The following is a 55,800-nucleotide window of genomic DNA, read 5'->3' on the forward strand; positions in this document are numbered from 1 at the left end:
CCCGGACTTGCGGACGACGCCCGCCGGCCCGCCGCCGAGCCGGCCCCGGAGGGGGCGCCGGCCGAGGCCGCGCAGGCCGGCCACGCGCCGACCCCGGCCCGGCCGACCCCCTCACCGGCGCTGGTGGACGGTACCGACCAGTTCGAGGTGCTGCGGCTGCCCAAGAGCCGGCAGTCGCCGCTGCCGCCGACGGAGTAACCCCGTCCGGCACGCAGACCCCCGGTCCGGCTCCACCGGCCCGGGGGTCTGTCGTGTCGGCCGGCCGACCGCGGCCGTCCTCCGGTCGGTGGCGCACCTCCCGGTCGGCTGCCGGCCGCCGTCCAGGTTGGAGCGGACGGGAACCGGCTCGCCCGTGACATCGGGGGGCCCACCGACGCCGGGCGCCGCCGCACGGTCGTCCCGCCCGGCCGGGCCGGCCATCCCGGGCCCGCGGGCGCCCGGCTCCGCCTTCGGCACGGCCGCCCACCTGCTCCGACGTGGGGCCGAGCGCCGGTCGGCGGGTAAGGTTCCCGCACGTGTCGCCCACCCTGTCGGTCCTCACCGGCAACCGGAACTTCCGCAATCTCTTCCTCGCCGAGCTGGTGGTCTTCGGCGCCGACTGGTTCGTCATGGTCCCGCTGCTGGTGCTCCTGCCGGAGCTGACCGGCAGCGGCGTGTGGGGCGCCCTGGTGCTCGCCCTGGACACCGGCGTGGTGGCGCTGCTGCTGCCGTACACGGGGACGATCGCCGACCGGTTCGACCGGAAGAAGATCATGATGGTGGCGAACCTCGTCACCCTGCTCGGCGTGCTGCTCCTGCTCGGCGTCCGGGACGCCGGCACCGCCTGGCTGGCCATGGCGGCGATCACCCTCGTGGCGGTGGGCAAGGCCTTCTACTCGCCGGCGGCGCAGGCCGCCCTGCCGAACGTGCTCGACCCCGACGAGCTGGCCGCCGGCAACGCGGTGGCCGGTTCCGCCTGGGGCACGATGACCGTGGTCGGCGCCTCGCTCGGTGGGGTGCTCAGCGCGGCCTTCGGGCCGTACGTCTGCTTCTGGGTGGCCGCGGTCGGCCTGGCGCTCGCCGCGGGCCTGGCCGCGCGGATCCGCCGGCCCCTGCAGGCGCCCCGGGAGCTCGACCGGCCGACGCCACGGACCTGGGCGGCGATCCGCGAGGCGCTGGGCTACATCGGCCACCGGCCGCGGGTGCTCGCCCTGGTGACGGTGAAGTCCGCGGTCGGGTTGGGCAACGGCGTGCTCACCGTCTTTCCGCTGCTCGCAGGGGTGTTCGGCGTCGGCGCGGTCGGCACCGGCCTGCTCTTCGCGTCCCGGGGCGCCGGGGCGCTGGTCGGGCCGATCCTGATGCGCCGGGTGCTGACCAACCGGGCCTGGCTGCTGCCGGGGCTCGCCCTGTCCATGTCGCTGTACGGCCTGGCCTACGTCGGCGTCTCGGTGGCCGGCTGGTTCCCGCTGGTGCTCGTCCTGGTCTTCGTCGCCCACTTCGGCGGTGGCAGCAACTGGGTGCTGTCGAACTTCGCCCTTCAGGGCGAGGTGCCGGACCGGCTGCGCGGCCGGGTCTTCGCCACCGACATGATGCTGGCGACCCTGGCCATCTCGATCAGTCAGCTGGTGGTCGCCGCCATGGTGGACGTGGTGGACGAGCGGGTGGTGCTGGCCGCCTGCGGCCTGGTGACCCTGGTGTACGCGGTGGGGTGGCGGATCGCGACCCGGCGGCTCTCGCTCTCGGACCCGGTCACCGAGGTGGAGATGTCCGCCCCGCGCTGAGTGGGAGCGACCCGCCGCCGGGGACGACCGCAGATCAGTCCTGGGTGGGTGCCGCCGGAGGACGGTCGGTCCCGCCCCACGGGGTGGTGGCCGGGGCCGCTGCCGCGGGGGTCGCGTCGGCGTCGGTGGTCGGTGGCGTCCAGGCCCCCCAGGCGTCGGCGGACGGGTCGACGGGTCGCCGACCGGCGAACACGGCGCCGATCAGCAGGCCGGTGCCGACCGGGTAGCCCACCCAGGCCGCCGCGCTCACCGCCACGCCCAAGAGGCTGAGCCGGCCGAACCCCGCGTTCCGCAGCCAGCCGGAGTCGAGGAGGTGCGGGATGGCGATGTTCCAGGCCAGGGTCACCAGCCCGGCCACCAGCAGCACGGCCGCCCCGGTCGCCGTCAGCAGCCGGGCCCGGCGGGGCAGCCGGTCGGCGCGGGTCGCCACCAGCACCAGGCCGGTGACGAGCACGGCGTGGTAGGGCAGCTCTCCGGCGAGCTGCATGACCGACACACCGTAGAGCTCCATACCGCCTCCCGACCGCCGATGACGGCGTCAGGCTAGCGGAAATGATCAATTCCCACCGTCCGGGCGGAACACCGGGACGTCGGCCCCGGGCCCTAGCATGAGCCCGTGCCGACGACATTCCACTCCGGCCCGGTCCGGGTCCGGGTGCCCGCCACCAGCGCCAACCTGGGGCCGGGCTTCGACGCGCTCGGGCTGGCCCTCGGCCTGCACGACGACGTGGCCGCCGAGGTCACCCCGGGCGGGGTGCGGGTGACGGTGACCGGCGAGGGCGCCGGCGAGCTGCCGGCGGACGACCGGCACCTGGTCGCCGGGTCGATGCGGGCCGCCTTCGACGCCCTCGGCGGGCAGCCGCCCGGGCTGGCGCTGGAGTGCGTCAACCGGATCCCGCAGGCCCGCGGCCTCGGTTCGTCCTCGGCGGCGATCGTGGCCGGCGTGCTCCTGGCCCGGGCGCTCGTCGTCGACGGCGCGGAACGCCTCGACGACGCCGCGGTGCTGCGCCTGGCCGCCGAGATCGAGGGCCACCCGGACAACGTCGCACCCTGCCTGTTCGGCGGCTTCACCCTGGCGTGGACGGAGCCGGCGGGGGCCCGGGCCGTCTCGCTCCCCGTCGACGCCGCCGTCCGGCCGACCGTCTTCGTGCCCACCGGGCGCGGACTGACCGCGGCGGCCCGGGCGGCGCTGCCGCCCACCGTGCCGCACCCCGACGCGGCGCTGAACGCCGGCCGGGCCGCGCTGCTGGTGCACGCGCTGACCGCCGATCCGGCGCTGCTGCTGCCCGCCACCGTGGATCGGCTGCACCAGGACTATCGGGCCGCCGGCATGCCCGCGACCGCCGCCCTGGTCGGTGCGCTGCGTGCGGCGGATGTGGCGGCGGTGGTCAGTGGGGCCGGCCCGACCGTGCTGGCGCTGACCGAGCCGCCGGCCGGCTTCCAGGCGGGAACAGACTGGCAGGTCTGGCGGTTGCCAGTAGAGGCGCGCGGTGCGGCGGTCTTCCGGGGTAGACTTGGACACGCCGAGCGGGACCCTGTTGCCGCAGGTCGGAAGAGTTGATTACGCTCTAGACTTAGCACAGCCGCGAAGCATGCGATCTCCCTGCGGGTCGGCGCACCCCCGAAGCTCTCGGCGGTCAGCCCGTCACCCCTGCCAAGGCCCACGCCGCACCGCAGTTTCCACAGGTCGCCGCAGAGGGCGAGACCTGCTCACCGACGTTGGTGAGTCGGGAAACCGACCGGCTGCTGTGCCACAGACTCCCGCGACGCGTCAGTGCGAGGCGGGTGCACCGAGGCCGCCCGGCCACCTGGCTCTTCGACTCCGGGCAGTCCCGGCCTATCGAGGGAAGGAATCCATTGAGCGACACCACCGACGTGACGTCGGATGTTTCCAACGTCGCTGGCGATGCCACCACCGCCGCCCCCGCCCGCCGTCGGCGTAGCGGTACCGGCCTGTCGGCGATGCTGCTGCCGGAGCTGCAGAGCCTGGCCGCGTCGCTCGGCATCTCCGGCACCGCTCGCATGCGCAAGGGCGAGCTGATCAGCGCGATCTCCGAGCGGCAGGGCGCTGCCGGCACCCCTCGACCTCGGGCCGAGGTCGCGGCCGCCGCTGCCCCCGCCCGTGAAGAGGTCCACGCCGAGGTGCGGGAGGAGCGGCCCGCCGAGCAGGCGCCGGCCGCGCCGGCCGCCACCGGCGAGACCGAGGGCCGGACCAGGACCCGGCGTGGCCGGGTCACGGCCGAGAGCCGCACCACCACCGAGGGCCGGGCTCCGGAGGAGCGCGCCGAGGCGCGTACCGAGGAGGCTCCCGCCGAGACCGGTGACCGGGCCGAGCGCGGCGAGGGCCGCGGCGGTCGTGACCGGGCCGAGCGTGGTGACCGGGCCGAGCGTGGTGACCGGGCCGAGCGTGGCGACCGGGCCGAGCGTGGCGACCGGGCCGAGCGTGGCGACCGGGCCGAGCGTGGTGACCGGGCCGAGCGTGGCGAGCGGGCCGAGCGTGGCGAGCGGGCCGAGCGTGGCGAGCGGGCCGACCGTGGCGACCGTGGCGAGCGGGCCGAGCGTGGCGACCGGGGTGACCGGAACGACCGCGGTGGCGACCGGGCCCAGCGCGACAACGACGGTGACGACGACGGCGAGGGCGGCGGCCGGCGCGGCCGGCGCAGCCGGTTCCGTGACCGTCGTCGTGGCCGGAGCGACCGCCCCGAGGGCGGCGGCGACACCGGCGGTGGCCGCGAGCCGCAGGTCGGCGAGGACGACGTGCTCGTCCCGGTGGCCGGCATCATCGACGTCCTCGACAACTACGCCTTCGTGCGGACCACCGGTTACCTGGCCGGTCCGAACGACGTGTACGTCTCGATGTCGCAGATCAAGAAGTACGGGCTGCGCCGCGGTGACGCGATCACCGGCGCCGTCCGGGCCGCCCGCGACACCGGCGGCGAGCAGCGGCGGGACAAGTACAACCCGCTGGTGCGGCTGGACACCATCAACGGCATGGAGCCGGACGAGGCGAAGCGGCGTCCCGAGTTCTACAAGCTCACCCCGCTGTACCCGCAGGAGCGGTTGCGGCTGGAGACCGAGCCGCACATCCTGACCACACGGGTGATCGACCTGGTCATGCCGATCGGCAAGGGGCAGCGGGCGCTGATCGTGTCGCCGCCGAAGGCCGGTAAGACCATGGTGTTGCAGGCGATCGCGAACGCGATCACGCACAACAACCCGGAGTGCCACCTGATGGTGGTGCTGGTCGACGAGCGGCCCGAAGAGGTCACCGACATGCAGCGGTCGGTCAAGGGCGAGGTCATCGCGGCCACGTTCGACCGTCCGCCGCAGGACCACACCACGGTGGCGGAGCTGGCGATCGAGCGGGCCAAGCGCCTGGTCGAGCTGGGCCACGACGTGGTCGTGCTGCTCGACTCGGTGACCCGGCTCGGTCGGTCGTACAACCTGGCGGCGCCGGCCAGCGGCCGGATCATGTCGGGTGGTATCGACTCCACCGCGCTCTACCCGCCGAAGCGCTTCCTGGGTGCGGCCCGCAACATCGAGAACGGCGGCTCCCTGACCATCCTCGCCACCGCGCTGGTGGAGACCGGGTCCATGGCGGACACGGTCATCTTCGAGGAGTTCAAGGGCACCGGTAACGCGGAGCTGAAGCTGGACCGGAAGATCGCCGACAAGCGGGTCTTCCCCGCCATCGACATCAACCCGTCCGGCACCCGCAAGGAGGAGGTCCTGCTCGCACCCGAGGAGCTGGCCATCATCCACAAGCTCCGCAAGGTGCTGCACTCGCTGGACTCGCAGGCGGCGCTCGACCTGCTGCTGGACCGGCTCAAGCAGTCCCGCACCAACATCGAGTTCCTGATGCAGATCGCGAAGTCGACGCCGGGGGAGTGACCTCACCCGGGTGAGACCCCGAAGGGCACGGCCGCACCGGCCGTGCCCTTCGTCGTTCCTCGACCGGCCGCGGTCACCCGCCGTCGTCCACGTCGGACGCTGTCCGGTCGGCTGCTCAGCGCGTCGGGAGGCGCTTCTCCATGACGTGCTCGCGGCGGACGCCGTCGGCCATGAGGTCGCCGAACCGGCCGGTGTCGGTGAAGCCGCTGCGGCGGTACAGCCCCATCGCCGCGTCGTTCCCCTCCGCCACGGACAGGCGCAGCACCTCGGCGCCGGACCGGCGGGCCCACTCCGCCACGGCGCGCACCAGTTCGTGCCCGACGCCCCGGCCCCGTCCGGCCGGCGCGACGTACATCGAGATCAGCTCCACCACCCGCTCGTCGTCGGTCGGCACGCCGCTGGCCATGCCGACCGGCTCGCCGTCCCGCACCGCCAGGACGTTGTACGAGCGCGGGATGCCCAGCCGGGCGCGCCACCGGTCCTCCCGGTCGCCGTCGCCCTGCCAGTCCGCCAGCCGGGCGCCGAAGGCGTGGGGCGCCTCGGTCAGCGCGTACAGCCGCAGTTCGCGCCAGCTCTTCCAGTCGTCAGGGGTGAGGGTCCGCAGCTCCAGCATGCCGGTCAGCCTCCCCGACCGGCCGGCACCGGGCCAGCCGATAAACCCGGCCGCCTCAGAAGTCGCCGTCGGCGACCTGGAAGACGGTCAGGCCGAGGGAGCGCCACATGCGGACCACCTGCTGCCGGTCGTCGAAGACCCCGACCACCCGGTAGCGGTCGCGAACCTCGCGTTCGTAGATCTCCCGCTTGACCACGGCGTCCTTGCGGGAGTCACCCACCGCCCGCAGGTGCAGCCCCAGGTAGGGCACCCGCACGTGCCGGTCCAACCAGGCCACCGTGGCGGGCCGGGCGGAGGCGTCCCGGCCGGAGCAGAAGACCACCCCGTACCCGGCGGCGTGCATCGCCCGCACCGCAGTGATCACCGCCTCGTTGGGCTGGTCCTCGCCGACCCGGGTCATGTCGTACGGGCTGCGGGAGACGTTCAGCGCGACCGTGCCGTCGATGTCGACCAGCACGATCTCGGTGGGCGTCGGCCGGGCCGGGTCGACGGCGCCGGCCCGGCCGACGCGGGCGGTCGGCACCGGCAGCGGCAGCGGACGGTCGGCGAGGTACCGCTCGTGCAGGCGGCGGATGTACACCTCGCCGACCCGGTCCTCCTCCGCCCGCGCGGCGTCGCGCCGCAGGCACTCCTCGAGCGGTACGTCGGTGAAGTCGTGCACCACGAAGTCCGCGTCGTGACGCGCGGCGAGGTCGGCCCAGTCCCGCAGGGTGCGGGAGCGCAGGTTGGTGTCGTCCAGGCAGACGCTCACCCGGGCGCCGAGCAGCGCCTCCACCTGTGCCCGCTGGGCCAGCGTCACCTGATACTCGGCCCGCTGGGTGAAGAGCCGCTCGCCGTGCAGCATCCGGCGCAGGTCGTCCCGGTTGACCCGGACCACGGCCGGTTGGAGGGTACGGGCGAAGGTGGTCTTGCCGGAGGCGGGCAGCCCCCGGGTGGCGATCAGGCGGAGCGTGCGGCCCGTGCGGAGCGAGTCGGGCACGGCCCCCTCCGGGGACGAATCGGGCACCGTCCCACCGTAGCCGGTCAGCGTGAATGCTGGTCGAGGGCTGCGGGAATGCGGGTGGGGACGGGGGCGTTACTCCTGCCGGACCAGCCGTGCGGCCCGCCTGCCGGGTCGGCGAAGGCCCATGGCACACTGGTCAATCGGCCACCGGTTCCGGTTCACGCCCGAGTCCGTCGCGCACGAGGCGACGGGGAGATCAGCGGCGACCCGGCGACCACCGACGAAAGGACCGAGGCGACATGAAGCCCAACATCCACCCGGAGTACACGACCACCGAGGTCCGGTGCTCCTGCGGTAACTCCTTCACGACCCGCAGCACCGCCAAGGGCGGCTCGATCACCGTCGAGACCTGCAGCGCCTGCCACCCGTTCTACACCGGTAAGCAGCGCGTTCTCGACACCGCCGGCCGGGTCGCGAAGTTCCAGCAGAAGTACGCCAAGGTTCAGGCGAAGAAGGCCAAGTAGCTCCACCGACGACGCCCGTGCCCGGCTCCGTGCCGGGCGCGGGCGTTCGTCCGTTCCGCCCGCTTTCGCCCCGGTCGTCGTCGAAGGAGCATCCCCCGCATGAGCAGCGAGCGCCTGGCCGCCCTTCTCGATGAGTACGCCGAGCTGGAGAAGCGGCTGGCCGACCCGGCCATCCACGCCGACCAGGCCACCGCCCGGCGGGTCGGCCGCCGGTACGCCGAGCTGGTCCCGCTGCACAAGGCCGCCGACGAGCTGGAGCAGGCCCGGGCGGACCTGACCGCGGCCCGGGAGCTGGCCGCGGAGGACCCGTCCTTCGCCGGGGAGGCCGAGTCGATCGCGGCCGGCCTGCCGGCGCTGGAGGAGCGCCTGGCCGAGCTGCTGATCCCGCGTGACCCGCACGACGCCAAGGACGTGATCATCGAGATCAAGGCCGGCGAGGGCGGGGAGGAGTCGGCGCTCTTCGCCGGCGACCTGCTGCGGATGTACACCCGGTACGCCGAGCGGCACGGCTGGCTCACCGAGGTGATCGACGCGCAGGACTCGGACCTCGGCGGGGTGAAGGACGTCTCGCTGGCGATCAAGACCAAGGGCGTCCCCGAGGGCGGCAACGGCGTCTGGTCCCGGCTGAAGTGGGAGGGCGGCGTGCACCGGGTGCAGCGCGTCCCGGTGACCGAGTCGCAGGGGCGCATCCACACCAGCGCCGCCGGCGTCCTGGTGCTGCCCGAGGCGGAGGACGTCGACGTCACCATCGACCCGAACGAGCTGCGGATCGACGTGTTCCGCTCGTCCGGGCCGGGCGGCCAGTCGGTGAACACCACCGACTCGGCGGTGCGGATCACCCACCTGCCCACCGGCGTGGTGGTCTCCTGCCAGAACGAGAAGTCCCAGCTCCAGAACCGGGAGCAGGCCATGCGGATCCTGCGGGCCCGGCTGCTCGCGGTCGCCCAGGAGCAGGCCGACGCGGCCGCCTCGGACGCCCGTAAGGCGCAGGTCCGCACGGTGGACCGGTCGGAGCGGATCCGCACGTACAACTTCCCGCAGAACCGGATCACCGACCACCGGATCGGCTACACGGCGTACAACCTCGACCTGGCGCTCGGCGGTGAGCTGGACGGCGTCCTCGACGCCCTCGCCGAGGCGGACCGGGCCGCGCGACTGGCCGGCGAGACCGACCTGAGCCGCCGCTGACGCCCCCGCCGGGGGCGTCAGGAGGCGCGCGGCTTGGCGCGGAGCATCTCGCGGTCGGCGATCTCGAACGCCGCGCCGAGGGCGTCCCGCAGGGACGTCCCGCCGGCGCCGTCGACCTCGGCGAAGCCGATGCTCACCCCGACCGGGGTGCCGGGCACCAGGGACTCCCAGTCCTCGCTGCGCACCGCCGCCTCGATCCGCCGGGCCACCTCGGCCGCCTCGGTCATGCCGGCGCCGGAGAGCACCACCACGAACTCGTCCCCGCCGTAGCGGGCGACGAAGTCGCCCCGGCGCATCACCCGGTTGATCACCCCGGCGATCCGTTGCAGCACCAGATCCCCGGAGTGGTGGCCGTGCCGGGTGTTGACCGCCTTGAAGCCGTCCAGGTCGCAGACGCCGATCACCACCCGCTCGCCCCGGGACACCACCGAGCCGATGTAGCGCTCCAGCCGGCGCCGGTTGGGCAGGCCGGTCAGCGGGTCGGTCAACGCCTCGCCCTCGTAGCGGGCCGCCTCGCGGCGCATCTCCTCGTGGTCGATCCGGGCGGCGATGCCGTCGATGTAGACGTCCCGCAGCCGGTCGTTGCGCTGCGCGGCGAGCCGGAACGCCACCCGGTCGGCGCGGTGCGCCGCCGCGTGGTCGCCGCCCCGGGCGAAGGCGATGCTGCGCAGCCGGGACGGCTCGGCCGCGCCCAGCGTCTCGGTGGAGACCCGGGCGGTGTCCAGCCGGGCGATCGCCTCGATCGGCCGCCCGTCGGCGATGGCCAGGCAGGCCTGCCCGAGCTGGCGCATGTCCCGCGCCCGGGCGCTGTCCCCGCCGTGACCGAGCAGCTTGACCGGGTCGGCCTCGTTGTCGCCGTCCAACCGGTCACCCAGCGCGGCCCGGCGGGCCGCCGCGTAGCCGTAGGCGGCGAGGCTGCTGGGGCGGATGTTGCCCGCCCGCCCGTCCCGCAGGAAGCGGCCCAGGTCGGCGGCGACGTCACGGAGCACCCGCAGGCAGCCGTCGCTGTCGCCGTTGTGGTCGAGGGCGACGGCGTTGCGCAGCCGGATCCCCGGCGCGGCGAAGGCCTCCTCCTGGATGCCCGCCGCCAGGCCGAGCTGCCGGGCCCGCTCGATCGCGCCGAGCGCGTAGCCGTGGAAGCTGAGGTAGGAGTACGCCATCGCCAGGTCGTGCCAGCCCCAGGCGGTGTCCCGGTCCGGGTCGTCCACCGCGCCCAGCCAGCGGGACGCCTTGACCAGGTGGGTGACGCAGCGGTCCAGCGCCCCCTGGTGGTGCGCGGCGAGCGCCGCCAGCGCGTTGAGGTGCCCGTGCAGGTAGGGCTCGGACAGGTCGCGGACGGCGGTGGAGGCCTCTTCGATGGCCCGGGTGAACTCCGCCGTCCGACCGAGATTGATCAGTGCGCAGAGCCGCTGGACGAGCGCGTCGGCCCGGGCGTGCGGGTCGGTGGTGGTGCGCAGCACCCGGTCGAGCAGGGCGCAGGCCTCGGCCGACCGGCTGAACTCCTGCAGATGGCGGGCATGCGTCAGGGCGTCAACCTGGTCATCGACCCGGTCGAGCCACCCCACCTGCCGAACCTCCCGTCGGTGTGCGTCCGGGCGCACCCGCTCGTGTCGAAACCTGCGACGCTTCATGATTATGTCGTGACCTCTCTCCCGCGCCACCCCTCCGAAGAGCCAGAACGCGAACGGGTTTCGCCGGTGCTGGCGCGGGCCGCCCGGGCGCTCGCCGCGGCCGGGGTGCCCTCGGCCCGGGCCGAGGCCGAGCTGCTCGCCGCGTACGTGCTGGACGTGCCCCGGGGACGGCTGGCGCTCGCCGACGGCTTCACCGCCGAACAGCGCGACCGGTTCGACGCGCTGGTGGCCCGGCGGACCGCCCGGGAGCCGTTGCAGCACCTCACCGGCAGCGCCGCCTTCCGGCACCTGGAGCTGGCGGTCGGGCCCGGGGTGTTCGTGCCCCGCCCCGAGACCGAGCTGCTCGCCGGGTGGGGGATCGAGGTGGCCCGGGCCCGGCCGGCGCCGGTGGTGGTCGACCTGTGCAGCGGCTCGGGGGCGATCGCGCTCTCCGTCGCCCAGGAGGTGCCGGGCGCGCGGGTGGTGGCGGTGGAACGGTCACCGGCCGCGCTGGAGTGGCTGCGCCGCAACGCCGCCGGCCGCGCCGCCGCCGGTGACCGGCCGATCGAGGTGGTCGCCGCCGACGTCACCGACCCGGAGCTGCTGGCGGAGCTGGTCGGCCGGGTCGACGTGCTGCTCTGCAACCCCCCGTACGTGCCGCGCGCGGTGGCCGTACCGCCGGAGGTGGCCGGGCACGACCCGGACGAGGCGGTCTTCGGCGGGACGGACGGGCTGGACGTGATCCGGCCGGTGGTCGACCGGGCCGCCACGCTGCTCGGACCCTCGGGTGCGCTGGGCGTCGAGCACGACGACACGCACGGCGCGGCGGTGCCGGGGCTGCTCGCCGCCGACGGCCGGTACACCGCCGTCACGGAGCACCGCGACCTGGCCGGGCGTCCCCGGTTCGCCACCGCGTCCCGCCGGGCGGACGGCCCGCACGCCGTCCGCGTCGCGGCGTGGCAGACTGGCTCACCGTGATGCTCTACGACTGTCGGTCGCCCGCCGACCGGGACCGCGGCATCGCCGCCGCGATCGAGGCGGTCAAGAACGGCGAGCTGGTGGTCCTGCCGACGGACACGGTCTACGGAGTCGGCGCCGACGCCTTCACCCCGTACGCGGTGAAGGCCCTCGGCGACGCCAAGGGCGGCAGCCGGACGGCGCCCCCGGTGCTGATCGGTTCCCGGCACACCCTCGACGGCCTGGTCTTCTCGCTGCCCCGATCGGCCCGCGACCTGGTGGAGGCGTTCTGGCCGGGTGCGCTCACCATCGTGGTGGAGCACTCGCCGAGCCTGGCCTGGGATCTCGGCGACGCCAGCGGCACGGTGGCGGTCCGCATGCCGCTGCACCCGGTGGCGCTGGAGGTGCTCCGGGAGACCGGCCCGATGGCGGTCGCCTCGGCCAACAAGGTCGGCCAGCCGGCCGCGCTGACCGCCGAGGAGGCCCGGGACCAGCTGGCCTACTCGGTTCGGGCGTACCTGGAGGCCGGGCCCTGCCCGGACCCGGTGCCGAGCACCATCGTCGACCTGACCGGGGAGGCGCCCCGGCTGCTCCGGCTCGGCGCGATCAGCCTGGAGAAGCTCCGCGACGTGGCCCCGGACATCCTCGACGGTCGGGGGGCCTGAGTGCCACCGTTCACCGTCCTGCACGTCTGCATGGGCAACATCTGCCGTTCCCCGATGGCCGAGCGGCTGCTGACGCTGGCGGTCCGGGAGCGGCTGGGCCGGCTCGGCGCCGACCCGACCCGCTCCGAGGAGCTGCTGCACAGCCACAGCGCCGGCACCGGCGGCTGGCACGCCGGCGAGGAGATGAACCCGCCGGCGGCCCGCCAGGTGCTCGGCCGCGGCGGTGACGTCGAGGGCTTCGCCGCGCGCAAGCTCCGTTCGGATCTCATCGACGCCGCCGACCTGGTCCTCACCGCCACCACCGACCAGCAGGAGTACGTGGTGGCGCTGCGCCCGGACGCGGCGGCGCGCACCTTCGTGCTCGGCGAGTTCGGCCGGCTGCTGGCCGGGGTGGACGCCGGCGGGTTGCCGCCGGCGCAGCCCACCCCGGACGCCGTGTACGCCCGCGGGGTGGCCCTGGTGGCGGCCGCCGACGCCGCCCGGCAGGGCGCGTCCGCGCTGCACTCGGACGACCTGGACGACCCGTGGGGTCGCGGCGACCAGTGCTTCAGCCGGGTCGCCGACGAGATCGAGGAGACGGTGCAGCCGCTCGCCGTGGCGCTGCTGCCCTGAACCACCCGCCCGGGTGACCTCTGCGGCGTGTCCCGCGTCGCGCGCCTTGTCCCACTCGCGAATTTCCTCCGTATTTGGGGAAAAGTGAGGGGATGCCAAGGTTTGCGGGTCATTCTGAACAGGTCCTGCCGGCTCCTGCGGGGAGAGCTGATGATCCGGGCCCATCTCGACAAACTGCTGACCGTGTTGATCGCCGGCGTGCTCGCCGGACTGGTGCTGGCGGCGGCGGCCCTACCGGCCGCGCTGGTGTTCGGGATCGGTTTCGGCGCGCTCGCCGCGCCCTACGCGGAGCTGCCCAACAACCTGCGCACCACGCCGGTCGCCCAGCGCTCCAACCTGTACGCCAACGACGGCGTCACCCTGATCACCTCCTTCTACACCGAGGACCGGGTGGAGGTGCCGCTGGCGAAGGTCGCGCCGGTGATGCGGCAGGCGATCGTGGCCGCCGAGGACGCCCGGTTCTACGAGCACAGCGGAGTCGACATCCGCGGCGCGTTCCGCGCGTTCACGGTCAACCGGCGCGACGGGCGGACCCGGCAGGGCGCCTCCACGCTGACCATGCAGTACGTCCGCAACGTGCTCCGCAACGATCCCCGGCTCACCCAGGAGCAGCGGCGGAAGGCCACCGAGATCACCACCACCCGCAAGCTCAAGGAGATCCGGTACGCCCTGGCGCTGGAGCGGGAGCTGAGCAAGGACGAGATCCTCACCCGCTACCTCAACATCGCGTACTTCGGTGCCGGGGCGTACGGCATCGCCGCGGCGAGCAAGCGCTACTTCTCCACCTCGCCGGCCAGATTGACGCTGGACCAGGCCGCGCTGCTGGCCGGGCTGGTCCGCTCACCGGACACCGACGACCCGATCAACGGTGACGTCCATGCGGCGCTGACCCGCCGCGCGTACGTGCTGGAGCGGCTGGTCGAACTCCGGCAGCTCCCGCCCGCCGAGGCGGCCCGGGCCAGGAACGCCCCGCTGGAGCTGCGGCCCAGCCGGACCCCGAACGACTGCATGGCGGTGCCCGAGGCGCACAACGACTGGGGCTTCTTCTGCGACTGGTTCACCCAGTGGTGGAGCGCCCAGCCGGCGTTCGGCGCCACGATGGCGGAGCGGCAGGACACCCTGCGCCGGGGCGGCTTCCGGATCGTCTCCTCGCTGGACCCGGCGGTGCAGCGGAGCACCGTACAGCAGGTGCTCGGCATCTACGACGTCAACAACCCCCGGGCCGTGCCCACGGCGGTGGTCCAGCCGGGCACCGGGCGGGTGCTGGCCATGGCGGTGAACCGCAACTACAGCGTGGCCGACAACCCGCGCGGCCAGCGGAACCAGCCCAACACCGTCAACCAGCTCGTCGCCGGCGGCAACGGCATCGAGGGCTACCAGGCCGGCTCGACGTTCAAGCTCTTCGCCATGCTGGCCGCGCTGGAGTCCGGGCTGCCGCTGGACACCGGCTTCGTCGCGCCCAGCCAGATCCTCACCCGGTTCCCGGCCGCCAGCGGGGGAGCCAGCTGTAACGGGCGCTGGTGCCCGGCCAACGCCACCCCGGCGTGGATGAACGGCCAGCGCACGATGTGGAACGCCTTCGGCCGCTCGGTGAACACCTACTTCGCCTGGCTCACCGAGCGGGTCGGCGCGGAGCAGGTGGTGGAGATGGCCGAGCGACTCGGCATCGTGTTCCGCGCCGAGGACGACGCCCGGCTGGCGAGGTACGGGGCGCGCAACTGGGGCGCGTTCACCCTGGGGGTCTCGTCGACCACGCCGCTGGACCTGGCCAACGCGTACGCGACGGTGGCGGCCGAGGGGACGTGGTGCGCGCCGGTCCCGGTCCTGTCGATCACCGACAGCGCGGGGCAGCGGGTGGCGGCCGGCCAGCCGGACTGCCGGCAGGTGGTCGACACCGACGTGGCCCGGGCCGCGGCGGACGCGGCCCGCTGCCCGGTTGGCGACCGCTCCATGTACGGCCGCTGCGACGGTGGCACGGCGCAGCGCCTGCGGCCGATGCTGGGCCGTCCGGTGGCCGGCAAGACCGGCACTTCGGAGCGGAACGAGACCGCGACGGTGGTGGCGTTCACCCCGCAGCTCGCGATCGCCTCGATCGCGGCGAACCCGGACGCCCCCCGGGATCCGGTCGGCCCCACCGTGCAACCCCGGATGGTCGACGCGATCGGCCGGGTCCTCGCCACCGCCCTGCGCGACCAACCGGTCCGCGACTTCGTCCCACCCAGCGAAGCCGTCGCCTGGAACCCCACCACCACCCCCCGCAACGGCAACTGACCCACCCGCAGGGGGGTCGGGGGTCAGGGGTGGAGGTGGTGGGCGGGGGTGGGGTGTTCGGCGTTGCGGGCGATGTTGCGGGCCATGCCGCCGAAGACCACCGCGTGGAACGGGGTGACCGAGCCCCAGTAGAGGTGGCCGGTGAGGCCGCGGGGGAGGAAGACGGCGCGTTGGACGTAGCGGCTGCCCCCGCCCTCCGCCGGCTCGGCGCGCATCTCCAGCCAGGCCCGGCCGGGCAGCCGCATCTCGGCGCGCAGCCGGAGCAGCTCACCGGGGACGATCTCCTCGACCCGCCAGAAGTCCAGCGCCTCGCCGACCTGGAGGCGGTGCGGGTCGCGCCGCCCCCGGCGCAGCCCCACCCCACCGACCAGCCGGTCCACCCAGCCCCGCACCGACCAGGCGAGCGGGAAGGAGTACCAGCCGTGCTCCCCGCCGACTCCCTCGATGACCCGCCAGAGCGCGCCGGGCGGGGCGTCGACCAGCCGCTCCCGGACGTCGGTGTAGACCGTGCCCCCGGACCACTTCGGGTCGCTGGGCAGCGGTTCGGCCGGGGCGTCCGGCCCGCTCGCGGTGGACCAGCGGGTCTCCACCTCGGCGTTGCGGACCTTGGCCAGCGCCAGCGCGACGGCCTGGTCGAAGCCGGTGAGCCCGCCCGGTGGGTCGGGGATCCAGCGGGCGATGTCGTGCTCGTGCGCGACCGCCTCGTGGATCAGGCTCTCCACCAGCGGACGGGCGATCTTGTTCGGCACCGGGGTGATCAGCCCGACCCAGTGCGAGGAGAGCGACGGGGTCAGCGGCCGGACCGGCACGATGACCCGCCGACGCAGCCCGGCCACCCCGGCGTAGCGCTGCATCATCTCCCGGAAGGTGAGGATGTCCGGCCCACCGATGTCGAAGCCCCGGTTCACCTCGGGCGGCAGCGCGGCGCAGCCGGCCAGATAGCGCAGCACGTCGCGGATCGCGATCGGCTGGATCCGGTTGCTGACCCAGCGTGGGGTGACCATGGCCGGCAGCCGCTCGGTCAGGTAGCGCAGCATCTCGAACGAGGCCGACCCGGACCCGATGATCACCGCAGCCCGGAGCACCACCGTCGGCACCCCGCTGGCCGTCAGGATCCGCCCGACCTCGGCGCGTGAGCGCAGGTGCGGCGAGGGAACCCCGCCGTCCTCCGGCGGCTGCGGGCCGCCCAGGTAGACGATCCGGCGTACGCCGGCCGACGCGGCGGCCGCGGCGAAGTTGGTGGCAGCCTCCCGGTCGGCGGCCTCGAAGTCGGGCCGCCCGAGCGAGTGCATGAGGAAGTACGCGACGTCGACGCCGTCGAACGCCGGCGGCAGCGTCTCCGGCTTGCGCAGGTCGGCCTCGACCACGTCGGCCCGGGCCGCCCACGGCACATCGCGCAGCCGACCGGCCTTGCGGGCCAGGCAGCGCACCTCGTGCCCCTCCTCCAGCAGTCGGGGCGCGAGCCGCCCGCCGATGTAACCCGTGGCTCCGGTGACGAGGCATCTCACCGTCTCATCGTGCCCCAGCCGGAGGGTTCACAACCCCGGTCCCGTGATTCGCCGCGGCGCGTCCGCTAGGGGTCAATGGCGCCGGGGGCGGCACCACAATGTGGTGCCGCCCCCGAAATTGCCTTGTGGAAATGGTTGCGGTGAAATCAGAGGTAGTTGGCGGCCGTGGCATTTGTGCCGTAGCCGTACACCTTCAACTGGTAGCGCTCACCGTAGAGACCGGGAATCTTGTGGTCGCGCTTGCTGCCGGTGCCGTGGCCGACCACGACGCCGGTGTCGAGGTCGGTCACCCACCACTCGGTGAAGCGTGCGACCTGCTTGACGTCGATCCAGACCCAGTGCTGCGAGCGGTGCGCCGGAATTGCCCGGCACTTCTTGGTCAGCTTGATGCCGGTTACCGGGTTGATGTTGCAGGTGACCTTGTCCCAGTCGGCGTGGGCCGGACTCGAGACGACTGCCGTGCCGAGCAGGGCGGCGCCCGTGAAAGCGACGGCGGTGAGGGCCCTGGTGATTTTCCTGCGTGTGCCGGATGGCCTCATTGTGTTCCTTCCCCGTTGCGGTGGGTGGATGGAAAACAAGCTAACGGAGCGTTTACCGGGCTCGCTGCCCCTGATTTCCAGCCGTTAACTTTTGAAATATTTCAGGAATGCGTTCTTCGCACGTCGATGCAGGTGGGGGAGTTCAAAGGGGGGAGAGAGCGCGTTCACAGAAACTTGTGTCGATGTTGTTGCGATGCGCCGCCGCGCCGCCGCGCCGCCGGTGCCGCGACGAACGGGCGTCGCGTCGGCGGGACGGCCGACCTCTAGACTCGGCCCTGTGACATCAGCAGCGCCGCGGCCGGCGCCGAACCGGGACACCGCCTTCTGGGGGCCGGACTTCCAGCAGCTCAGCGCCGTCGACCCGGAGATCGCCGGGGTGGTGCTCGGCGAGCTGGACCGGCTGCGCGGCGGCCTTCAGCTGATCGCCAGCGAGAACCTGACCTCCCCGGCGGTGCTCGCGGCGCTCGGCTCGACGCTGACCAACAAGTACGCCGAGGGCTACCCGGGGCGGCGCTACTACGGCGGCTGCGCCGAGGTGGACCGGGCCGAGGAGATCGGCATCGCCCGGGCGAAGGAGCTCTTCGGCGCCGAGCACGCCAACCTCCAGCCGCACTCCGGGGCCAGCGCCAACCTGGCCGCGTACGCCGCCCTGGTGCAGCCGGGGGACACGGTGCTGGCGATGGACCTGCCGCACGGCGGGCACCTGACCCACGGCAGCCGGGTGAACTTCTCCGGCAAGTGGTTCCACACCGTGGGCTACACGGTGCGGCCGGACACCGAGCTGATCGACTACGACGAGGTCCGCGAGCTCGCCCTCGCGCACCGACCCAAGATGATCATCTGCGGGGCCACCGCCTACCCCCGCCTGATCGACTTCGCCCGGTTCCGGGAGATCGCCGACGAGGTCGGCGCGTACCTGATGGTGGACGCCGCGCACTTCATCGGCCTGGTCGCCGGCGGGGCGATCCCGTCCCCGGTGCCGTACGCCGACGTGGTCTGCTTCACCACCCACAAGGTGCTGCGCGGCCCGCGTGGCGGCATGATCCTCTGCCGGGAGCCGCTGGCGTCCCGGATCGACAAGGCGGTCTTCCCGTTCACCCAGGGCGGCCCGCTGATGCACGCCGTCGCGGCCAAGGCGGTCGCGCTGCGCGAGGCCGCGCAGCCCGAGTTCCGCACGTACGCCGCGCAGGTGATCGCGAACGCGCGGGCGCTCGCCGCCGGTCTGGCCGCAGAGGGGATGCGGCCGGTCTCCGGCGGCACCGACACCCACCTGGCCCTGGTCGACCTGCGCGAGACCGGGGTGACCGGCGCCGAGGCCGAGGCCCGCTGCGACGCCGCGACGATCACCCTGAACAAGAACGCCATCCCGTACGACCCGCAGCGGCCGATGGTCGCCTCCGGCATCCGGGTGGGCACCCCGAGCGTCACCACCCAGGGCATGCGGGAGGGTGAGATGCGGCAGGTGGCCGGCCTGATCGCCCGGGCCGTCCGCACCGACCCCGCCGCACCCGGGGGCGCCGACACCCTCGCCGGGATCGCCGCCGAGGTCACCGAGCTGGTCGCCGCCTTCCCGGCGTACCCCCGTGGCTGAGCCCGGGGTGCGCGCGCCGGAGGTCGCCGCGGACCGGCGGTGGCGGCTGCGTCACCTGCCCGTGCTGCTGGTCGCCTCGGCCGCGCTGGCGGTGGTCGCGGCGGTGGTCGGTGGGGTGACCGGTGGTGCGGACGCGGCGCTCGGCGCGGCGGCCGGGGTGGCGGTGACGGCGGCCAGCTACACCCTCACCACCCTGGTGCTGGCCTGGGCCGACACGGTGAACCCGCAGCTCGTGCTCCCCTTCGGACTCGGCCTGTACGCCGCCAAGTTCACCCTGCTCGGGGTCGTCATGGTGGCGGTGGCCTCGACCGGCTGGGGCGGCCTGATCCCGCTCTGCCTCGGCATCGCGGCCGGCGTGGCGGTCTGGACCGGTGTGCACATCTGGTGGCTGACCAGGGTGCATTCCCGCCGGCCGGCGAGCTGACGTCCCAACACTCGGACGGCGCGCCCGACTGTCCACGTTCGGTCGTTCACTGACTGGCGGAAGGGGAGTAGCGTGCCCCCAGACGACTGCACCCGCCATACGCCCACACAACGACGGTTGTGCGGGGGGTGAGGCACAGCCTCGTCTTCCCGACTGATATCGTTCGCCCCGTCATGGCTGGTGACCAAACCCCCCAACCCGGTGGCGGCTCAGGCGATGTTCCGTCCGGTGCCGGCCAGGGTTGGACCGCGCTCGGATACCTCATCACGGGCATGGTGTTCTGGGGGTTCATCGGCTGGCTGGTCGACCAGTGGCTCGACTCCGGCGGTATCGCCACCGGGATCGGCGTCGTGCTCGGCATGGCCGGGGGGATCATCCTGGTCGTCCGCCGGCTCGGCACGCCTACTTAGGAAGGGACGCGGTGTTCGGACAGGCGAACGTCCTGGCAGCGGGCCAGGCGGCATTCCCACCCAGCGTGGAGGACTTCTACCTGCCCAGCATCCTGCCCTGGGGTGCGACCGACTCGTACTGGTTCACCAAGATCACGGCCATGGTCTGGATCGCCGTCGGTGTCCTGATCATCTTCTTCCTGGCCAGCTACCGGAAGCCGCAGCTGGTCCCGACGAAGAAGCAGTGGTTCGCCGAGTCGATCTACGGCTTTGTGCGCAACAACATCGCGGTCGAGATGATCGGACACGCGGGGGTGCGGTTCGCGCCGTACTTCACCACGCTGTTCTGCTTCATCCTGCTGACCAACCTCTTCGCGATCGTGCCGCTGTTCCAGATCTCGCCGAACTCGCACATCGCCTTCCCGGCCTTCCTCGCCGTGATCAGCTACGTGATGTTCATCTACGCCGGCATCAAGCACCACGGCGCCGGCAAGTTCATCAAGAATTCGCTCATCCCGCCGGCGCCCTGGTACATCCTGCCGCTGCTGATCCCGATCGAGTTCTTCTCGACCTTCCTCGTCCGGCCGTTCTCGCTGGCCGTCCGTCTCTTCGCGAACATGTTCGCCGGCCACATGCTCCTGCTGGTCTTCACGCTCGGCGGCTTCGCGATGCTCAACGTCAGCACCTGGCTGGCGCCGGTCTCGGTGCTGTCCTGGGCGATGACTGTCGCGCTCACCTTCCTCGAGTTCCTGGTGATCGTCCTGCAGGCCTACGTCTTCACGGTGCTGACCGCCAGCTACGTGCAGGGCGCGCTCGCCGACGAGCACTGATCCACCGGGCAGGCGCTCGCGAGCGAGTCCTGATCCAACTTGGCACCAACAGTTGTCGTCCCGCGTGACCGTCACGCGTGATAACCAGGAGGAACCCACTAATGGACATCTACGCCGCGGTAGAGGGCAGCACCGCCGCCATCGGCTACGGTCTCGCGGCCATCGGCCCGGGCATCGGTGTCGGCCTGGTCTTCGCCGCCTACATCCAGTCGACGGCCCGCCAGCCGGAGTCGTCCCGGCTGACCCTGCCGTACGTCTGGATCGGCTTCGCCGTCATCGAGGCGCTCGCACTGCTGGGCATCGCGTTCGGCTTCATCTGGCAGGGCCCGATTCAGTAATTCCGCCCCCCTTCGACCGGGAGGTCATCCATGTTCTTCTCCGCCGCGGGTGGTGAGCACAACCCGATCGTGCCGATCTGGCAGGAGATCGTGGTTGGTGGCGTCGCCTTCATCCTGCTCTGCATCGTGCTGATGAAGTTCGTCTTCCCCCGCATGGAGCAGACGTTCCAGGCCCGGGTCGACGCGATCGAGGGCGGCATCAAGCGCGCCGAGGCCGCCCAGGCCGAGGCGAACCAGCTGCTCGAGCAGTACCGCGCGCAGCTCGCCGAGGCGCGCACCGACGCCGCCAAGATCCGGGACGACGCCCGGGCCGACGCCGAGGGCATCCGCCAGGACGTCCTCGCCAAGGCGCGGGAGGAGTCCGACCGGATCATCGCGGCCGGCAAGGAGCAGCTCGCCGCCGAGCGGGCCACCATCGTGCGCGAGCTGCGCACCGAGGTCGGCACGATCGCGGTGGACCTGGCCAGCAAGATCGTCGGTGAGTCCCTCGCCGACGAGGCTCGTCGCAAGGGCACGGTCGACCGGTTCCTGAGCGGTCTCGAGAGCGCGGGGGCCCGCTGATGCAGGCCGCCAGCCGGGAGTCGTACAAGGTCGCGGCCGAGCACCTCGACGCGTACGCGCGCAGTGCCGACCCGGTCGCGGTGGCCCACACCGCGAACGACCTGCTCGCCGTCGCCGGCCTGCTCCGGCGGGAGCCCCGGCTGCGGCGGGCGCTCTCGGACCCCGCCCGGTCCGCGGCGGACCGCGCCGGTCTGCTCGGCGAGATGCTGCGGGGCAAGATCGGCGAGGGGGCGCTCGACCTGCTCGCCACGCTGGTCTCCAACCGCTGGTCGGCGCCGTCGCAGTTGCTCGACGGCGCCGAGCGGCTCGGCGTGGAGGCCGTGCTGGCCAGCGCCGACGCCGCGGGTGACCTGGGCGAGGTCGAGGACGAGCTGTTCCGTTTCGGGCAGGTCGTCGCCGGCCAGCCCGAACTCTCCGCGGTGCTGTCGAACCCGGCGGTCCCGGTGGACAAGCGGGGCGTCCTGGTCGGCGAGCTGCTGGCCGGCAAGGCCCGGCTGGCCACCGTCCGGCTCATCGAGGTGGCGCTCTCCGGTCTCGGCGGGCGCTCCTTCACCGGATCGCTCTCCCGGCTGGTCGAACTGGCCGCCGAACGGCGGGACCGTCAGGTGGCGTACGTCACTGTCGCGGCCCCCCTGAGTGACGAGGAGGAGCGACGCCTGGGTGCGCGCCTCTCCGCGATGTACGGTCGAGAGGTTTCCGTCAAGCAGACGGTCAACCCGGAGGTGCTCGGTGGGGTGAGCGTCCAGGTCGGCTCCGACCTGTACGACGGCACCGTCCTGCGCCGCCTCAACGAGACCCGCAACGCGCTCGCGAAGCGCTGACCAGCGTCCTCGCAGCCCCTGATCGACGCCATTCGGACCGGTCGGTACTAGGTATCCCGGGACCCTGATACTTAAGGAAGCAGAGGATGGCCGAGCTGACCATCTCGACGGAGGAGATCCGCGGCGCCCTGGAGCGCTACGTCTCCTCCTACTCGTCCGACGTCTCCCGCGAGGAGGTCGGCACCGTCGCCGACACCGGCGACGGCATCGCCCACGTCGAGGGCCTGCCCTCGACCATGACCAACGAGCTCCTGGAGTTCGAGGACGGCACGCTCGGCGTGGCGCTGAACCTCGACGTCCGGGAGATCGGTGTCGTCGTTCTCGGTGACTCCGCCAAGCTGGAGGAGGGGCAGCGCGTCAAGCGCACCGGCCGGGTGCTCTCCGTGCCGGTCGGCGACGCCTTCCTCGGCCGCGTGGTCGACGCGCTCGGCCAGCCGATCGACGGGCTCGGTGACATCGCCAACGAGGGCTTCCGCGAGCTGGAGCTCCAGGCCCCGAACGTGATGTCCCGGCAGTCCGTCGACGAGCCGCTGCAGACCGGTATCAAGGCGATCGACGCCATGACCCCGGTCGGTCGGGGCCAGCGTCAGCTGATCATCGGTGACCGGAAGACCGGTAAGACCACGGTCGCCCTGGACACCATCCTCAACCAGCGGGACAACTGGCGCACCGGCGACCCGAAGAAGCAGGTCCGCTGCATCTACGTCGCCATCGGCCAGAAGGCCTCCACGATCGCCGGCATCAAGGGCATCCTGGAGGAGGCGGGCGCGATGGAGTACACCACCATCGTCGCCTCCCCGGCCTCCGACCCGGCCGGCTTCAAGTACCTCGCCCCGTACACCGGCTCGTCCATCGGGCAGCACTGGATGTACGGCGGCAAGCACGTCCTGATCGTCTTCGACGACCTGAGCAAGCAGGCCGAGGCGTACCGGGCCGTGTCGCTGCTGCTGCGCCGCCCGCCGGGCCGCGAGGCCTACCCGGGTGACGTCTTCTACCTGCACTCGCGTCTGCTGGAGCGCTGCGCGAAGCTCTCCGACGAGCTGGGTGGCGGCTCGATGACCGGTCTGCCGATCATCGAGACGAAGGCCAACGACATCTCGGCCTTCATCCCGACCAACGTCATCTCGATCACCGACGGCCAGATCTTCCTGGAGACCGACCTGTTCAACCAGGGCGTCCGGCCGGCGATCAACGTCGGTACCTCGGTCTCCCGGGTCGGTGGCGCCGCGCAGGTGAAGCCGATGAAGAAGGTCGCCGGCTCGCTGCGGCTCAACCTGGCCCAGTACCGCGAGCTGGAGGCGTTCGCCGCCTTCGCCTCCGACCTGGACCGGGCCTCGCAGAACCAGCTCAACCGCGGTTCCCGCCTGGTCGAGCTGCTCAAGCAGCCGAACTACTCGCCGTACCCGGTGCAGGAGCAGGTCGTCTCGGTCTGGGCCGGCGTCGAGGGCAAGCTGGACGACATCCCGGTCGGCGAGGTCCGTCGTTTCGAGGCCGAGTTCCTCCAGTACCTGCGGCACAAGCACGAGGGTGTGCTGGCCGGCATCGCCGACCACCAGTGGAACGACGACATCATCGCCTCGCTGGACTCGGCCATCACCGAGTTCAAGCAGGTCTTCCTGGGCAAGGAGGACGAGCGCCGGATCAACGAGGCCCCGGCCGCGCCGCTCGAGGGTGAGGAGAACCGCGAGACGGTGACCCGCTTCCGCGACGGCCAGACCGACCGCCCGGCCGAGAGCTGATCCCATGGCGGCCCAGGTACGCGTTCTTCGTCAACGGATCCGCTCGGCGAAGTCGATGAAGAAGATCACCAAGGCGATGGAGCTCGTGGCGACGAGCCGGATCGCCAAGGCCCAGGCCCGGGTGGAGGCGTCCCTGCCGTACGCCCAGGCCATCACCGGCGTGCTCACGGCGCTGGCGTCCAACGCGCGGATCGACCACCCGCTGCTCACCCCGCGTGAGCGGGTGCGGCGGGCGGGCGTGCTGCTGGTCACCAGCGACCGCGGCCTGGCCGGTGGTTACAGCTCCAACGCGATCAGGCAGGCGGAGTCGCTGATCGCCCGGCTCAAGGCCGACGGCAAGGACCCGGTGCTCTACGTCATCGGCCGCAAGGGCGTCGGGTTCTACCGGTTCCGTGACCGGCAGATGGCGGCGAACTGGACGGGCTTCTCGGAGCAGCCGTCCTTCGCCGACGCCCGCGAGGTGGGCGAGACGCTGATCAAGGCGTTCTCGGCCGGCGCGGACGACGCGGACGGTCAGGCCGGGGCGGACGGGGTGCTCGGGATCGACGAGTTGCACATCGTCTACACCGAGTTCCACTCCCTGATGACCCAGACGCCGGTCGCGAAGATCATCGGCCCGATGCAGGTCGAGGATCGGCCGAAGTCCGAGGGGCTGCTGCCGGCGTACGAGTTCGAGCCGGAGGCGGAGGCGCTGCTCGACGCGCTGCTGCCGAAGTACATCAACACGCGGATCTACGCGGCGTTGATCGAGTCGGCGGCGAGCGAGTCGGCGTCCCGGCGGCGGGCGATGAAGAGCGCCACCGACAACGCCGAAGAGATGATCGAGAAGTACACGCGCGAGATGAATTCGGCCCGCCAGGCCGGGATCACCCAGGAGATCAGCGAGATCGTCGGCGGCGCTAACGCGCTGGCCGCGTCGGGAAGTGAAGTGTGATGACTGCCCCAGTAGAGACCAAGACGGCCACGGGTCGCGTGGTCCGGGTCATCGGCCCGGTCGTCGACGCCGAGTTCCCGCGCGACGCCATGCCGCCTCTGTTCAATGCGCTGCACGTGAACGTGACCCTGTCCGGCGGTGAGAAGAAGCTGACCTTGGAGGTCGCCCAGCACCTGGGTGACAACATGATCCGCGCCATCTCGATGCAGCCGACCGACGGTCTGGTTCGCGGCTCGGAGGTGCACGACACCGGCTCCGGGATCACCGTTCCGGTGGGCGACGCGGTCAAGGGTCACGTGTTCAACGCGATCGGCGAGGTCCTCAACCTCACCGAGGGCGAGACGCTCACCCCGGACGACCACTGGCAGATCCACCGCAAGGCCCCGGCCTTCGCGGACCTGGAGCCGAAGACCGAGATGCTGGAGACCGGCATCAAGGTCATCGACCTGCTCGCCCCGTACGTCAAGGGCGGCAAGATCGGCCTGTTCGGCGGTGCCGGCGTGGGCAAGACGGTGCTCATCCAGGAGATGATCACCCGTGTCGCCCGGAACTTCGGCGGTACGTCGGTCTTCGCCGGCGTGGGTGAGCGCACCCGTGAGGGCAACGACCTCATCGCCGAGATGACCGAGTCCGGTGTCATCGACAAGACCGCGCTGGTCTACGGCCAGATGGACGAGCCGCCGGGCACCCGGCTGCGGGTGGCGCTCTCCGCGCTGACCATGGCGGAGTACTTCCGGGACGTGAAGAAGCAGGAGGTGCTGCTCTTCATCGACAACATCTTCCGCTTCACCCAGGCCGGTTCGGAGGTCTCCACGCTGCTCGGCCGCATGCCGAGCGCCGTGGGTTACCAGCCGACCCTGGCCGACGAGATGGGCCAGCTCCAGGAGCGGATCACCTCCGTCCGGGGCCAGGCCATCACCTCGATGCAGGCGATCTACGTGCCGGCGGACGACTACACCGACCCCGCCCCGGCCACCACGTTCGCCCACCTCGACGCGACCACCAACCTGGAGCGGTCGATCTCCGACAAGGGCATCTACCCGGCCGTGGACCCGCTGGCGTCCTCGTCGCGGATCCTCGCCCCGGAGTTCGTCGGCGAGGAGCACTTCCAGGTCGCCACCGAGGTGAAGCGGATCCTGCAGCGCTACAAGGACCTGCAGGACATCATCGCCATCCTCGGTATCGAGGAGCTCTCCGAGGAAGACAAGATCACCGTGGCCCGGGCCCGGCGGATCGAGCGCTTCCTGTCGCAGAACACCTACGCCGCCGAGCAGTTCACCGGCGTGCCGGGCTCGACGGTCCCGATCGCGGAGACCATCGACGCGTTCCGGAAGATCAGCGAGGGGGAGTACGACCACTTCCCCGAGCAGGCCTTCTTCATGTGCGGTGGTCTGGAGGACCTGGAGCGCAAGGCGAAGGAGCTGATGGCGGAGGGCTGACCTCCGGCAGATTCCACGAAGGCCACCCCGGCACGCGCCGGGGTGGCCTTCGGCCGTTCCCGTTCCCAGCGGCGGGCGGTCTCCGACCCCGGGGTCCGTACCGCGGCCACCGGGTACGCGATTCCCAGCGGCGCGCGGTACCGTTTCGGCGCGACGCTCGCGAACGGGTGTCGATCCGATGCAACTTTTCACCTTCGTACGCCCGTCTCCTTGTCGTGGGCGTGACGACGAATGGAGATGCTGGTGGGTGAAACCGGCAAGGGCGGGCGCAAGCCGTCCGTCTGGTCGGGTGTGCCGCGGTGGGCCCGGGCCTGCACGGTGTTCGGCGCCGTGCTCATGGTGCTCAGCGGCGCGGTGCTGGTCGGCTACGAGGCGCTGCTGACCCGGTACGAGGGGGCGGTGGGCAAGGCCGACCTCTTCGGCGACCAGGCGGCCGGCGCCCAGGAACGCAAGAGCAACATCAAGGGCCCGCTCAACATCCTGCTGGTGGGCACCGACCCGCGCAAGCCGGAAGACCAGCCGCTGGCCGACTCGATCATGGTGCTGCACGTACCGGACTCATTGGACCGGGCGTACCTGTTCTCCCTGCCGCGCGACCTGATCGTCGACATTCCCCGGTTCGACAAGGCCGGCTACTCGGGCGGCACCGGGAAGCTCAACGGCGCCATGTCGAAGGGCAGCATCGTGCAGGGGCAGAATCCGAGCGCGTCGCAGGGCTTCGAACTGCTCGCCAAGACGGTGCAGAAGGTGACCGGGATCGAGCGGTTCGACGCCGGCGCGATCATCAACTTCACCGGCTTCCAGAAGATCGTCGACGCGATGGGCGGCGTCGACATGTACATCGAGCGGGACGTGAAGTCCGAGCACCGCGAGCCGAACGGCACGCACCGCAAGGGCAACCCGTACGGCCAGGGCTACATCGGGCCGCAGGCGGAGTACAAGAAGGGCCGGCAGCACCTCAGCGGCTGGCAGGCGCTGGACTACGTCCGGCAGCGCTACCCCAAGAACGGCGTCCCGGACGGCGACTACGGCCGCCAGCGGCACCAGCAGCAGTTCATCAAGGCGATGGTCAGCCAGGCGTTCAGCGCCGACGTGGTGACCAACCCGCTCAAGCTGGACCGGGTGATCCGGGCCGCCGGCCAGTCCCTGACCTTCAACGGCCGGGGCAACAGCGTGGTCGACTTCGCCATCGCGCTCAAGGGCATCCGGCCGGAGAACGTGGAGCTGATCAAGCTGCCGGGCGAGGGCGTCGGCACCGGATCGGCGTACCGCGGCGAGCGGTTCCTGCCGGCCGTGAACGACTTCTTCACCGCCCTGAAGAACGAGCAACTCGACGCGTTCATCCTGGAGCACCCGGAGTTCCGTAACAAGAACAAGTGACCGGCGCGCGCACCGGGCCGGCCCTGCGGCCGGCCCGGTGCGGCGTGTCGTGGGTCCCGGCCGGCGTGTCGGCGACGCGGGTGGCGCAGGTCTCGCCACCCGCGTTGGGGCGCCCACCCGGGCGGGACTAGACTTTCGACAATCCGCCGCCGCAGCAAGGAGACAGCGTGGCACAGCAGCTTCACGTCGAGCTCGTAGCCGTCGAGGAGAAGGTCTGGTCGGGCGAGGCCGAGATGGTCGTCGCCCGGACGACCGAGGGTGAGCTCGGCGTGCTGCCGGGGCACGCGCCGTTGCTCGGTCAGCTGGCGGAGCCCAGCCAGGTCCGGATCAAGCAGGCCGGTGGGCAGCAGGTCGCCTACGACGTCGCCGGTGGTTTCCTCTCGGTGACCGGTGAGGGCGTCACGGTGCTCGCCGAGAGCGCCACCCCCGCGGCCCCCGCGCGCTGAGCCGACCCGCCGATGGAGATCTTGGAAGGGATCGGAATCGGCGTAGCGGTAGTGCTCGCCGCCGTGCTGATCCTCTTCATCCGGCGGGCCCTGGTTACCCGCAGCGGTGGCATCATCCGGCTCAGCGTCCGGGTCAGCACGATGCTCGACGGCCGGGGCTGGTCGCCCGGCTTCGGCCGGTTCGCCGGCGACGAACTCCGGTGGTACCGGATGTTCAGCTTCGCCCTGCGGCCCAAGCGGGTGCTCTCCCGCAAGGAGCTGGTCGTGGAGCGGCGGCGCCTGCCCGAGGGCCAGGAACGCCTCTCCATGCCCGCCGACTGGGTGATCCTGCGCTGTACCAGTCAGCACGCACCGGTCGAGATCGCCATGGCGCGCTCCACCGTCACCGGTTTCCTCTCGTGGCTCGAGGCCGCCCCGCCCGGGGCGGCCTCGCCGCGTCTGGCGTCCCAGGACTGGCCCGCGGCCTGACCCGCGCACCCGTCGACGCGCCGGCTCGGACGCCTCTCACCTCGCGCGTCACCGGGTCCCGGTGACGGCGACCAGCCCGACCTCGTACCCCTGCCCGTCGGCCAGGTGGCCGGCGTAGGTGCCGGGCACCCGCCGGCGTGCGGGTGCCGCTCCGGGAGGAGCAGCACCCAGCCGTACGCCGGGGCCGTGGCGCGAGGCCGCGTCGCGGTCCGGCACCCCGACCTCGACGTGGTGCAGCGCGCCGACGCTCAGCGGTTACCGCCCGGCACCCATAGCACATCCCCGTCCGGATTTGCGCTTCTTGACAGGATGAAGAGCAGATCGGAGAGGCGGTTGAGATACTTTGCCGGAAGGGAGCTGGTGCGATCCGGATCGTGGGCGACCAGTGCCCAGGCCGCCCGTTCGGCGCGCCGGGCGATCGTCCGAGCCACGTGCAGCAGCGCCGCGCCCGCGGTGCCGCCGGGGAGGATGAAGGAGTCGAGCTTGCTCAGGCGCGCGTTGTACTCGTCGCACCAGCCTTCCAGACGCTCCACGTACTCCTCGGTCACCCGCAGCGGCGGGTACTGCGGGTCCGGCTCGACCGGGGTGGCCAGGTCGGCCCCCACGTCGAACATGTCGTTCTGGATCGACCCCAGCACCGCCCGCAGCTCCTCGTCGAGCTGCCCCAGAGCGAGCGCCACGCCGATCGCGGCGTTGCACTCGTCGACGTCCGCGTACGCGGCGATCCGTGGATCGGTCTTCGGCACCTGCTCGTTGTTGCTCAGCCTGGTCATGCCGGCATCGCCGGCCTTGGTGTAGATGCGCGTGAGGTGGACGGCCATGACGCACAGCCTACGTATCCCGGACCTGACGATCCCGGCGCGGCCGGACCCGGCGGGCGGTTGGCCCGTCGGGGTGGGCCCCGGCCACGCCGGTGACCCGGCGGTCACCGACGTCGACGTCATCCGGGTCCGCGGTGACGCCCGGCTGGCCGGCACGGTGCACGTGGTCGGCGCGAAGAACTCCGCGCTCAAGCTGATGGCCGCCGCGCTGCTGGCCCCGGGGCGCAGCGTGATCACCAACGTCCCACGGATCACCGACATCGCGATCATGGGCGAGGTGCTGCGCCGGCTGGGCTGCGGCGTACGGTTCGAGGCCGACGACCCGGTGGATCCGATGGTGGCGGTCGGCGGGGTGGCCCGGTCCCGCTCGGTCGTCATCGACGTGCCCGAGCAGCCCGGCGTGGAGGCGGACTACGACCTGGTCCGCCGGCTGCGCGCCTCGATCTGCGTACTGGGCCCGCTGCTGGCCCGCCGGGGCTGTGTGCGGGTGGCCCACCCCGGCGGAGACGCGATCGGCTCGCGGGGCCTGGACATGCACGTCGCCGGGCTGACCCGGATGGGCGCGGACATCTCCGGCGAACACGGGTTCGTCATCGCCTCGGCCCCGCACGGCCTGCACGGCGCGGAGATCGTGCTGGACTTCCCGAGCGTGGGCGCCACGGAGAACCTGGTGATGGCGGCGGTGCTCGCCCGCGGCGTGACGGTGATCGAGAACGCGGCCCGGGAGCCGGAGATCGTCGACATCTGCACCATGCTGAACCAGATGGGGGCGCGGATCTCCGGCGCCGGCGGTTCGACGCTGCGCATCGTCGGGGTGCCCGAGCTGCACCCGGTGCGGCACGCCACGGTGGGGGACCGGATCGTCGGCGGGACCTGGGCGTTCGCCGCCGCGATGACCCGGGGGGACGTCACCGTCACCGGCGTGGACCCGGCCTATCTGGAGGTCGCCCTGGACAAGCTGGTCTCGGCCGGTGCGCTGGTGGAGACCCGCGGCGACGCCTTCCGGGTACGCGCCGACGAGCGGCCCGCCGCCGTCGACGTGGTCACCCTGCCGTACCCGGGCTTCGCCACCGACCTGCTGCCGATGGCGATCGGCCTGGCCGCGGTGAGCGACGGCGCCTCCCTGATCACCGAGAACATCTTCGACGGCCGGTTCATGTTCGCCAACGAGATGATGCGGCTGGGCGCGGACATCAAGACCGACGGTCACCACGCCGTGGTCCGGGGCCGCGACCGGCTCTCCGCCGCCCCGGTCCGCGCCACCGACATCCGGGCCGGCGCCGGGCTGATCATCGCCGGGCTCTGCGCGGACGGGACCACCGAGGTCTCCCACGTGCACCATGTCGACCGCGGCTACCCGGACTTCGTCGCCGACCTGCGGGCGCTCGGGGTCGAGGTGGAGCGGGGCACCGCGCCGGAGGCTCCCGACCCGACGATCTGAGGGCCTTAGTCCTCGTTCAGGCTCGCCGACTAGGGTGCAGACAGACACTCAAACAGGCGAGGGAGAAGCAGATGGCGGGTCGACTCGCGGTCGTCGGTGCCGGGCTGATGGGCTCGGGCATCGCCCAGGTGGCGGCGCAGGCGGGCTGGCAGGTGACGCTGCGGGACGTGGACGACGTGGCCACCAGGCGGGGCGTCGACGGCATCCGGAAGTCGCTGGAGAAGTTCGCCGAGAAGGGCAAGATCGACGCCTCCGAGGTCGAGGCGACCCTGGGCCGGATCACCCCGACCACCGAGCTGGAGGCGGCCGCCGACGCGGACATCGTCGTCGAGGCGGTCTTCGAGAAGATCGAGATCAAGCACGAGGTGTTCCGCGCGCTGGACAAGATCTGCAAGTCCGACGCGATCCTGGCCACCAACACCTCGGCCATCCCGGTCACCCAGATCGCCACGGCCACCGAGCGGCCGGAGTCGGTCGTCGGCACGCACTTCTTCTCGCCGGTGCCGATGATGAAGCTCTGCGAGCTGGTCCGCGGCTACAAGACCAGCGACGAGACCCTGACGGTGGCGAAGGCGTTCGCCGAGGGGATCGGCAAGACGGTGGTGGTGGTGAACCGGGACATCGCCGGCTTCGTCACCACCCGGCTGATCTGCGCCCTCGCCATGGAGGCGGTCAAGCTGGTGGAGTCCGGCGTGATCTCGGCGGAGGATCTGGACACCGCCTGCCGGCTGGGCTTCGGCCACGCCATGGGCCCGCTGGCCACGGTCGACCTGACCGGCGTGGACGTGCTGCTGAACGCCACGAAGAACATCTACACCGACACCGCGGACGAGAAGTTCTTCCCGCCGGAGCTGCTCCAGCGGATGGCCACCGCCGGCGACCTGGGCCGCAAGACCGGCACCGGCTTCTACTCGTACTGAGCCGAGCAAGCGGGAAGGGGGCGGGCGCCGGGCGCCCGCCCCCTTCCCGTGCCTCAGCCGTCGCGCCGGGTGGTCCAGCGGAAGGTGGTCAGGCAGAGGAGCAGGCCGATGATGCACCAGGCGGCGAGGACCAGGGCCACCCGGCCCAGTTCGAACGAGCCGCCGGGCTCCTGGGCGCCGAAGCTCTCCGGCAGGAAGACCGCGCGCAGGCCCTGGCACATCCACTTGAGCGGGAAGAGCGCCGCCACCTGCTGCATCCAGTTCGGCAGCTCGGTGAAGACGAAGAACACCCCGGAGATGAACTGGAGCACCAGCGCCACCGGGGTGACCACGGCCGACCCGCTGCGCGCGGTGCGGGCCAGCGACGAGATGGCGATGCCGCAGAGGGTGCAGGCGGTGATTCCGAGCGCGGAGACCCAGCCGAAGGTGAGCCACTTCGCGGCGGTGTCGGGCAGGTTCAGGTCGAACAGCGCCACCGCGACGGCCAGCAGCAGGACGGTCTCGGCGACCCCGATCGCCACCACCATGATCACCTTGCCGGCGAACCAGACCCACTTCGGCATCGGGGTGCCCCGGTAGCGCTTGAGCACCCCCCGGTCCCGTTCGATCGGGATCCAGATGCCGAGGTTCTGGAAGCTCACCGTCATCAGGCCGGTCGCGATCATGCCGGTGATGAAGTACTGGGTGAACTTCACCCCGCCGCCGATCTCCCCGCTGAAGATGGCCGCGAAGATCAGGATCATGATGATCGGGAAGCCCAGCGTGAAGACGACGGACTCCCGGCTGCGCAGGAACTGCGTGATCTCCAACCGGCCCTGCCGCAGGGCGAGGGCCGCCGGGCCGAGGCGGCGACCCGGGGCGGCGGCGGTTCCGGCCGCCGGCTTCGTGGTGGTCGTCATGATTGTCCGATCATCTTCAGGTAGACGTCTTCCAGGGTCGGCCGGGTCACCGTCAGGCCGGGGACCTCGCCGCCGAAGCGCGCGGCCAGCTCCGCCACCAGGGCCGTCGGCGTCGCGCTCTGCGCCGTCTGCGACGTCCCGTCCGGGGTACGCCAGGAGACCGTGGCCAGCGCCTCCTGCCGGTTGCCGAGCCGGTTCGGCGGGGCCACCTCGACCAGCCGGCCGCCGGCGATCACGCCGACCCGGTCGGCCAGCGCCTCGGCCTCGTCCAGGTAGTGCGTGGTGAGCACGATGGTGGTGCCCGCCGCCGCCAGGTCGCGGATCAGCTCCCAGAACTCGCGCCGCGCCTCCGGGTCGAAGCCGGTGGTCGGCTCGTCGAGGAAGAGCAGTTCCGGGCGGCCGACGATGCCGAGCGCCACGTCCAGCCGCCGCTTCTGCCCGCCGGAGAGGGTGTGCGTACGGGCGGTCGCCTTGCCGGACAGCCCGACCCGGTCGATGACCTTGTCCGCGTCGTCGGCGTCGGCGTAGAAGCCCGCGAAGTGGCGGACCACCTCGGCGACGGTCAGTTCGTCGAACTCGCCGGTGCCCTGGAGCACGATGCCGACCCGCGAGCGCCAGTGCGGGTCCGGGTTGGCCGGGTCGCTGCCGAGCACCCGTACCTCGCCGGAGTCGCGCCGCCGGTAGCCCTCCAGGGTCTCCACCGTGGTGGTCTTGCCCGCGCCGTTCGGGCCGAGCAGGGCGAACACCTCGCCGCGGTGGACGTCCAGGTCCACGCCCGCCACCGCGACGTTGTCGCCGTACGTCTTGCGCAGTCCCCGGACGGAGATCGCGAGCTCGTCATCCATGCCGTCAAGTGTGCGGCCCCGGCCGGCGTCGCGGCTGCCCGGGGGTGTGGTGGTGTCGACCATGTCGGGTCGCGCCGACCCGGCTGTCCGCTCCATGGAGCTGTGTAATTTTCCACAGCCCGTTTTACTGAACGGTAACTTAGACTCCGGCCATGGATGAGAAGGCTCTCCCGGGCCGGCTGCCCGAGCGCGACCGCCCCTGGGTGATGCGCACCTACGCCGGGCACTCCTCGGCCGCGGCCACCAACGCGCTCTTCCGCCGCAACCTGGCCAAGGGGCAGACCGGCCTGTCGGTCGCCTTCGACCTGCCCACCCAGACCGGGTACGACCCGGACCACGAACTCGCCGCGGGCGAGGTCGGCCGGGTCGGCGTGCCGGTGGCGCACCTGGGCGACATGCGGGCCCTCTTCGACGGCATCCCGCTCGCCGAGATGAACACCTCCATGACCATCAACGCGCCGGCCATGTGGCTGCTCGGCCTCTACGGCACGGTGGCCATGGAGCAGGGCTGGACAGTCGACGCGCTCTCCGGCACCACGCAGAACGACATCATCAAGGAGTACCTGTCCCGGGGGACGTACATCTTCCCGCCGGCGGCGTCGCTGCGGCTGACCGCGGACATCATCGCCCACACGCTGAAGACGATGCCGAAGTGGAACCCGGTCAACATCTGCTCGTACCACCTCCAGGAGGCCGGCGCGACGCCGGTGCAGGAGGTCGGCTTCGCCCTCGCCACCGCGGTCGCCGTGCTCGACGCGGTCCGCGACTCCGGCCAGGTGCCCGCCGAGCGGATGGGCGACGTGGTCCAACGGATCAGCTTCTTCGTCAACTCCGGGGTGCGCTTCGTCGAGGAGATCGCCAAGATGCGCGCCTTCGGCGCCCTCTGGGACGAGATCACCCGGGAGCGCTACGGCGTCGAGAACGCCAGGCAGCGGCGCTTCCGCTACGGCGTACAGGTCAACTCGCTGGGCCTGACCGAGGCGCAGCCCGAGAACAACATCCAGCGGATCGTGCTGGAGATGCTCGGCGTGACCTTCTCCCGGGACGCGCGCGCCCGCGCGGTGCAGCTGCCCGCCTGGAACGAGGCGCTGGGCCTGCCCCGCCCCTGGGACCAGCAGTGGTCGCTGCGCATGCAGCAGGTCCTGGCGTACGAGTCGGACCTGCTGGAGTATCCGGACCTCTTCGAGGGCTCGCACGTGATGACCGCACTGGTCGACGGGATCGTCACCGGCGCGCGGGCCGAGCTGGAGAAGGTGCTGGAGATGGGCGGCGTGGTGGCCGCCGTGGAGACCGGCTACCTCAAGAGCGCGCTGGTCGCCTCGCTGGCCGAGCGGCGGCGCCGGATGGAGTCCGGCGCCGACGTGGTGGTCGGCGTCAACCGGTTCACCGAGACCGAGCCGTCGCCGCTGACCGCGGCCGGCGCCGAGGCCGTCGAGCAGGTCGACCCGGCGGTGGAGGCGGCCGCCACGGCCTCCGTACGCCGGTGGCGGGCCGGCCGGGACGACGCCGTGGTCGAGGCGGCGCTGGCCCGGCTGCGCGCGGACGCCGCGACCACGACCAACCTGATGCCGGCGACGCTGGAGTGCGTGCGGGCCGGGGTGACCACCGGCGAGTGGGCCGGCGCGCTGCGCCAGGTGTTCGGCGAGTACCGGGCGCCGACCGGGCTGACCGGCGCCGCCGGCGTGGGCGGGGACGCCACCCTGGTGGCCGTGCGGGAGCGGGTCGCGGCCACCGCGCGGGAGCTGGGCAGCGGCCGGTTGCGGCTGCTGGTCGGCAAGCCGGGCCTGGACGGGCACTCCAACGGCGCCGAGCAGATCGCGGTCCGCGCCCGCGACGCCGGCTTCGAGGTGGTCTATCAGGGCATCCGGCTGACCGCCGGGCAGATCGTGGCGGCGGCGGTCGAGGAGGACGTCGACCTGGTCGGCCTGTCGGTGCTCTCCGGCTCGCACCTGGCGGCCGTGCCGGCGGTGCTCGACGGGCTGCGAGCGGCCGGTCGGGGCGACCTGCCGGTCGTGGTCGGTGGCATCATCCCCACCGGCGACGCGGCGGCGCTGCGCGCCGCCGGGGTGGCCCGGGTCTTCACCCCGAAGGACTTCGCCCTCACCGGCATCATCGACGAGCTGGTCGGCGTGATCCGGGAGGTCAACGGGCTGACCGCCTGACCCGTGGCCCACCGCCCGCGCGACCGTCCGGTCGCGCGGGCGGGCGTGGTCAGCGGCTCTGGTACGTCACACAGTCGGCCATGTCCTCGTCCGGGGCGACGGTGATCGCCGGGGCGTGGCACTCCAGCTCCGAGTTGTGCCGGCAGTCCGACCGGCTGCACGCGCCGACCTGGGCGATGAGCTGCTCGATCCCGCCTCGCACCGGCAGCTCGACGAAGGTGTGGCAGCGGGCGTGGTCGCTGCTGCCGACGGTGATGGCGAAGGCGTGGCAGTCGTTGGTGCGGTTGTAGGCGCAGGACACGACCGTGCACTCCTGTACCCGAGGCATCTCGATTGCTGCGGTCATGACGGCCTCCCTCTCGGCTTCTATCCCGATGGTAGGCATCTGCCCTGGTCCGGCACGGTGTTCGGCGGGACCGTCACCCGCACAGGCGCCAGGCCCCGTCCTCCTTGACCAGGGTCAGCACCCGGGTGCTCTCGCCGCCGGTCTCCGTCGTCAGCCGTACGGTGGCGGTGCCCCGGACCCGGCCGTTGGTGTTGTTCACGGTCAGCCCCGCGATGTCGTAGTCGACGAGGCGGGGCTCCGCCGCCTGCCGCCGGTCGAAGTCGGCCCGCGACGTCCGCTCGCGCTCCTCGCGGCAGAGCAGCTCGTACGCCCGCTGGTGGTCGCCGGCCCGGACCGCGTCCAGGTAGCCCGTCGTGGCCTCCCGGACAGGGCCGACCGCCTCCTTCGCGGCGCCGTAGAGGAAGAAGCCGCCGACCGCGCCGCCGAGGCAGCAGACCGCCAGCACCACGCCCACCACGATCAGCACGATCCGCAGCGTGCGGCGGTTGTCACGTGGGGGCACCGGGATCGGCTGGTACGTCATGGCCGCAGGCTAGATCGGTCGCGCAAGCCCTCCGCCCACGTCCGGTTCACCGGGCGAGCACCTCGGAGAGCGGGGCGGGCGCCAGGCCCCGCTCGGCCAGCCCCGCCAGGATGTGGGGCAGCGCCTCGTCGGTCATCGCCGCGTTCGCCTCCGTGACGTGCAGGATGATCACCGAGCCGGGCCGGACCTGGCTCAGCACCGCCCGGACGATCGGCTGCCAGGCGGTGGCGAAGGGATCGCCGCTGACCACGTCACCGTCCACCACGGTCAGCCCGAGCGGCGCCAGCTCGGTCAGCGCCGCCCGGTCGTGGCAGAGGCCGGGGAAGCGGAAGTAGCGGGTCTGCCGGCCGCCGTACCGGCCGATCACCTCGAAGGTCCGCGCCACGTCCCGGGTCATCTCCCGTCGGGGCAGCGGCGTCAGGTGGTAGCAGCGCGGGGTGAACGCCGCGTGCCCGTAGGTGTGGTTGGCCAGCTCGAAGCGCGGGTTCTCGGCCAGCCGGCGGGTCAGCTCCGGGTACTCCTCGACCCACTTGCCGGTGAGGAAGAAGGTGGCCGGCACCCGCTCGCGCTCCAGCAGCTCGACGATCGCCAGGTTCGCGTACGACGGCGGGCGCGGCCCGCGCAGCTGCCGGCGCATGGTGTCGGTCATGTCGGCGTCGAAGGTCAGCGCCACCTTGCCCCCGGTACGGGGTCCGTGGTCGACCACCGGTGGCAGCGTGCCCGGCGTCGTCGCGCCGGGCAGCCCGGAGTCCTCGCCGGGCCGCCCACCGTTGCCGGGCTGCCCGCTCTGCCCGGGGGTCGGCGGTACGGCGGTCCCGCCCGCCGTGGGGGCTCGGTGGCCGGCCGGCGCCTCCAGCACGGCGGCCCGTCCCGGGGTCCGATCGGGTGACGGGCCGACGAGGAGCGCGACGCTGGCGGCCAGCGCGAGGGTGGCGGCGGTGAGCAGGACGCGGGAATTCTTCGCGAGCACCGGGTGATCATGGCAGTGGGTGCGGTGTCGTGGTGGCCCCCGAACGGCCCCTTCCGCCTGGCGGCGAGGCTAACCAGGTGTGGTGTCGGCGGGGAAGCGCTCGTGCCCCAGCACGGCGAGCAGCCGCAGCTTCTCGTGCCCCTCGCTGCGCGGTGGCGCGGTGAGCACGAGCAGCGCCTGGGACTGGTCCTCGGTGAACAGGACCTGGCAGTCCAGTTCGATCGCGCCGAGTTCGGGGTGGATGAGCGTCTTGTGGTCGGCGAAGCGCTGCGCGACCTCGTGCCGTTCCCACAGCTCGGCGAACTCCGGGCTCGCCTTCTGCAGCACCCGCACCAGCTCACCGGCGCGCGACCGCGGGCCCATCGACCCGTACGCGGCGCGCAGGTTGGCGACCTGGGCCCGGCTCTGCCGGGGGCGGTCGTCCTCCGGGTAGCGCAGCCGCTCGGCCGGGTCGGTGAACCACCGGTAGATCTCGCTGCGGGCGAGTCCGGTGTGGCCCGACCGGTCCCCGAACAGGGCCTCGGCCATCCGGTTCTGCACGAGGACCTCGCCGAGGTTGGACAGGATGAGCGCCGGGGTGTCGTCGAGCCGGTCCAGCACCCGCAGCAGCGCCGGAGCGACGTGCGTCGCCGTCGTCACCCGCGCCGGGGCGTTCTGCCCGGCCACCCGGAACAGGTAGTCGCGCTCACCGGTCGTCAGCCGCAGCGCCCGGGCCAGCGCGGCGAGCAGCTGCGGGCTCGGCTGCGGGCCGCGCTGCTGCTCCAGCCGGGTGTAGTAGTCGGTCGACATGGCGGCCAGGGCGGCCACCTCCTCGCGCCGCAGGCCCGGCGCGCGCCGCCGCGCGCCGGCTGCCAGCCCGACGTCCCCGGGCTGCAGCGTCTCCCGGCGGCGGCGGAGGAAATCGGCCAGGGCTGCACGGTCCACGATCCGAGTATCCGCCTGCCGTGGGGACGAACCAGGGATTGCCGATCCCTCGATGAGCGCTCTCTGCACCCGCCCCCGGCGAACCGGCGAAGGTGGGTGCATGAACATCTCCGGAAACACCGTCTTCATTCCCGGCTCCACGAGCGGGATCGGTCTCGCCCTCGCCCTCGAACTGCGGGCCAGGGGGAACACCGTCATCGTCGGCGGCCGCCGCACCGAGCTGCTGAAGCAGATCGCCGCCGAGCACCCCGGCCTCGACACGGTCACGATCGACACGGCGGACCCGGCGAGCATCGCCTCGGCCGCGCGGCAGGTGCTGGCGAGGCACCCGGACCTCAACGTCCTCGTCACCATGGCCGGCATCATGCGGGTCGAGGACTGGCACCAGCCCGAGACGTTCCTCGCCTCCGCCGAGGCGGTGGTGACCACCAACGTGCTCGGCCCCATCCGGCTCATCGCCGCGTTCGTCGAGCACCTGCGGACGCAGCCGGACGCCACGATCATGACAGTCTCGTCGGGCCTCGCGTTCGCGCCGCTCAGGGCCACCCCGAGCTACAACGCGTCCAAGGCCGCGATCCACATGCTCAGCGAGTCGATCCGGCTGCAGCTCGCCGACACGAGCGTGAAGATCGTGGAGCTCGAACCGCCGGCCGTGCGTACCGCGCTGCTGCCCGGCCAGGAGGACAGCGAGTTCGCGGTGCCGCTGGACGAGTTCGTGGCGGAGGTCCTCGGGCTGCTGGAGACGCAGCCCGAGGCGAAGGAGATCCAGGTCGAGCGGGTCAAGTTCCTCCGGTACGCCGAGGCGCGCGGCGACTACGACCAGGTGGTCGAGACGCTGAACGCCGCCGACCCGCACGGCAGGTAGCGCCGGCGGGCTGGGGGCGTACCCGGGGTCAGACGCGGAAGCCGGCCGCGCGGGCCGCCTGGCGTTCCCGGCGGCGGTCGGAGCGGCGGCGCAGGAACCAGAAGCCGAAGGCCACCAGCCCCAGCAGGAAGGCCAGCACCAGCACCGGCAGGATGATCGCCACCACGGACATGACCACGCTCGTCGCGTCCTCAGCGGTGCTCGCCACCGGTGCGCCGAAGCCCGCGGTGGTGGCGTTGACGACCGGCCGGGCCGCCGACTTCAGCAGGTGCACGCCGAGCGCGATGACGACGCCGCTCACCACCGGCACCCACTGGTTCGACGAGAAGAAGCTGCCGGGGTCGCTCACCGTGACCGTCTCCGAGCTGGAGCCCGCGCCGAAGGCGAGGCCGCCGGCGGTCGGCCGGACCACGGTCTGCACGATGTCGTTGACGTGGTCGACCACCGGCACCTTGTCGGCGACGACCTCGACGGCGAGTAGCACCGCCAGGATGAGGACGACCCAGCCGTTGCCCAGCCACTGCCAGCCGCTCGGTAGGTCGATCAGGTCGGTGTAGCGGGCGAGCAGACCCATGGTGAGCAGGGGAATGTAGGCATTCAGGCCCGCCGAGGCGGCGAGTCCGGTACCGGTGAGGACTTCGAACACGAAATCAGCATCGCACCGGCACGCCAGTGCCGCTCGGTGGCGACGGTCCGGTCCTCGGCTACCCTCGTCGGGTGCGGCTGGTGATTGCGAAGTGCTCGGTGGACTACGTCGGACGGCTCTCGGCTCACCTGCCGCTGGCCACCCGGCTCCTCATGGTGAAGGCGGACGGGTCGGTGTCGATCCACGCCGACGACCGGGCGTACAAGCCACTCAACTGGATGAGCCCGCCGTGCCGGCTGGAGGAGGCCCCGGGCGTCTGGCGGGTGGTCAACAAGGCCGGCGAGGAGCTGCGGATCACCCTGGAGGAGGTCTTCCAGGACACCTCGTACGAGCTGGGCGTCGACCCGGGGCTGCGCAAGGACGGTGTCGAGGCGCACCTGCAGGAGCTGCTCGCCGCCAATCCGGAGACCCTCGGCGAGGGCTTCACCCTGGTCCGGCGGGAGTACATGACCGCGATCGGCCCGGTCGACCTGCTCTGCCGGGACGCCAACTCCCGCGCGGTCGCCGTCGAGGTCAAGCGGCGCGGCGAGATCGACGGGGTGGAGCAGCTCACCCGCTACCTCGAGTTGATGAACCGGGATCCGCTGCTCGCCCCGGTCGCCGGGGTCTTCGCTGCGCAGGAGATCAAGCCGCAGGCCCGGGTGCTCGCCACCGACAGGGGCATCCGCTGCGTGGTCGTCGACTACGACAAGCTGCGCGGCATCGAGCGCGACGAACTCACGCTCTTCTGAGCCGACGCCCGGTCAGCGCCGCCCGTACATCAGCTTGGCGGCCTTGACCAGGCGGGCGACGTCGGTGGGGGTCCGCTCGAAGGTCATCGAGGGCAGCAGCGACCGGGCCCGCCGCCGGGTGATCGACTTGGCCCGGCCGAACTCGCGCAGCCCGTCCTCGCCGTGGATCCGCCCGAAGCCGGAGTCGCCCACCCCGCCGAACGGCAGCGTGGACATGCCGGCGAAGGTGAGCGTCGAGTTGACCGAGGCCATCCCGGAGCGCAGCCGGCGGGCGATCGCCACCGCCCGCTTCCGGCCGAAGACCGAACCCCCCAGGCCGTACGAGAGCGCGTTGGCCCGGCGTACCGCCTCGTCGGCGTCGCGGACCCGGCTGATGGTGAGCGTCGGGCCGAAGGTCTCCTCACGTACGGCGGCCGAGGACTCCGGCACGTCCACCAGCACGGTCGGGTGCACGTACGGCGGCTGGACCGCCTCCGCCCCGCCCAGGACGGCCCGACCGCCGGCGGCCAGCGCGTCGTCGATGTGCCGGCGGATCACGTCGAGCTGGGCCGGCATGGTGATCGGGCCGATGTCCGCCCCCTCCGCGCCGACGGTGAGCCGCTCGGCGCGGGCCACCACCTTGCCGACGAAGGCGTCGAAGACCGGCTCGACCGCGTAGACCCGTTCGATGCCGATGCAGGTCTGGCCCGCGTTGGTCAGCGCGCCCCAGACGCACGCCTCGGCGGCGGCGTCCAGGTCGGCGTCCGCGTCCACGATCATCGCGTCCTTGCCGCCCGCCTCCAGCAGCACCGGGGTGAGCGACTCGGCGCAGGCCGCCATCACCTTCTTGGCCGTGGCCGTGGAGCCGGTGAAGGCCAACTTGTCCACCCCCGAGCGGCACAGCGCCGCGCCCACGTCACCGAGCCCGTGCACCGCGGTGAACACCGGCTGCTCCGGCACCACCTCGGCGAAGGCGTCCACCAGCCACTGCCCGACCGCCGGGGTGTACTCGCTGGGCTTGAGGACCACGGCGTTGCCGGCCGCGAGGGCGTACGCGGCGGACCCGATCGGGGTGAAGACCGGATAGTTCCACGGACCGATCACGCCGACCACCCCGTACGGCTGGTATTCGAGGTGGCCGGAGAACTCGGCGAGGATCAGCCGGGAGCGCACCTTGCGGGGACCGAGCACCCGCGGCGCGTTGCGGGCGGCCCAGTCGATGTGTTCGATGGCCGTGAGGATCTCGACGATCGCGTCCGAGACCGGCTTGCCGCCCTCGGCGTGGACCAGCTCGGCGAGCGGCTCGATCCGCCGGGCGAGCAGGCTCCGCCAGCGCAGCAGCCGCTCCCGGCGTCCACCGAAGCCCAGCCCGGCCCACCAGTCGCCGGCTGCCCGGGCGCGGTCGACCGCGCGGGCGACGTCGGCCGGAGTGGCGACCGGGAGGCGTCCGGCCTCCTTGCCGGTCGCCGGGCTCGTCGACACCAGTCGACCGTCCTCGATGACCGGGGTTCCCGGGACATGCACAGCCGTCATGGCGGAAGTCTAGACCCGGAGATTACCCATCGGTAGGCCCAGCGAGGCCCGGCGACCCGATACGCTCCCGACCGAATCGGTTACCGGGAGTTGACCGGCCGGGGTCGCGGAGGTGGCCGGCCGGGTGGTGAGCTGGGTCCGGTCGACCTGGCAGGCTGACGCCGGGGCCGTGCCGGGGTGGGGAGCTGAGAGTCCATGGAGGATCATCCGGAACTTGTCCCGTTGCTACGGGTGGCGGGCGGACAGATGCGTGGGGCGATCTTCCGGCTCGGGCGACGGCAGCTGGTGATCGGCCGCGCGCCGGCCGTCGACATCGCCGTACCCGATCCGCACCTGAGCCGCCGGCACGCGGCGGTGCAGGTCTCCGACGCCGGGGTCACCCTGGTCGACCTGGGTTCCACCAACGGGACCTGGCTCAACGACCGGCGGATCGGCGTCGAGGAGTTGCTGTCCGACGGGGACGTCATCCGGATCGGCCGCACCGAGCTGCGTTACTCCGATCCGGGCCTGGCCACCACCGACCCGGTCGGGCTGAGCTTCGCCTCGGGCGGCGTCCGCCGCGACCACCGGCCGACGCTGCCGTTGCCGCTGGCCTCACCCGCGAACGGGCCGACGGAGGCCTTGCCCACGGGTGAGCCGGTGCCGTCCCGGGTCGGCGAGGGCTGACGGCGCTCCAGGCGCCATCCACCGGGCCCCGCCGCCGTGGCCGCCCACCGGCGACGCTCCGGCAGGTCGCGGGGCGGACGGTCGTGGGGGCCGACCGATGGACGGGTGCTCGGCACATCGCGGGGCCGCCGATCGTGGGTGGCCGGCCCATGGACCATCCCCGGGTGTCGTGGCACCATGCCGCGGATGGAGATCGCGCAACGGACCGTGACGGCGAACGGCATCGGCCAACGGGTCCGGGTGGCCGGGCCGCCGGACGGCACGCCGGTGCTGCTGGTGCACGGCAACGCCTCCTCGTCGGCCTTCTGGGAGCCGCTGCTGCGCCGGCTGCCCGCCACGCTCCGGGTGATCGCGCCCGACCTGCGCGGGTACGGCGACACCGACCGCGCCCCGGTGGACGCCACCCGGGGGCTGGCCGACTTCGCCGACGACGTGGCCGGTCTGCTCGACGCCCCCGGGCTCTTCCCCGCCGACGCCCGGCCCGTCGTGGTCGGGCACTCCCTCGGCGGGGGAGTGGCGATGCGGCTGCTCGTCGACCATCCGCAGCGGGTCGCGGCGCTGCTGCTGGAGGCGCCGGTCTCCCCGTACGGCTTCGGCGGCACCCGGGACCTCGACGGCACCCCGACCAGCCCCGACTTCGCCGGCACCGGGGCCGGCACCGCCAACCCGGACTTCGTGGCCCGGCTCGCCGCCGGTGACCGGGGCGCGGACGCCCCGACCAGCCCCCGCAACGTGCTGCGGACGACGTACGTGGCCGACCCGGCCACCCTGGCCGAGGACGAGGAGCTGCTGCTGGACAGCGTCCTGTCCACCGCGACCGGCGACGACAACTACCCGGGCACGGCCACCGGCTCGGCGCACTGGCCCGGTACGGCCCCCGGTGAGCGGGGGGTGCTCAACGCGCTCGCCCCGGCCCACTTCCGGATCGCCGACGAGCTGATCGCCGTCGCGGTCAAGCCGCCGGTGACCTGGGTACGCGGCGACGCCGACGTGATCGTCTCCGACACCTCGCTGTTCGACCTGGCGTACCTGGGGTCGCTGGGGGTGGTGCCGGGCTGGCCCGGGGAGGCGGACTGCCCGCCGCAGCCGATGGTCGGGCAGACCCGGGCGGTGCTGGAGCGGTACGCCGCGGCCGGCGGCACGTACCGGGAGGTGGTGCTCCCCGGCTGCGGGCACAGCCCGCACCTGGAACGGCCGGCCGAGTTCGTCGCGGAGCTGCTGGCCCTCACCGGAGCGCCGGCCACGACCTGACCCTGGCAGGGTGCGTGAAATATCCCACGGCGTCTCGACAACCCGACGTCACGTGGCAGACTCCGGCGCATAACCTTAGCGGCCGTTCAAGTCGGCTGCGGAGCGAACAGGGGAGGCCGGTCGTGGCGCGCGAGTTCACCAGTGTGGGTGTGGTGGGTCTGGGCACCATGGGTGCCGGCATCGTCGAGGTCTTCGCCCGCAACGGCATCGACGTCGTCGCGGTGGAGATCTCCGAGGCGGCCGTGGAGCGCGGCCGGGTCACCCTGACCGGCTCGACCGACCGGGCGGTCGCCAAGGGCAAGCTCGCCGAGGCCGACCGGGACGCCCTGCTCTCCCGGGTCGACTTCCAGGTCGGGCTGGACGCCCTGCACTCGGTGGACCTGGTGATCGAGGCCGTCCCCGAGCACCTCGACCTGAAGCAGCGGATCTTCGCCGAGCTGGACCGGGTCTGCAAGCCCGAGGCGATCCTGGCCACCAACACCTCCTCGCTCAGCGTCACCGAGATCTCCGTCGCCACCACCCGGCCCAACCAGGTCATCGGCATCCACTTCTTCAACCCGGCCCCGGTCATGAAGCTGGTCGAGGTGGTCCGCACGGTGGTCACCTCCGCCGACGTGGTCGCCGACGTGGAGGCGCTCTGCGCACGGCTGGGCAAGGTCGACGTCACCATCAACGACCGGGCCGGCTTCATCGCCAACGCGCTGCTCTTCGGCTACCTCAACCACGCCGTCAGCATGTTCGAGGGCCGGTACGCCACCCGCGAGGACATCGACGCCGCGATGAAGCTCGGCTGCGGCCTGCCGATGGGCCCGCTCGCCCTGATGGACCTGATCGGCCTCGACACCGCGTACGAGATCCTGGACACCATGTACCGGCGCGGCGGCCGGGACCGCCGGCACGCCCCGGTGCCGCTGATCAAGCAGATGGTCACCGCGGGTCTGCTCGGCCGCAAGTCCGGCCGGGGCTTCTACACCTACGAGCGGCCCGGCTCCCCGGTGGTCGTACCCGACGAGCAGACGCCCGTGGCGGCGGAGTCGGCGCTCGCCGACGGCGCCCGCGCGATCGCGAAGGTCGGCGTGGTGGGATCCGGGACGATGGCGACCGGCATCATCGAGGTCTTCGCCAAGGCCGGCTACGAGGTCGTCTCGGTGACCCGGGGCGCGGAGAAGTCCGCCAAGGTCTTCGAGGCGGTCAAGACCTCCCTCAACAAGGGCGTGGTCCGCGGCAAGCTCAGCGAGACCGATCGGGACGCGGCACTCGGCCGGATCAACTGGTCCGCCACGCTGGAGCACCTGGCCGACGTCGACCTGGTGGTCGAGGCGGTGGTCGAGGAGCTGAGCGTCAAGAAGGCCCTCTTCGCCAGCCTCGACGAGATCTGCAAGCCCGGTGTCGTGCTCGCCACCACCACCTCGTCGCTGCCGGTGATCGACGTGGCGATGGCGACCCAGCGGCCGGCCGACGTGGTGGGGCTGCACTTCTTCAACCCGGCGCCGATCATGCCGCTGGTCGAGGTGGTGCGGACCATCCGCACCTCGGCGGAGACCACCGCCACGGCCCGCGCGGTCTGCGCCGCGCTCGGCAAGACCGGCGTGGTCTGCGGTGACCGCTCCGGTTTCATCGTCAACGCGCTGCTCTTCCCGTACCTCAACGACGCGGTGAAGATGCTGGAGGCGAGCTACTCCACCGCCGACGACATCGACCACGCGATGAAGCTGGGCTGCGGCTACCCGATGGGGCCGTTCGAGCTGCTCGACGTGGTCGGGCTGGACGTGTCGCTGGCCATCCAGCGGGAGCTCTACCTGGAGCTGCGCGAGCCGGGCTTCGCGCCGGCGCCGCTGCTGGAGCACCTGGTGACCGCCGGCTACCTGGGCCGCAAGAGCGGCCGCGGCTTCCGCGACCACACCCGTCGCTGACTCCGGTCAACGCCGGACGCCGCTGACGGCGTCCTGAGGATGTGACCTTCGAGGAGTACGTCAGCAGTCGCGGGCCGGCGCTCGTCCGGCTGGCCCGGCTCCTGACGGGGGACGAGCACCGGGCCGAGGACCTCAGCCAGGACGTGCTGGCGCGTGCCTACGTGCACTGGCGCAGGATCGCCCGGGACGACCGGCCCGACGTCTACGTGCGCCGGATACTGGCGGTGACCGTAATCTGGGGGACGTGAGCCCCCGTCGCAACCGTCCCCGCCGCGAGGACACCGACCACCTGGACTCGACCCGGGTCCGCCAGGGCGTGGAGACGGTCCAGCAGTGGCGCGACGGCGAGTGGCAGGTACGCGGCATCGGCGGCGGAGCGTCCACCAAGACGTACCGCTGCCCCGGCTGCGACCAGGAGATCCGCCCCGGCGTGGCGCACCTGGTGGCCTGGCCGGCGGACGGCACCGGTGACCTCACCGACCGGCGGCACTGGCACAGCGGCTGCTGGCGGGCCCGGGACCGGCGGGGCCCGGCGATCCAGCGGGGCCGCAGCGCCCCGAGGTACGGCTGAGCGATCTGGGTCACCCTGTCACGCCCGGGTGGGCGGCGGCGGCGACTTCGCGCCAGACTTGAGCGGTGAGCACACCGATCCGCGCGTCGTCGATCCTGCCCGCCCGCCGGGAGGAGATCGAGCTGCACACCGCCGACGGCCTCCGCCTCGTCGGTGAGCTGGCCCGGCCGCTCGACCGCGAGCCCGTTGGCACGCTGGTCTGCCTTCATCCGCTGCCCACGCACGGCGGAATGATGGACAGCCACGTCTTCCGCAAGGCGGCCTGGCGGCTGCCGGCGCTGGCCGACCTGGCGGTGCTCCGGTTCAACACCCGGGGGACCAGCAGCGTCCGCGGCACCAGCGAGGGCGCCTTCGACAACGCGGTGGGGGAGCGCTTCGACGTCGCCGCCGCCATCGAGTACGCCGAGTTCCACGAGCTGCCGAACATCTGGCTGGTCGGCTGGTCGTTCGGCACCGACCTGACGTTGAAGTTCGGCTGCGACCCGGCGGTGTCCGGGGCGATCCTGCTCTCCCCGCCGCTGCGCTACTCCCAGCCGGGGGACCTCACCATCTGGACGGAGACCGGCAAGCCGCTCACCGCCCTGGTGCCCGAGTTCGACGACTACCTGCGGCCGGCCGAGGCCCGGGAGCGCTTCGCGGCGGTGCCGCACGCCGAGGTGGTCGGGGTCGACGGCGCCAAGCACCTCTGGGTGGGCGACGCCGAGACGGCGCTGAACGAGATCGTCCGGCGGGTCAACCCGGCGGTGCCGCTGCCGCTGCCGACGACCTGGGACGGCCCGATGGAGACCGGCGACGTCAGCGCGTACGCCGACCGTACGGTGGCCTCGTTCGCCGACACGCCGGTACCCGGACCGCAGCGGGACTGACCCGTCACCGTCGCGCGGGGCGCGGGTCAGTCGGACTCGACGGTGACCGTGCTCGGCTTGGCGCTGCGCTCGTCGGTGGTCGGCTTGGTGGGCCGCTTGCCGTTCTCCCCGGTGCTGGTGATCCTGGTCGGGGTGGCCTCCCGCCCACCGGCGCCGGGCACCGCCGCCACGATCGGCTCGCCGTCGACTCCGGCGCTGGCCGTGGCACCGTCCACCGTGGTCACCGACTCGGCGCCCGGCCGGGACTTCGCGCCCCCGCCGTCCGAGGCGGGCGTGAGAGCGGGCTTGGCGCCCTTCGCGGCGGACGTCACGGTCGACTTCGCGCCGTCGGCCGCGGGCGTCGTCCGGCCCGCGCCGGTGTCGGTGGCGGGCTTCCGGGCCGCCTTGCCCCCGTCCACCGCGACGGGCCTGCCACCGTCGGCAGCGACGGGCCTGCCACCGTCCACGGCGACCGGCTTGCTGCCGGCGGCCGGCTTGGCGCCGTTCCCCGAGGTCGGAAGCGGCCGGGCGCCGTCCCCCGCCGGGCCGGCCCCGTCCATCGACGGTACGGCCGCGGTGCCGGTGACCTTGCGGAGCTGGAGTTCGGTGATCTGCCGCTGAAGCTCGTCGAACTCCTGCCGCGCCTGCCAGGTCTCCTGGCGCAGGTCGGCGAGCTGCTGCTGGGCCTGGGCGATCTCCAGCATCACCTGGGCGAGCTGCTGGCGGCCCGCCGCCGCCTCCTGCTGGGTCGCGGCGAGGTGCTGCTGCGTGGTGGCCAGGTGCTGCTGGGTGGTGGCCGCGTACTCCTCGAACTGGCGGCGTGAGGCGGCGACGTGCTCGTCGGCCTTGCGGCGCTTGTCGGCGGACTCCGTCTCGGCCCGGCTGAGCAGCGTCGCAGCCTCCTCCTCGGCGCGCTGGCGCATGGTCAGCGCGTCCTCCTCGGCGGCCCGGCGGATGCCCGCGGCGCCCTGCTCGATCTCGTCGCGCCGGGCGGTCCACTCGCGTTCCAGCTGGTCGTGCCGGGTCTTGTGCTGCTTCTCCAGCTCCTCGGACCGGGTCCGGTGCTGCTTGTCCAGCTCGTCGCGGCGCTTGGCGAACTCCTGCTCGGCGGTGGCGCGACGCTGGGCCAGCTCCCGGTCGGCGGCCTCGCGCCGGCCGTTGACCTCCTGCTCCACCCCGGCCCGCCAGGCGCCGAGCTCCTGCTGTGTCTGCGCGCGGGCGTGCTGCACGTACGCCTCGGTCTCCGACCGCATCCGCTGCACGTACGACTCGGTCTCGGCGCGGTTGCGCCGGGCCGCCTCGGCGGCCTCGGTGGTCAGCCGGTGCGCCTCCTGCCGGGCTCGGCCCCGGGTGGACTTCGCGGCCTCCTCGGCGTCGTCGGTGATCCGCTTCGCCTCCTGGAGGGCCTTGGCGTGGGTGGCCCGGCCGGCCTCGGCCGCCGACTCGGTGAGCCGCTTGGCCTCCTGCTGGGCCTTGGCGTGCACCTCCTTTGCCGCCTCGCGCAGCTCGGTCGCCTCCTGCTGGGCCTTGGCCAACGCCTCCTTGGCCGTGTCGCGCAGCTTGGTGGACTCCTGCTGGGCGCGGGCGTGGATCTCCTTCGCCGTGTCGCGCAGCTGGGTGGCCTCCTGCTGGGCCTTGGCCAGCGCCTCCTGCGCGGCCTTGCGCAGCCGGGTGGACTCGTCCTGGGCGGTGGCGCGCAGCAGGGTGGACTCGTCCTGCGCGGCCTTGCGCAGCCGGGTGGACTCGTCCTGCGCCGTGGCGCGCAGCTTGGCGGCGTCCTCCTTGGCCGACCGCAGCGTGGCTTCCGCCTCGGCCTTGCGGGCGGCGGTGTGCCGCTCCTCTTCGGAGCGTCGGGCGGCCAGCGCGATCTCGAAGTCCTTCAGGGCCTTCGCGGCCTGCTCACGCGCCTCGTCGATGATGTGCTCGGCGGCGCCTCGACGAGCCTCGATCTCCTCGTGGGCGGCGGCCAGGATCGCGTCGGCCTGCTCCTCGGCGAGGCTGAGGATCTGTTCGACCCGGGGCCCGAGGTGTCGGAACGAGGCCCGGTCCACCGCGCCGACCTGCTTACGCACCTGGGCCAGATCCCGCTGGAGGTGCTCGACCTGGCCGGCCAGCTTGTGGATCTGCGTGTACGCCTGCTCCCGCTCGGCCGCCAGGGTCGCGATCTCGTGCTCCGCACGAGCGACGTAGCGGTCTACCTGTCGTTTCTCGTACCCCCGCAGAGCGGACTCGAAGCTGGGCTCCGTGGTCACGTCCCCGCCGAGAGCGAACAGTTCCTCGCCGTGCGACATGACCCCATCCTCACACGCATACCGCCCTGCTGGGGCGATACGGACGCCCCTGTTGGGAGCTACTTCACTCGCTTCGGACGACTCGGTGTCAAGGGGTGGGAAACGGTCACGGCGTGGGGCAACACCGGTCACCCGGTGTCACCCCACGCCGTTAGCCCCGACGCTGCGGTGGGTCAGCTGGTGGTCTCCGCGGTGGCCCGCTGCTCGGTGCCGGCCTTGGCCGGCTCCGGCTTGGCCGCCGCGGCGGCCGACTGGGCCGGCACACCCGGCACGATCCCGGCGAGACCGGAGAGCATCTGGCCGAGCTGCGAGGTGACGGCGTCCTTCTGGCGGGTCAGGTCCTCCACCTCGCGGCGAGCCGCCTGGGTGGTCAGGTCCGCCTCGGTGCGAGCCTCGTGGAGCAGCCGCTTCGCCTCGGCCTTCGCCTCGTTCAGCGTCTTGTCGGCCAGCGCCTTGGCCTTGTCGACCGTCTCGTTGGCGGTGCGCTCCGAGTCGACCCGGCGGGCCTCGGCGCGCTGCTCGATCTCCTTGGCCCGCTCCTGGGCGGCGCGGGCGCGCTGCTCGGCCTCGCCGACCAGCTTCTGGGTCTGCGCGACCTGGGCGGCGTGCCGCTCCGACTCCTCGCGCTCGGCCTTCTCACGGCGCTCGGCGAGCTGGAGCTCCAGGGCCTGGAGGTCCTTGTCGCGCTTGTCGCGGGCGTCGGTGAGCAGCTTGGTCGCCTCGGCGCGCTTCTCCTCGGCCTCGCGGGCCGCCTTCGCCCGCTGCTGGGTGATCTCCCGCTCGGCGGTGGCGCGGAGGGTGGCGACCTCACGCTCGACGGTGGACTTCAGCTCGGCCACCTCGTGCGCGGTGACCGTACGCAGCTGCTTGGTCTCCCGCTCGGCGTCGGCACGGAGCGTGTCGGCCTCGCGGCGGGCCTGCACCCGGACCTCGGCGGCCTCGCGCTCGGCGGCGGTACGGACGGTGCCGGCCTCCCGCTCGGCGGTGGCCTTCATCGCGGCCGCCTCGGCCCGCGCCTTGTCGGTGATCTCCCGAGCCTCGAGGCGGGCGGCGGAGAGGATGCCCTCCGACTCGCGCTTGGCCTCGTTGCGGTGGTCGTTGGCCTGCTCCTCGGCCAGCCGGAGGATCTGCTCGACGCGGGTGCCGAGACCGGAGAGGGTCGGCCGGCTGTTCTCCTCGAGCTGCTTGTTGGTGTCGGTGAGCTTCTGCTCGAGCGCGGTCTGCCGCTGCTCGGCCTGGCGGAGCCGACGCTGCGCGTCGTTCATCCGCTGCTCGGCCTCGGCCCGAGCCTGCTCGGACTGGGTCAGCGCGGCGGTCATCCGGCCGATGAAGTCGTCGACCTGGTGGGTGTTGTATCCGCGCAGGCCAACGGTGAAATCTGGCTGCGAGTTCGCGTTATCGAAGAACGCGAGAGGGGAGGACTGCTGCTGGGGCATTGGGACATACTCGCAGACCCCCCGGGGTCGTTCGCAAGAGCGGTCCCGAGCTTTCGTGTCCTCTTTACATGGTCAACTACAAGGCCGCAGGAGACCGGACCAAACGGCGATCTTGGCAGCTCCCGGGCGCACCCGGGGTCACGCAAGGTGAGCGTGAAAAGGGCCGCGGGACATGCCCGCGGCCCTTTGTCCCGCTCACTCGAATGGCGGTCCGGTGACCGGTGCGGAAAGGCAATGGCCGCCTCGCCGCAATGGGTGAGCCGCCCTCACCCGGACGGCTCAGCGGCCGCGGAACCGGTTGATCGCGCTCTCGTGCCGGGACCGCATCTCGGTGTTCCGGACCCCCAGCCCGTCGGTGGGGGCGAGGCAGCGGACACCGACCTTGCCCTGGTGGGCGTTGCGGTGCACCTCGTACGCCGCCTGGCCGGTCTGCTCCAACGGGTAGGTCTTCGACACCGTCGGGTGGATCTGGCCGAGCGCGACGAGACGGTTGGCCTGCCACGCCTCGTGGTAGTTGGCGAAGTGGCTGCCGACGATCCGCTTGAGGTGCATCCACAGGTAACGGTTGTCGTACTGGTGCAGGAAGCCGCTGGTGGAGGCGCAGGTGACGATGGTGCCACCCTTCTTGGCCACGTAGACGCTGGCGCCGAAGGTCTCCCGGCCCGGGTGCTCGAAGACGATGTCCGGGTCCTCGCCGCCGGTCAGCTCGCGGATCCGCTCGCCGAAGCGGCGCCACTCGTCCTGGTCCTGGGTCTGCTCGTCGGACCAGAACCGGAAGCCCTCCGCGGTGCGGTCGATCACCAGCTCGGCACCCATCGACCGGCACAGCTCGGCCTTCTCCGGCGAGGAGACCACGCAGACCGGGATCGCGCCGCCGTTGAGCGCCATCTGGGTGGCGTACCCGCCGAGGCCGCCGGAGGCGCCCCAGATCAGCACCACGTCACCCTGCTTCATGTTGGCCCCGTGGTGCGAGACCAGCTGCCGGTACGCGGTGGAGTTGACCAGCCCCGGGCTGGCCGCCTCCTCCCAGCTGAGGTGACGCGGCTTCGGCATCAGCTGGTTGGCCTTGACCACGGCCAGTTCGGCGAGCCCGCCGAAGTTGGTCTCGAAGCCCCAGATCCGCTGCTGCGGGTCGAGCATGGTGTCGTCGTGGCCGGCCGCGTCCTCCAGCTCCACCGACAGGCAGTGCGCGACCACCTCGTCGCCGGCCTTCCACTTCGTCACGCCCGGGCCGGTACGCAGCACCACGCCGGCGGCGTCCGAACCCACCACGTGGTACGGCAGGTCGTGCCGGCGGGTCAGCTCGGAGAGCCGGCCGTAGCGCTGGAGGAACTTGAAGGTCGGCAGCGGCTCGAAGATGCTGGTCCAGACCGTGTTGTAGTTGATCGCGCTGGCCATCACCGCGACCAGGGCCTCGCCCGGACCGAGTTCGGGGGTGGGCACCTCCTGCAGGTGCAGCGCCTTGCGCGGGTCCTTGTCCCGGGTGGCCATCCCGTCGAACATCCGGGTCTCGTCGGCGCGGACCACCATGCCCCGGTAGCTCTCGGGTACGGGCAGTCCGGCAATGCGGGCCAGCTCGCGCTCCGGCTGGTCGGAGCCTTCTGCTGCCATGATCGCTTCGAGGATGTCCTGCACGGTGACCTCCCGTTCGTCCGCACCCACGCCGGGGGCAGGGGGTGCTGCCATCGTCGGCGCCGGTGCGACCGACCGCCATGTCGGCAATCGACACATCCGGCACCGGTCGCGCTCCTTGTGGGCCGGGACGTTACTGAACGGTAGCTAGGGTCGGAAGTCCTCTGTGAAAAACTGCATTGGCCGATGCGTGGAGCTGTCCGTGGGACACGCCTACCGCGCACCGCCGCGCTCCGTCCCGTCTCCTGGGACGGTCACGTCGTCGCCTTCGCCGCCGGCCGTCAGCGCGGCTCCGGTTCGCGGCGTGTCGGGGTGTCCGGCGACAGGGACAGTCCGACACGCCGCAAACGGCGGCACCGGGCCGGGGCGGGCGGGCGCGGTGGTCAGTGGGCGTCGGCGGCCGGCTCGACCAGCTCGACCAGGACGCCGCCGGCGTCCTTCGGGTGCACGAAGTTGATCCGGGAGTTCGCGGTGCCCCGCCTGGGCTCCGCGTAGAGCAGTCGCACGCCCCGCTCGCGCAGCGCCGCGCAGGCCGCGTCGATGTCGGCGACCGTGTACGCCACCTGCTGCACGCCCGGGCCGTTGCGGTCCAGGAACTTCGCGATGGTCGACTCCGGGGTCAGCGGGGCGAGCAGTTGCACGCAGCCGCCCTCGGTGGTCGGGCCGACGGCCAGCATCGCCTCGCGTACGCCCTGCTCGGTGTTGGTCTCGACGTGCACGCAGCGCATGCCGAAGGTGCGCTGGTAGAAGTCGATCGCGGCGTCCAGGTCGGCCACCGCGACGCCGACGTGGTCGATGCGGCGCAGCCCGACGTCTGTGACAAAGTCGGCAGCGGTCTCGACGGGGGAGTTCTCAGCCATGGCGCTAGTCTGACCGAACAATCGTTAAGGCGTACAGGTCGGCACCCCCTCGGAGGCAGGCAATGGCTTCGGTGATCGTCAGCGGCGCGCGGACCCCGATGGGGCGCCTGCTCGGCAACCTCAAGGATCTCCCGGCGACGAAGCTCGGCGGCGTCGCGATCAAGGCCGCGCTGGAGCGCGCCGGCGTCGCCCCCGACCAGGTCCAGTACGTGATCATGGGTCAGGTGCTCCAGGCCGGCACCGGTCAGATCCCGGCCCGTCAGGCCGCCGTCGAGGCCGGCATCCCGATGTCCACCCCGGCGCTGACCATCAACAAGGTCTGCCTCTCCGGGCTGGACGCGATCGCCCTGGCCGACCAGCTGATCCGGGCCGGCGAGTTCGACATCGTGGTGGCCGGCGGCATGGAGTCGATGACCAACGCCCCGCACCTGCTCCTCGGCCAGCGCACCGGCTACAAGTACGGCGACGTCACCGTCAAGGACCACATGGCGCTGGACGGGCTGACCGACGCCTGGGACTGCTGCTCGATGGGGGAGTCCACCGAGCGGCACGGCGTGAAGCACGGCATCACCCGGCAGGAGCAGGACGCGTTCGCCGCGGCCAGCCACCAGCGGGCCGCCGCCGCGCAGAAGAACGGCCACTTCGCCGACGAGATCACCCCGGTGGTCATCCCGCAGCGCAAGGGCGAGCCGCTGGTGATCAGCGAGGACGAGGGCATCCGCCCGGACACCACCGTCGAGTCGCTCGGCAAGCTCCGCCCGGCCTTCGCCAAGGACGGCACCATCACCGCCGGCAGCTCCTCGCCGATCTCCGACGGCGCCGCCGCCGTGGTCGTGATGAGCAAGGCCAAGGCCAAGGAGCTGGGGCTGACCTGGCTCGCCGAGATCGGCGCGCACGGCAACGTCGCGGGTCCGGACAACTCCCTGCACTCGCAGCCGTCGAACGCGATCAACCACGCCCTGAAGAAGGGCGGCCTGGGCATCGACGACCTCGACCTGATCGAGATCAACGAGGCGTTCGCCGCGGTCGGCATCCAGTCCACCCGCGACCTCGGCATCAGCCTCGACAAGGTCAACGTCAACGGCGGCGCGATCGCGCTGGGCCACCCGATCGGCATGTCCGGCGCCCGGCTGGTGCTGACCCTCGCGCTGGAGCTGAAGCGGCGGGGCGGTGGCACCGGGGCGGCGGCCCTCTGCGGCGGTGGCGGCCAGGGCGACGCACTGATCATCCACGTCCCGGCAGGCGGTGAGACCGCGTAGTGAGCGCGAGGAGTGAGCCGGGTCTGCGAGCCCCGCAGTCGCGAACGAAGGCGGCACAGTGAGCGAGGCTGTCGACGTCCCGGCCGCGTCCGCCGTACCGGTGCGGCGCAGTCGGGACGTACCCCTGCTGGTGGAGCGGGCCCGCGCGGGTGACCCCCGCGCGGTGGCCCGCCTGATCACCCTGGTCGAGTCCGGCGACGAGGTGCTGCCGCAGGTGGCGGCGGCGCTCGCGCCGTACGCCGGCCAGGCGCAGGTGGTGGGCCTGACCGGTTCCCCGGGTGTCGGCAAGTCCACCACCACCAACGAGCTGGTCCGGGCGCTGCGGGCGCGCGGACACCGGGTCGGGGTGCTGGCCATCGACCCGTCCAGCCCGTTCACCGGCGGGGCGATCCTCGGCGACCGGGTCCGGATGCAGGACCACGCCACCGACCCGGGCGTCTACATCCGTTCCATGTCCAGCCGGGGCCACCTCGGCGGCCTCTCCGCGGCGACGCCGCAGGCGGTCCGGGTGCTGGAGGGCGCCGGCTGCGACGTGGTGCTGGTGGAGACCGTGGGCGTCGGTCAGGCCGAGGTGGAGGTCGCCTCCCTGGCCGACACCACCCTGGTGCTGCTCGCGCCCGGCATGGGGGACGCGATCCAGGCGGTCAAGGCCGGCATCCTGGAGATCGCCGACGTCTTCGTGGTCAACAAGGCCGACCGGGACGGCGCCGACGCCACGGTCCGCGACATCCAGGGCATGATCGCCCTGGGGGAGCGCGGGCCGGGGGAGTGGCGCCCGCAGGTGGTCCGTTCGATCGCCGCGCGGGGCGAGGGGATCGACGAGATCGCCGCCGCGATCGACAAGCACCGCGGCTGGCTGGAGCAGCACGGCGAGCTGCGCCGCCGCCGGGAGGCGCGGGCCGCCGCCGAGATCGAGGCGATCGCGCTCGGCGTCCTCCGCGCCCGGATCGGTTCACTGCGCGACGGTACGGAGCTCCCGACGCTCGCCGCGAAGGTGGCCGAGGGCGGCACCGACCCGTACGCCGCCGCG

55 protein-coding genes and 1 pseudogene (1 of these 56 only partly in view) are annotated in these 55,800 nt (G+C 72.5%); 36 read left to right on the plus strand and 20 right to left on the minus strand.

Going from position 1 to position 55,800, the window contains the following annotated elements:
• The coding region (locus V6U79_RS12205; protein WP_334614724.1) for a hypothetical protein at positions 1 to 198 on the plus strand (198 nt) is incomplete at its 5' end.
• Positions 199 to 515: 317 nt separating this feature from the next.
• Entirely contained in the window at positions 516 to 1,760 is a 1,245-nt protein-coding gene (locus V6U79_RS12210) for an MFS transporter (protein ID WP_334526358.1), read from the plus strand.
• A gap of 34 nt (positions 1,761 to 1,794) precedes the next feature.
• Here the strand turns inward: V6U79_RS12210 and V6U79_RS12215 are convergent, their stop codons facing one another.
• Complete coding sequence (locus tag V6U79_RS12215) at positions 1,795 to 2,271, minus strand: hypothetical protein (protein ID WP_334614725.1); 477 nt, start codon at positions 2,269 to 2,271, stop codon at positions 1,795 to 1,797.
• Positions 2,272 to 2,376: 105 nt separating this feature from the next.
• Between V6U79_RS12215 and thrB the strand changes: the two genes are divergently transcribed.
• Together thrB and rho are read left to right on the plus strand one after the other, a co-directional pair.
• Entirely contained in the window at positions 2,377 to 3,321 is a 945-nt protein-coding gene (gene thrB / locus V6U79_RS12220; protein ID WP_334614726.1) for a homoserine kinase, read from the plus strand.
• Between the two features lie 296 nt (positions 3,322 to 3,617).
• Positions 3,618 to 5,651 carry a transcription termination factor Rho gene (gene rho, locus V6U79_RS12225; protein ID WP_334614727.1) on the plus strand — a complete coding sequence of 678 codons (2,034 nt, stop codon included), beginning with the start codon at positions 3,618 to 3,620 and terminating at the stop codon, positions 5,649 to 5,651.
• 115 nt (positions 5,652 to 5,766) lie between these two features.
• Here the strand turns inward: rho and V6U79_RS12230 are convergent, their stop codons facing one another.
• Together V6U79_RS12230 and V6U79_RS12235 are read right to left on the minus strand one after the other, a co-directional pair.
• On the minus strand, positions 5,767 to 6,264 hold the full coding sequence (locus tag V6U79_RS12230; protein WP_334526373.1) for a GNAT family N-acetyltransferase: 498 nt from the start codon (positions 6,262 to 6,264) through the stop codon (positions 5,767 to 5,769).
• 55 nt (positions 6,265 to 6,319) lie between these two features.
• Positions 6,320 to 7,270 carry a phosphatase domain-containing protein gene (locus tag V6U79_RS12235; protein ID WP_334614728.1) on the minus strand — a complete coding sequence of 317 codons (951 nt, stop codon included), beginning with the start codon at positions 7,268 to 7,270 and terminating at the stop codon, positions 6,320 to 6,322.
• 236 nt (positions 7,271 to 7,506) lie between these two features.
• On the opposite strand from V6U79_RS12235, the gene rpmE reads away from it, so the two are divergent.
• Both rpmE and prfA read left to right on the plus strand, forming a co-directional pair.
• Complete coding sequence (gene rpmE, locus V6U79_RS12240; protein ID WP_334526381.1) at positions 7,507 to 7,731, plus strand: 50S ribosomal protein L31; 225 nt, start codon at positions 7,507 to 7,509, stop codon at positions 7,729 to 7,731.
• Between the two features lie 99 nt (positions 7,732 to 7,830).
• Positions 7,831 to 8,919, plus strand: a complete 1,089-nt coding sequence (gene prfA, locus V6U79_RS12245) for a peptide chain release factor 1 (protein WP_334526384.1) — start codon at positions 7,831 to 7,833, stop codon at positions 8,917 to 8,919.
• Between the two features lie 17 nt (positions 8,920 to 8,936).
• On the opposite strand, the gene V6U79_RS12250 is transcribed toward prfA, so the two are convergent.
• Positions 8,937 to 10,484 carry a GGDEF domain-containing protein gene (locus tag V6U79_RS12250; RefSeq protein WP_334526387.1) on the minus strand — a complete coding sequence of 516 codons (1,548 nt, stop codon included), beginning with the start codon at positions 10,482 to 10,484 and terminating at the stop codon, positions 8,937 to 8,939.
• A gap of 75 nt (positions 10,485 to 10,559) precedes the next feature.
• Between V6U79_RS12250 and prmC the strand changes: the two genes are divergently transcribed.
• The 4 genes from prmC (at position 10,560) to V6U79_RS12270 (ending at position 15,034) form a co-directional block, all read left to right on the plus strand.
• Complete coding sequence (gene prmC / locus V6U79_RS12255) at positions 10,560 to 11,507, plus strand: peptide chain release factor N(5)-glutamine methyltransferase (RefSeq protein ID WP_334526390.1); 948 nt, start codon at positions 10,560 to 10,562, stop codon at positions 11,505 to 11,507.
• On the plus strand, positions 11,507 to 12,151 hold the full coding sequence (locus tag V6U79_RS12260) for an L-threonylcarbamoyladenylate synthase (RefSeq protein WP_334526588.1): 645 nt from the start codon (positions 11,507 to 11,509) through the stop codon (positions 12,149 to 12,151). Before prmC ends, V6U79_RS12260 begins: the two co-directional genes overlap by 1 nt.
• Positions 12,152 to 12,763, plus strand: coding sequence for an arsenate reductase/protein-tyrosine-phosphatase family protein (locus tag V6U79_RS12265; RefSeq protein WP_334614729.1), 612 nt, complete (start codon positions 12,152 to 12,154; stop codon positions 12,761 to 12,763).
• A gap of 150 nt (positions 12,764 to 12,913) precedes the next feature.
• Entirely contained in the window at positions 12,914 to 15,034 is a 2,121-nt protein-coding gene (locus V6U79_RS12270) for a transglycosylase domain-containing protein (RefSeq protein ID WP_334526396.1), read from the plus strand.
• Between the two features lie 23 nt (positions 15,035 to 15,057).
• Here the strand turns inward: V6U79_RS12270 and V6U79_RS12275 are convergent, their stop codons facing one another.
• Both V6U79_RS12275 and V6U79_RS12280 read right to left on the minus strand, forming a co-directional pair.
• The gene (locus V6U79_RS12275; RefSeq protein WP_334614730.1) at positions 15,058 to 16,542 is read right to left on the minus strand and encodes an SDR family oxidoreductase; all 1,485 of its coding nucleotides are present in this window, start codon (positions 16,540 to 16,542) and stop codon (positions 15,058 to 15,060) included.
• 146 nt (positions 16,543 to 16,688) lie between these two features.
• Positions 16,689 to 17,081 (minus strand): hypothetical protein, encoded by a 393-nt coding sequence (locus V6U79_RS12280; protein WP_334526402.1) that lies wholly within the window; start codon positions 17,079 to 17,081, stop codon positions 16,689 to 16,691.
• A gap of 277 nt (positions 17,082 to 17,358) precedes the next feature.
• On the opposite strand from V6U79_RS12280, the gene glyA reads away from it, so the two are divergent.
• The 13 genes from glyA (at position 17,359) to V6U79_RS12345 (ending at position 28,441) form a co-directional block, all read left to right on the plus strand.
• Positions 17,359 to 18,672, plus strand: coding sequence for a serine hydroxymethyltransferase (gene glyA, locus V6U79_RS12285; protein ID WP_334614731.1), 1,314 nt, complete (start codon positions 17,359 to 17,361; stop codon positions 18,670 to 18,672).
• Complete coding sequence (locus tag V6U79_RS12290) at positions 18,665 to 19,096, plus strand: hypothetical protein (RefSeq protein WP_334614732.1); 432 nt, start codon at positions 18,665 to 18,667, stop codon at positions 19,094 to 19,096. The genes glyA and V6U79_RS12290 overlap by 8 nt, the downstream gene beginning before the upstream one ends.
• 173 nt (positions 19,097 to 19,269) lie before the next feature.
• Entirely contained in the window at positions 19,270 to 19,506 is a 237-nt protein-coding gene (locus V6U79_RS12295) for an AtpZ/AtpI family protein (RefSeq protein ID WP_334526410.1), read from the plus strand.
• An 11-nt stretch (positions 19,507 to 19,517) separates the two neighbouring features.
• A complete protein-coding gene (atpB, locus tag V6U79_RS12300) occupies positions 19,518 to 20,315 on the plus strand; it encodes a F0F1 ATP synthase subunit A (RefSeq protein ID WP_334526413.1) in 798 nt (265 codons plus the stop codon).
• A 101-nt stretch (positions 20,316 to 20,416) separates the two neighbouring features.
• Entirely contained in the window at positions 20,417 to 20,653 is a 237-nt protein-coding gene (locus V6U79_RS12305; RefSeq protein ID WP_334526415.1) for an ATP synthase subunit C-like protein, read from the plus strand.
• 30 nt (positions 20,654 to 20,683) lie between these two features.
• On the plus strand, positions 20,684 to 21,214 hold the full coding sequence (locus tag V6U79_RS12310; RefSeq protein ID WP_334526417.1) for a F0F1 ATP synthase subunit B: 531 nt from the start codon (positions 20,684 to 20,686) through the stop codon (positions 21,212 to 21,214).
• Positions 21,214 to 22,035, plus strand: coding sequence for a F0F1 ATP synthase subunit delta (locus tag V6U79_RS12315; protein WP_334526420.1), 822 nt, complete (start codon positions 21,214 to 21,216; stop codon positions 22,033 to 22,035). Before V6U79_RS12310 ends, V6U79_RS12315 begins: the two co-directional genes overlap by 1 nt.
• Before the next feature lie 86 nt (positions 22,036 to 22,121).
• On the plus strand, positions 22,122 to 23,774 hold the full coding sequence (gene atpA, locus V6U79_RS12320) for a F0F1 ATP synthase subunit alpha (protein ID WP_334526423.1): 1,653 nt from the start codon (positions 22,122 to 22,124) through the stop codon (positions 23,772 to 23,774).
• 4 nt (positions 23,775 to 23,778) lie between these two features.
• Positions 23,779 to 24,708, plus strand: a complete 930-nt coding sequence (locus V6U79_RS12325; protein WP_334526425.1) for a F0F1 ATP synthase subunit gamma — start codon at positions 23,779 to 23,781, stop codon at positions 24,706 to 24,708.
• Positions 24,708 to 26,147: a F0F1 ATP synthase subunit beta gene (atpD, locus tag V6U79_RS12330; protein WP_334526427.1), complete on the plus strand. Its 1,440-nt coding sequence runs from the start codon at positions 24,708 to 24,710 to the stop codon at positions 26,145 to 26,147. The genes V6U79_RS12325 and atpD overlap by 1 nt, the downstream gene beginning before the upstream one ends.
• Positions 26,148 to 26,384: 237 nt before the next feature.
• The gene (locus V6U79_RS12335) at positions 26,385 to 27,527 is read left to right on the plus strand and encodes an LCP family protein (protein ID WP_334526429.1); all 1,143 of its coding nucleotides are present in this window, start codon (positions 26,385 to 26,387) and stop codon (positions 27,525 to 27,527) included.
• A 167-nt stretch (positions 27,528 to 27,694) separates the two neighbouring features.
• Positions 27,695 to 27,973 (plus strand): F0F1 ATP synthase subunit epsilon, encoded by a 279-nt coding sequence (locus V6U79_RS12340; RefSeq protein WP_334526432.1) that lies wholly within the window; start codon positions 27,695 to 27,697, stop codon positions 27,971 to 27,973.
• A gap of 12 nt (positions 27,974 to 27,985) precedes the next feature.
• Positions 27,986 to 28,441 (plus strand): DUF2550 domain-containing protein, encoded by a 456-nt coding sequence (locus V6U79_RS12345; protein WP_334526435.1) that lies wholly within the window; start codon positions 27,986 to 27,988, stop codon positions 28,439 to 28,441.
• Between the two features lie 48 nt (positions 28,442 to 28,489).
• Here V6U79_RS12345 and V6U79_RS12350 read toward each other — a convergent pair whose 3' ends face one another.
• On the minus strand, positions 28,490 to 28,657 hold the full coding sequence (locus V6U79_RS12350; RefSeq protein ID WP_334614733.1) for a hypothetical protein: 168 nt from the start codon (positions 28,655 to 28,657) through the stop codon (positions 28,490 to 28,492).
• A 32-nt stretch (positions 28,658 to 28,689) separates the two neighbouring features.
• Positions 28,690 to 29,262: a cob(I)yrinic acid a,c-diamide adenosyltransferase gene (locus V6U79_RS12355; RefSeq protein WP_334526441.1), complete on the minus strand. Its 573-nt coding sequence runs from the start codon at positions 29,260 to 29,262 to the stop codon at positions 28,690 to 28,692.
• Here V6U79_RS12355 and murA point away from each other — a divergent pair.
• On the plus strand, positions 29,261 to 30,703 hold the full coding sequence (gene murA / locus V6U79_RS12360) for a UDP-N-acetylglucosamine 1-carboxyvinyltransferase (RefSeq protein WP_334614734.1): 1,443 nt from the start codon (positions 29,261 to 29,263) through the stop codon (positions 30,701 to 30,703). The genes V6U79_RS12355 and murA overlap by 2 nt on opposite strands.
• 71 nt (positions 30,704 to 30,774) lie before the next feature.
• On the plus strand, positions 30,775 to 31,623 hold the full coding sequence (locus V6U79_RS12365) for a 3-hydroxyacyl-CoA dehydrogenase family protein (RefSeq protein WP_334526447.1): 849 nt from the start codon (positions 30,775 to 30,777) through the stop codon (positions 31,621 to 31,623).
• Between the two features lie 53 nt (positions 31,624 to 31,676).
• Here V6U79_RS12365 and V6U79_RS12370 read toward each other — a convergent pair whose 3' ends face one another.
• Both V6U79_RS12370 and V6U79_RS12375 read right to left on the minus strand, forming a co-directional pair.
• Positions 31,677 to 32,522, minus strand: a complete 846-nt coding sequence (locus V6U79_RS12370) for an ABC transporter permease (protein WP_334614735.1) — start codon at positions 32,520 to 32,522, stop codon at positions 31,677 to 31,679.
• Complete coding sequence (locus tag V6U79_RS12375; RefSeq protein WP_334614736.1) at positions 32,519 to 33,367, minus strand: ABC transporter ATP-binding protein; 849 nt, start codon at positions 33,365 to 33,367, stop codon at positions 32,519 to 32,521. The genes V6U79_RS12370 and V6U79_RS12375 overlap by 4 nt, the downstream gene beginning before the upstream one ends.
• Before the next feature lie 152 nt (positions 33,368 to 33,519).
• Between V6U79_RS12375 and V6U79_RS12380 the strand changes: the two genes are divergently transcribed.
• Positions 33,520 to 35,529, plus strand: a complete 2,010-nt coding sequence (locus tag V6U79_RS12380; RefSeq protein WP_334614737.1) for an ethylmalonyl-CoA mutase — start codon at positions 33,520 to 33,522, stop codon at positions 35,527 to 35,529.
• A 49-nt stretch (positions 35,530 to 35,578) separates the two neighbouring features.
• Here V6U79_RS12380 and V6U79_RS12385 read toward each other — a convergent pair whose 3' ends face one another.
• The 4 genes from V6U79_RS12385 to V6U79_RS12400 form a co-directional block, all read right to left on the minus strand.
• Positions 35,579 to 35,875, minus strand: a complete 297-nt coding sequence (locus V6U79_RS12385; RefSeq protein WP_334526459.1) for a DUF1540 domain-containing protein — start codon at positions 35,873 to 35,875, stop codon at positions 35,579 to 35,581.
• Between the two features lie 73 nt (positions 35,876 to 35,948).
• Positions 35,949 to 36,398, minus strand: a complete 450-nt coding sequence (locus V6U79_RS12390) for an Rv0361 family membrane protein (protein WP_334614738.1) — start codon at positions 36,396 to 36,398, stop codon at positions 35,949 to 35,951.
• A gap of 46 nt (positions 36,399 to 36,444) precedes the next feature.
• Positions 36,445 to 37,368, minus strand: a complete 924-nt coding sequence (locus tag V6U79_RS12395; RefSeq protein ID WP_334614739.1) for a polysaccharide deacetylase family protein — start codon at positions 37,366 to 37,368, stop codon at positions 36,445 to 36,447.
• Positions 37,369 to 37,437: 69 nt separating this feature from the next.
• A complete protein-coding gene (locus V6U79_RS12400; protein ID WP_334614740.1) occupies positions 37,438 to 38,292 on the minus strand; it encodes a helix-turn-helix transcriptional regulator in 855 nt (284 codons plus the stop codon).
• A 100-nt stretch (positions 38,293 to 38,392) separates the two neighbouring features.
• Here V6U79_RS12400 and V6U79_RS12405 point away from each other — a divergent pair, with 100 nt between their 5' ends.
• Positions 38,393 to 39,157, plus strand: a complete 765-nt coding sequence (locus V6U79_RS12405; protein ID WP_334614741.1) for an SDR family oxidoreductase — start codon at positions 38,393 to 38,395, stop codon at positions 39,155 to 39,157.
• Positions 39,158 to 39,185: 28 nt separating this feature from the next.
• Here V6U79_RS12405 and V6U79_RS12410 read toward each other — a convergent pair whose 3' ends face one another.
• Positions 39,186 to 39,803: a DUF4126 domain-containing protein gene (locus tag V6U79_RS12410; RefSeq protein ID WP_334614742.1), complete on the minus strand. Its 618-nt coding sequence runs from the start codon at positions 39,801 to 39,803 to the stop codon at positions 39,186 to 39,188.
• A gap of 71 nt (positions 39,804 to 39,874) precedes the next feature.
• On the opposite strand from V6U79_RS12410, the gene nucS reads away from it, so the two are divergent.
• Positions 39,875 to 40,534 (plus strand): endonuclease NucS, encoded by a 660-nt coding sequence (gene nucS, locus V6U79_RS12415; protein WP_334526477.1) that lies wholly within the window; start codon positions 39,875 to 39,877, stop codon positions 40,532 to 40,534.
• 12 nt (positions 40,535 to 40,546) lie between these two features.
• On the opposite strand, the gene V6U79_RS12420 is transcribed toward nucS, so the two are convergent.
• On the minus strand, positions 40,547 to 42,046 hold the full coding sequence (locus tag V6U79_RS12420; protein WP_334526480.1) for an aldehyde dehydrogenase family protein: 1,500 nt from the start codon (positions 42,044 to 42,046) through the stop codon (positions 40,547 to 40,549).
• 195 nt (positions 42,047 to 42,241) lie between these two features.
• Between V6U79_RS12420 and V6U79_RS12425 the strand changes: the two genes are divergently transcribed.
• From V6U79_RS12425 to V6U79_RS12450, 6 genes and pseudogenes are all read left to right on the plus strand, one after another.
• On the plus strand, positions 42,242 to 42,712 hold the full coding sequence (locus V6U79_RS12425) for an FHA domain-containing protein (RefSeq protein WP_334526483.1): 471 nt from the start codon (positions 42,242 to 42,244) through the stop codon (positions 42,710 to 42,712).
• 186 nt (positions 42,713 to 42,898) lie between these two features.
• A complete protein-coding gene (locus V6U79_RS12430) occupies positions 42,899 to 43,963 on the plus strand; it encodes an alpha/beta hydrolase (protein ID WP_334614743.1) in 1,065 nt (354 codons plus the stop codon).
• A 122-nt stretch (positions 43,964 to 44,085) separates the two neighbouring features.
• Positions 44,086 to 45,876, plus strand: coding sequence for a 3-hydroxyacyl-CoA dehydrogenase family protein (locus tag V6U79_RS12435; RefSeq protein WP_334526488.1), 1,791 nt, complete (start codon positions 44,086 to 44,088; stop codon positions 45,874 to 45,876).
• Positions 45,877 to 45,917: 41 nt separating this feature from the next.
• Positions 45,918 to 46,097 (plus strand): annotated as a pseudogene (locus tag V6U79_RS12440) (sigma factor); the annotation flags it as partial.
• 23 nt (positions 46,098 to 46,120) lie between these two features.
• A complete protein-coding gene (locus tag V6U79_RS12445; RefSeq protein WP_334614744.1) occupies positions 46,121 to 46,447 on the plus strand; it encodes an Rv1322 family protein in 327 nt (108 codons plus the stop codon).
• A gap of 65 nt (positions 46,448 to 46,512) precedes the next feature.
• Positions 46,513 to 47,313 (plus strand): alpha/beta hydrolase, encoded by an 801-nt coding sequence (locus tag V6U79_RS12450; protein ID WP_334614745.1) that lies wholly within the window; start codon positions 46,513 to 46,515, stop codon positions 47,311 to 47,313.
• A gap of 26 nt (positions 47,314 to 47,339) precedes the next feature.
• Here V6U79_RS12450 and V6U79_RS12455 read toward each other — a convergent pair whose 3' ends face one another.
• The 4 genes from V6U79_RS12455 to mce form a co-directional block, all read right to left on the minus strand.
• A complete protein-coding gene (locus V6U79_RS12455) occupies positions 47,340 to 49,583 on the minus strand; it encodes a hypothetical protein (RefSeq protein ID WP_334614746.1) in 2,244 nt (747 codons plus the stop codon).
• A 173-nt stretch (positions 49,584 to 49,756) separates the two neighbouring features.
• The gene (locus tag V6U79_RS12460; RefSeq protein ID WP_334526499.1) at positions 49,757 to 51,019 is read right to left on the minus strand and encodes a coiled-coil domain-containing protein; all 1,263 of its coding nucleotides are present in this window, start codon (positions 51,017 to 51,019) and stop codon (positions 49,757 to 49,759) included.
• A gap of 279 nt (positions 51,020 to 51,298) precedes the next feature.
• The gene (ccrA, locus tag V6U79_RS12465; RefSeq protein ID WP_334526591.1) at positions 51,299 to 52,654 is read right to left on the minus strand and encodes a crotonyl-CoA carboxylase/reductase; all 1,356 of its coding nucleotides are present in this window, start codon (positions 52,652 to 52,654) and stop codon (positions 51,299 to 51,301) included.
• A 380-nt stretch (positions 52,655 to 53,034) separates the two neighbouring features.
• On the minus strand, positions 53,035 to 53,511 hold the full coding sequence (gene mce, locus V6U79_RS12470) for a methylmalonyl-CoA epimerase (protein ID WP_334614747.1): 477 nt from the start codon (positions 53,509 to 53,511) through the stop codon (positions 53,035 to 53,037).
• A 62-nt stretch (positions 53,512 to 53,573) separates the two neighbouring features.
• On the opposite strand from mce, the gene V6U79_RS12475 reads away from it, so the two are divergent.
• On the plus strand, positions 53,574 to 54,770 hold the full coding sequence (locus V6U79_RS12475; RefSeq protein ID WP_334614748.1) for an acetyl-CoA C-acetyltransferase: 1,197 nt from the start codon (positions 53,574 to 53,576) through the stop codon (positions 54,768 to 54,770).
• Between the two features lie 58 nt (positions 54,771 to 54,828).
• Positions 54,829 to 55,800, plus strand: partial view of a methylmalonyl Co-A mutase-associated GTPase MeaB gene (gene meaB / locus V6U79_RS12480; protein WP_334526507.1) — the 5' portion only. It continues 30 nt past the right edge of the window; 972 of the gene's 1,002 nt are visible here — the first part of the coding sequence; the start codon lies at positions 54,829 to 54,831; its stop codon lies off the right edge, out of view.

It is taken from the genome of Micromonospora psammae (assembly GCF_036902725.1).
Classification (GTDB): Bacteria; Actinomycetota; Actinomycetes; order Mycobacteriales; family Micromonosporaceae; genus Micromonospora.

What these genes read in the sequence shown, in the direction of transcription:
- V6U79_RS12215 (WP_334614725.1), bottom strand. Translation starts at nt 2,271, where the DNA reads ATGGAGCTCTACGGTGTGTCGGTCATGCAGCTCGCCGGAGAGCTGCCC.
- V6U79_RS12230 (WP_334526373.1), bottom strand. Translation starts at nt 6,264, where the DNA reads ATGCTGGAGCTGCGGACCCTCACCCCTGACGACTGGAAGAGCTGGCGC.
- rpmE (WP_334526381.1), top strand. Translation starts at nt 7,507, where the DNA reads ATGAAGCCCAACATCCACCCGGAGTACACGACCACCGAGGTCCGGTGC.
- prfA (WP_334526384.1), top strand. Translation starts at nt 7,831, where the DNA reads ATGAGCAGCGAGCGCCTGGCCGCCCTTCTCGATGAGTACGCCGAGCTG.
- V6U79_RS12260 (WP_334526588.1), top strand. Translation starts at nt 11,507, where the DNA reads ATGCTCTACGACTGTCGGTCGCCCGCCGACCGGGACCGCGGCATCGCC.
- V6U79_RS12270 (WP_334526396.1), top strand. Translation starts at nt 12,914, where the DNA reads ATGATCCGGGCCCATCTCGACAAACTGCTGACCGTGTTGATCGCCGGC.
- V6U79_RS12280 (WP_334526402.1), bottom strand. Translation starts at nt 17,081, where the DNA reads ATGAGGCCATCCGGCACACGCAGGAAAATCACCAGGGCCCTCACCGCC.
- V6U79_RS12295 (WP_334526410.1), top strand. Translation starts at nt 19,270, where the DNA reads ATGGCTGGTGACCAAACCCCCCAACCCGGTGGCGGCTCAGGCGATGTT.
- V6U79_RS12305 (WP_334526415.1), top strand. Translation starts at nt 20,417, where the DNA reads ATGGACATCTACGCCGCGGTAGAGGGCAGCACCGCCGCCATCGGCTAC.
- V6U79_RS12310 (WP_334526417.1), top strand. Translation starts at nt 20,684, where the DNA reads ATGTTCTTCTCCGCCGCGGGTGGTGAGCACAACCCGATCGTGCCGATC.
- V6U79_RS12315 (WP_334526420.1), top strand. Translation starts at nt 21,214, where the DNA reads ATGCAGGCCGCCAGCCGGGAGTCGTACAAGGTCGCGGCCGAGCACCTC.
- atpA (WP_334526423.1), top strand. Translation starts at nt 22,122, where the DNA reads ATGGCCGAGCTGACCATCTCGACGGAGGAGATCCGCGGCGCCCTGGAG.
- V6U79_RS12325 (WP_334526425.1), top strand. Translation starts at nt 23,779, where the DNA reads ATGGCGGCCCAGGTACGCGTTCTTCGTCAACGGATCCGCTCGGCGAAG.
- atpD (WP_334526427.1), top strand. Translation starts at nt 24,708, where the DNA reads ATGACTGCCCCAGTAGAGACCAAGACGGCCACGGGTCGCGTGGTCCGG.
- V6U79_RS12335 (WP_334526429.1), top strand. Translation starts at nt 26,385, where the DNA reads ATGCTGGTGGGTGAAACCGGCAAGGGCGGGCGCAAGCCGTCCGTCTGG.
- V6U79_RS12345 (WP_334526435.1), top strand. Translation starts at nt 27,986, where the DNA reads ATGGAGATCTTGGAAGGGATCGGAATCGGCGTAGCGGTAGTGCTCGCC.
- murA (WP_334614734.1), top strand. Translation starts at nt 29,261, where the DNA reads ATGACGCACAGCCTACGTATCCCGGACCTGACGATCCCGGCGCGGCCG.
- V6U79_RS12355 (WP_334526441.1), bottom strand. Translation starts at nt 29,262, where the DNA reads ATGGCCGTCCACCTCACGCGCATCTACACCAAGGCCGGCGATGCCGGC.
- V6U79_RS12365 (WP_334526447.1), top strand. Translation starts at nt 30,775, where the DNA reads ATGGCGGGTCGACTCGCGGTCGTCGGTGCCGGGCTGATGGGCTCGGGC.
- V6U79_RS12370 (WP_334614735.1), bottom strand. Translation starts at nt 32,522, where the DNA reads ATGACGACCACCACGAAGCCGGCGGCCGGAACCGCCGCCGCCCCGGGT.
- V6U79_RS12375 (WP_334614736.1), bottom strand. Translation starts at nt 33,367, where the DNA reads ATGGATGACGAGCTCGCGATCTCCGTCCGGGGACTGCGCAAGACGTAC.
- V6U79_RS12380 (WP_334614737.1), top strand. Translation starts at nt 33,520, where the DNA reads ATGGATGAGAAGGCTCTCCCGGGCCGGCTGCCCGAGCGCGACCGCCCC.
- V6U79_RS12385 (WP_334526459.1), bottom strand. Translation starts at nt 35,875, where the DNA reads ATGACCGCAGCAATCGAGATGCCTCGGGTACAGGAGTGCACGGTCGTG.
- V6U79_RS12390 (WP_334614738.1), bottom strand. Translation starts at nt 36,398, where the DNA reads ATGACGTACCAGCCGATCCCGGTGCCCCCACGTGACAACCGCCGCACG.
- V6U79_RS12405 (WP_334614741.1), top strand. Translation starts at nt 38,393, where the DNA reads ATGAACATCTCCGGAAACACCGTCTTCATTCCCGGCTCCACGAGCGGG.
- V6U79_RS12420 (WP_334526480.1), bottom strand. Translation starts at nt 42,046, where the DNA reads ATGACGGCTGTGCATGTCCCGGGAACCCCGGTCATCGAGGACGGTCGA.
- V6U79_RS12425 (WP_334526483.1), top strand. Translation starts at nt 42,242, where the DNA reads ATGGAGGATCATCCGGAACTTGTCCCGTTGCTACGGGTGGCGGGCGGA.
- V6U79_RS12430 (WP_334614743.1), top strand. Translation starts at nt 42,899, where the DNA reads ATGGAGATCGCGCAACGGACCGTGACGGCGAACGGCATCGGCCAACGG.
- V6U79_RS12455 (WP_334614746.1), bottom strand. Translation starts at nt 49,583, where the DNA reads ATGTCGCACGGCGAGGAACTGTTCGCTCTCGGCGGGGACGTGACCACG.
- V6U79_RS12460 (WP_334526499.1), bottom strand. Translation starts at nt 51,019, where the DNA reads ATGCCCCAGCAGCAGTCCTCCCCTCTCGCGTTCTTCGATAACGCGAAC.
- mce (WP_334614747.1), bottom strand. Translation starts at nt 53,511, where the DNA reads ATGGCTGAGAACTCCCCCGTCGAGACCGCTGCCGACTTTGTCACAGAC.
- V6U79_RS12475 (WP_334614748.1), top strand. Translation starts at nt 53,574, where the DNA reads ATGGCTTCGGTGATCGTCAGCGGCGCGCGGACCCCGATGGGGCGCCTG.